Consider the following 56017-nt stretch of genomic DNA (forward strand, 5'->3'; position numbering starts at 1 on the left):
TGTCCCGCTCGATTGGCGGAAAGACATCGATCAGGGATTCGAACCAGCGGAACATCGCAGACACTTTCGGGAAAAACCGGGAGATCAGGCTAGCCGATCGCGCGTCAAGCTGCAGTGGCGCCGGCGTCGGGTTCCAACGCCATCACAGACGTGGCAGGCTGCGACGCACGCGACAGGCCACCGGATCCGTCGCATCGATTCCGGTCGCGTGCGCCGTGCATGGCCGGTGCATCGCTGCGGATCATAAAGCGCCGGCCGCGCTCATTCGCGGATACGTGCGAGCAGGCGATTGACCTCGGCAAGATCGAAATGGCCCGGATCCAAGCGCCCACCCAAGGTGGCCAGCTCCTGCACGTGTTGCGCATGCTCCGGGTCGGCGATGATCTGCAGCAATGCCTGGTAGGCATCGATTCCTGCGCTGTTTTCCGGCGGGCAAGCGTTGGCGCCCGCCACGCAACGAGCCACGCGCAGGCTCGCATCCGGCGGCAGGATCGCTTCGACCTCGATACGGTGCTGCCAGCCGGCGCCGGTGCCGTAGAAATAGTCGAACCGCTCCAGCTCGCCCACGCCGCTGTCCACGGTGACCCGGGCGGCATGCTTGAGCCGTGGCCGGTCCGGCACATCCAGCCCGGACTCGCCGTAGCGACCGCCGCCCAGGTCGAACTCGTACGGATGCCCGCCGTTCCAGCCCATCACCGGTTGCAACACGCGATGCAGCGTGGCCAGGCGCAGCGAGCCCGCCACCAGCGCGCGACGCCAGATCAACGGCGCGCTATCCACCAGCGAAACATGCAGCTGATACACCGGCGCAGGCGCGGGTATCCCGTGCTGTGCAGCTTTCTTCTTGGCCTTGCTCATCGTGTCTGGCTACCTGTTTGCGCTGCCAGTATGCAGCGACGCGGCACCGGCTGCATCGCTGCTCACCCGACGCCGCAAAATTGCGCTCTGCCGATATCGGTCCTGCATGCGAGCGCACGCACGCACGCACGCACGCACGCACGCACGCAAGTGCAACAGATCGGCAACATCTGCAGAGATGGCCCGTGGCACATCGACGGCACGATGCACCGGTGCCCGCAAGCAGCGCGACGCCGCGCACGCCAACGTGCCGTCGGTGCCTCGTCGCAGGAAGCGTCCAGGTCTCGATGCGACCGACTTCGCGGCATAGTCATGACGCGACCGCTGCGCGTGCCTGCGGTTCTCTGGAATCGAAGAAAACGCCTCAGCGCTGCTGCAGACTCGGCACCGCATCGGTCACGTTGGAATGGCGACGCATGATCCAGTTGAACAGCGGGGTAGCCATCAAGGTGGAGAGGATCGCCATCAGCACCAGCACCGAGAACAGGCCCTGTTGGATCACCCCGGCCTGCAGGCCGATATTGATGATGATCAGCTCCATCAATCCACGTGCATTCATCAGCGAGCCGATCGCCAGCGCATCGCGGTTGTTCTCGCCGGTGGCACGCGCCGCGGCCCAGCAGGCAACGCCTTTGCCGATGAACGATGCAGCCAGAATCGCCACGCCCGCAAGCATGATCTGCGGCTGCAGCAGCACGCTGAGCTGGGTCTTGAGGCCGGAATAGGTGAAGAACAGAGGCAGCAGCAACACCACCACGAACGGCTGCAGCATCTCGCGCAGTTTTTCGGTCAACGTTCCCCTGGGCAGGCAGACGCCCAGCAGGAAACCGCCAAACACGGCATGGATGCCGATCGCGTCCATCGCCCACGCGCTGAGGCAGAACAGCATCAACACCACCGCCAGCACACCATTCCCCAGCGGCTGGTTCGGTACCACGTAGGCGTCCAGACGGCGCAGCAGATGACGGCCGACAAGGATCATGAACACTGCATAGGCCACGCCGCCGCCGATGGCCAGATAGGCACTGCCCCAACTCCCGCCAAAGCTCGCCAGCACCACGGCAAGAATGCACCAGGCCGCCGCATCGTCGAACGCACCTGCGGTGAGTGCCAACGTGCCCAGCGGGCTATTGGTCAGACCACGCTCATGGATGATGCGCGCCAGCATCGGGAACGCGGTGATCGCGATGGCCGCACCCAGAAACAGCGAGGCCTCCATCAACTTGGCCTTTTCCGAGAACAGGCCGTCCACGTGAATCAACCACGGACACATGGCAAAGGCCAATGCAAACGGCACCGCGATACCGGCCATCGACACGCTCATCGCACTGCGATAGCGCGCGCGGAAGTGATCTCCACGGAAATCGGTACCGACCAGGAACATGTACAGCCCCACGCCGAACTGCGCGAACACGTACAGCACATCCATGGTCTGCTTGGGGAACAGCGCGGCCTGCAAGCCGGGCAACACCGCGCCGAACAAGGACGGGCCCAGCATCACCCCGGCGATCATCTCGCCAACCACCTGTGGCTGACCGATCCGTTTGGCCAGCAACCCCACCAGACGACATACCAGCAAAATCGCTGCGGCCTGCAGAAAAAAGTACACCGACATCTGCGGAGTGGTCATGCGTTCGGCAACATCCCTGAGAAGTGCGCGGATCATAACGAGCCGCGCCGATGGGCGATAGCCATCGTGCATCTTGCACGCGGGCCCTCGCGGGTTGGCGGCGGGTTGGACCGAGACCTCAATACCAGCCTCCGTGCGCACGGTGCCGGCGATGCGCCGCGGGCCATCAGCCACTGCATGCTCGGTGCCGTGGCGATGGCCTGCGGCAACGATCGGCGCAGCCTCACTTCTGCGTCGGCTGCGCTGCCGCCACCGGCGTCAACACCAGATCCTGGAAATCGAAGCTGAAATCGGTCAACGGCGAGATCGCCTCCATCCGCATCTCACGTACCGTGCCATCCGGGGTCAGCGCAAAATTGACGAAGGCATCGGCATTCAGGGAGCGGTCGTCCCAGCGCACGATGAAGCCGTCGTGCTGCCAATGCTCCAGCGTGCCGACCAACTGCGCGGTCTTGGCGAACTGCATGCGCAGGCGCTTGCCGTCCTGACGGATCACCACATCGCCGTACCACGGGTCGCGATAGGTCGCCGCATAACCGCGCAGCGGCAGCGACGGCGTGGAGCGCGCTGCGCGTGCGTCCAGATGCTTCTTCCAGCTGGTGTCCGCATCGCCCTCGGCCTTGCTCACGGCCTTGGAATAGGCAGCGGTCCAATCGGTGGCCGGCACCTGCAAGAACGCATCCAGCACCTGCAGGGTCACCGCATTGAAGGCCGCGCCGATCTCCTGATTGGTCAATACCACCACACCCAACTGTTGCTCGGGCACCAGCGTCAGCCGCGACACCATGCCCGGCCAGCCGCCGGTGTGCCACACCAGCCGATGGCCGCGGTAATCGCTCAGGCTCCAGCCCTCTCCGTAGCCGGAAAACTGGGGGCGGGCTGCCGCCAGCTCCGGCACGGCCGGGTCGGCAATCGCGATCGGCGTGATCATCGACCACATCTCCCGCTGCCGTTCGGCACTGAACAGCGGCGTGCCATCGGGCAGGACGCCCCCGGCCAGTTGCACGGTCATCCACAACGCCATGTCGTGCGCGCTGGAATAGATGCCGCCGGCACCGGAGTTGTTGGACCAGGTCAGCGGCGCGACCGTGCGCAGCTCGACGAAGTCGTACTTGGCATGGCCCACGGCCGCGTTGTCGCCCGGCTGCAGATGATCGGCATTGAAGCGCGTGCCGCGCATGCCCACCGGGGCGAAGATGCGTTGTTGCAGAAACGCCGCATAGGTCTGCCCGGAGACCTGCTCGATCACCTTCTGCGCCACTGCGTACAGGATGTTGTCGTAGGCATAGCGATCGCGGAAACCGCCCTTCAACGGTACCTTGGACAGGCGCTGCACCACCTCGTCGGTGCTGTAGCTGGTGGTCGGCCAGAACAACAGATCGCCCGCACCCAGGCTCAAGCCGCTGCGGTGCGCGAGCAGATCGCGCAGACGCATCTCGCCGCTGACGTACGGGTCGGCCATGCGGAACCACGGCAGGTGGTCGATGACCTTGTCGTCGAGCGAGAGCTTGCCCTCGTCGGCCAGGATCGACAGCGATGCGGCAGTGAAGGCCTTGGTGTTGGAGGCGATCGCGAACAGCGTGTCGGCCTGCACCGGCGCAGGCTTGCCGATCTCGCGCACGCCGTAGCCGCGCTCCAGCACCACCTGCCCATCCTTGACGATGGCCACCGCAATGCCGGGTACATCGAACTGCTTGCGCACGCGTTCCATCTGCGCGTCGAACTGCTGCATGCCGGCCGGAAGCTCGGCCGCCTGCGTCGTCGCCACCAAGCTTGCCAGCATCAGCACGCCTCCACTCAGCCATCGGTTCACGGTCACTGTCCCACGTCCTCTGATTCGCTCAGGTCGATCCGCCGGCACTGTCCAGCGACAGCGGCAGCGGTGCCACCAACACGCCGTTGCCATCGGCATACAGCCAATGGCCCGGCACGAAGGCCACGCCGGCAAAATTCACCGGCACATCCACATCGCCCAGATCGCGGCGCTCGGTGCGGCGTGGGCAGGCGCCCAACGCCAGCACGCCCAGCGGCAGCGTGGCGAGGATCTCCACATCGCGCACGCAGCCGTGGATCAACACGCCGGCCCAGCCGTTGGCGACCGCCTGCATCGCGATCTGGTCGCCCAGCAGCGCGTGCTTCAACGAGCCCTGCCCGTCCACCACCAGCACGCGGCCGTCGCCAGGCGTGGAGGCCAGCCGGCGCACCCGCGAGTTGTCCTCGAAACAGCGCACGGTGACGATCGGCCCTGAGAACGCCGCACGTCCGCCATAGGAGCGGAACAACGGCTCGGCGATGCTCACCTCGGGGAAACGGTCACACAGATCGGGCGTGGTCCAGGTCATCGCTGCGGTCCGGAAGAGGCGATCTGCGATGGTAGCGACATGGCCGCGTCCGTGTAAGCCGCCGATCGCCGGCTGGCCGGGCTGCGCCTGCATCGGTGTGCACAATGCCTACATGCCGCCCCGCGCCAACAGCCGCGCCTGCCTGGCAGTGTGCGCGAGCGTCTTGGCAGCTGCCCCACTTCGCTGCGCAGCTGCGGGGCTATCATCTGGGCGGCCTGCCACATGTGCGCGTATCCGACATGCCGGGGGGCGCTCACGCCAACGTGGAATCGCTCATGACCGATCTGTTCGCTGCCACCCCGCCCGCGCTCGATGGCATCCACGTCGGTATCGGCGGCTGGGTGTATGCGCCTTGGCGGGCGGGGATGTTCTATCCGCAAGGGCTGGTGCAGCGCCGCGAGCTGGAATACGCAAGCCGCCACGTCACCGCCATCGAGATCAACGGCACGTATTACGGAACGCAGAAACCGGCGACCTACGCGAAGTGGCGCGACCAGGTACCGCCCGGGTTCGTCTTCTCGGCCAAGGCACCGCGCCGCATTACCCAGTCGCGCAAACTGGCCGGCACGCAGCCGCAGGTGGACGACTTCATCGGCGGTATTGTCGAGCTCGGCGACACGCTGGGGCCGCTGGTGTGGCAGTTCGAACAAGGGCATCGGCTGCAGGCCGACGACCTGGACGCCTTTTTGTCGTTGCTGCCCAAACGCGCCGGCAAGCGCGTGCTGCGCCATGTGCTGGAAATCCGCGACCACGACGCGGTGGATGCGTCGCTGCTGGCACTGGTGCGCCGGCATGGAGTGGCCACGGTATTCACCGATTCGGACGAGCATCCGTCCTTTGCCGATCTGTCCACCGACTTCGTCTATGCACGCCTGATGCGCAGCCAGGCGCGCCTGGCTGCCGGTTACCCGGCGCCGGCACTGGGGCAGTGGGCCGAGCGCATCCAGGCCTGGCAGCGCGGCGACGATCCGGCGGATCTGCCGCATATCGACGCGTCGACGCACGTCGCGGCCATGCCGCGCGAGGTGTTCGTGTTTTTCATCAGTGCCGCCAAGGAGCGCAATCCGGCTGCGGCAATGGCGTTGTTGCAGCAATTGGGTTCGCGCTAGCACAGGCGTTGCGTCGCGTCTTCGGCGACAATGGCGCATGCCCACGACCGACCTGCGCAAGGCGCAACTGCAAATCCATTTCTGCGTCCTGCTCTGGGGCATCACCGCGATCCTGGGCAAGCTGATCACGCTGCCTGCGCTGCCACTGGTGTGGTGGCGCATGTTGATCGTGGTGGTGGCGCTGGCGCTGTTGCCGCGCGTGTGGCGTGGACTGCGCGGCTTGTCCGGGCGCGTGGTGCTGGGTTATTGCGGCATCGGCGCGTTGGTGGCCCTGCACTGGCTGACCTTCTACGGCGCGATCAAGCTGGCCAATGCCTCGGTGGCCGCGACCTGCATTGCGCTGGCCCCGGTGTTCACCGCAGTGATCGAGCCATGGGTGACGCAGCGCCCTTTCCGCCCGCGCGAATTGCTGTTCGGCCTGGCGGTGCTGCCCGGCGTGGCCCTGGTGGTCGGCGGGGTGCCCGATGGCATGCGTGCCGGGGTGGTGGTCGGCGCGATTTCGGCGGTGTTCGTCGGCCTGTTCGGCTCGCTCAACAAGCGCATGGTGGCGCATGCCGACCCGCTCACCGTCACCGCGCTGGAACTGGGCGCCGGCACGCTGACCCTGACCGTGCTGGCGCCGGCCATGCCATTGGTGCTGCCGTCGCTGCACGGCGCGCTGCTGATCGTTCCCAGCCTGCACGACGGCGTCCTGCTGCTGGTGCTTTCGCTGGTTTGCACCTTGCTGCCGTTTGCGCTGGCGCTGGTGGCACTGCGCCATCTCAGCGCCTACTCGGTGCAACTGGTGACCAATCTCGAACCGGTCTACGCCATCTTGCTGGCAATCGTCCTGCTCGGCGAGCAACGTGAGCTGACCCTACAGTTCTATCTCGGCGTGGCGATCATTCTCGGCGCGGTGTTCCTGCATCCGGTGCTGGAACGCCGACGCAGGATCGTGCATCCGGAACTGCTCGGCACTGCCGAGGCGAAGAACATCGTCGACTGACCGCACGGCACAACCAACAACCGTCGTCGTAGGAGCGGCCCAGGCCGCGACCGGCCCTATCGATGACGCACCCGCGTGCGCACGCCACCTACCCCAACGCCACCACCTGGTCGCGCCCGCCACGCTTGGCCGCATACAGGGCCTGATCGGCACGCTTGATCACCGCCTCCACGCTTTCCTGCGGATGCAGCGTGGCCACGCCGATGCTCACCGTCACCGGCAGCGCGATCGTCATCACCGCCACGCTCTGGCGCAGGTATTCGCACTGCACCCGTGCCTGCAGCAAATCCACATTGGGCAGCAGCAGCACGAATTCCTCGCCACCGTAACGCGCAATGGTGCCGGCACCGGCCACATGCGCGCGCAACAATGCCGACAGTTCGCGCAGCACCACATCGCCCTGGTCGTGCCCATGCACGTCGTTGACGGTCTTGAAGTGATCCACGTCCAGCAACGCCACCGACAACGGCTGGCCTGCCGCACGTGTCTGGTCCATGGCCGCAGCCAAGGCCACTGCAAACGCGCGTCGATTGGGCAAGCCGGTCAGCGGATCGGTACGGGGCTGCTCGACCAGATCGGCATTCAACGCATCCATTTGCGCGTAGTAACCGGCCAGTTGCTGCTCGTACCATTCGCGCTCATGCAGTTGCTGCCGCAGGCGCTTGCCGGCCAGACGCAGTTCCAGCAGATGCGCGGCCTGGCGCGACAATGCCTGCAAGGCGGCGCGCTGCTCGTCGCGCAGATGCGCCGGCGTCTGGTCGAAGACGCATAACGAGCCCAGCGCCATGCCCGCGCTGGTCACCAACGGCGCGCCGGCGTAGAAGCGCACCGCAGAACTGCCGGTCACCATCGGGTTGTCGTGGAAGCGCGGGTCGAGCAAGGTGTCGTCGACCATCATCACTTCGTCCGGGCGCAGGATCGCATGCGCGCAGAACGAGATGTCGCGCGATGCTTCGCCGCGCGGTGCGCCATGTGCGGACTTGAACCATTGCCGCTGTTCGTCCACCAGCACCACCGCCGCCATCTGCGTCTCGCACAGCGTGGACGCAATCATGGTGAGGTCGTCGAAGGCACGTTCGGGCGGCGAATCCAGCACCTCGTACTGACGCAGCGCTGCGAGCCGGCTTCGTTGTCCGGCAATGTCGGTTTGATCACTCTGCCCGCTCCCCAGCTGGCTGTCAGCGTCGGAAAGTATGACCGAGCCGGCCATGCGCGGCCATCGGCTTGCGCATGCAGCCGACGCACCGTGCCGCTGGTTCAGCCCAGTGTGCCCGAACAGCTCACCAGTCGGCGCGCTGCGGTAGCAATCCGCGCAATTCCGCATCGCTGAGATTGCGCCACTGCCCGGGCTTGAGCGCGGCCAGCTTGATGTTGTCGATGCGCACCCGGCGCAGCTGGGTCACGCGGTAGCCGAATTCGGCGGACATCAGGCGGATCTGCCGATTCAAACCCTGCTCCAGCACGATGCGGAAGCCGAACTTGGCGATGCGCGCGGTGCGGCACGGCAACGTGGTCTCGTTGTGGATGCGCACGCCGCGCGCCATGCCACGCAGGAATTCGTCGGTAACCGGCTTGTTGACCGCCACCAGATATTCCTTCTGGTGGCGATTTTCCGCGCGCAGGATCTCGTTGACGATGTTGCCGTTGCTGGTCATCAGGATCAGCCCCTCGGACTCCTTGTCGAGCCGGCCGACCGGGAAGATGCGCTGCTCGTGGCCGACGAACTCGACGATATTGCCCTTGACCGAACTCTCGGTGGTGCAGGTGATGCCCACCGGCTTGTTGAGCGCGATGTAGACATGCTTGCGGCCACCGGGCTTGCCGGCGGCGCGCGTGCGCAGCGGCTGGCCGTCCACCAGCACGGTGTCTTCCTCGCCCACCACCGCACCGGTGCCGGCAGCCACGCCATTGACGGTGACCCGGCGTTCGCCGATCAGGCGATCGGCCTCGCGGCGGGAGCAGAAGCCGGTTTCGGCGATGTATTTGTTGAGTCGGGTCGTCATCGGCCGATTATCGGCGATTTGGAGCGGCGCGCGTGCACCAATCTGCGATCAGGACAGCGCCAACAGCGGTTGCCCGGCATGCAGCAGCTCGTCCAGCGGGCATGGCCGATGCAGGCTGAAACCCTGCACCTGGCCGACACCGGCCTCGCGCAGACCGGGAATGTCCGCCTCCGACTCCACGCCCTCGGCCACCACTTCGATCCCCAGCGCCAGGCCTACCTGCGCGATCGAATGCACTGCCGCACGGTCCACCGCGTCATGCGCGTAATTGCGCACGAAGCCGCAATCGATCTTGAGAACATCCACGGTGAATTGCTTGAGATAGCCGAACGAGGCCAGGCCGCTGCCGAAATCGTCCAGCGCCACATGGCAGCCGCGCGCGCGCACGCTCTGCACGAAGCGCTGCGCATGCTCCAGATCGCCGATGACGGCGGTCTCGGTGATCTCCATGCACAGCTTGGGCACCAGGCCGGGGTAGCGTTCGAACAAGGACCACACGAAATCGAGAAAGTCCGGCTGCGCGATCGACTGTGCAGACAGATTGACGTGGCACAGGTCCAGCATGGCCACATGCATCGGATTGGCCGCCAGCTGCGCGCACAGCGTTTCCAGCACATGCACATCGACCATGCGTCCCAGGCCGTAGCGCTCCACCGCAGGCAGAAATTCGCCCGGACTCAGCACCCGCCCGTCGCGCGCGCGCATGCGCACCAGCACTTCGTACTGCAGGCGTTGCGGATCGCTCAACACCTGGATCTTCTGCGCATACAACAGCAGGCGGTCTTCGGCGAGCGCCTGCTGCACCGCGCTGATCCAGCCGCCGTCGTGGCGGCGCCGTGCCAGGGCCAGATCGCTTTCGCCGAAACAGCGGATCCGGTTGCGCCCCTCTTCCTTGGCCGCATAGCAGGCCAGATCGGCGGCGGTCATCAAGGCATTGACGTCGCTGGCGCCCTGGCGGATTTCCACCACGCCGAAGCTGCAACTCGGCGTCAGCGGCCGTCCACCCCGATGGCTCCACGGCTGGCCCAGCACCGCATGCATGCGCTCGAGCAGGGTCCGCGCCTGCACCAGATCGGTATTGGCCAGCAGGATCGCAAATTCGTCGCCACCCAGCCGCCCCAGCCAGTCGCCGGAGCGCAACTGCATGGTGATCACGTCGGCGAAGTGGCACAGGAATTTATCGCCCACCGCATGCCCGAAGGTGTCGTTGACCAGCTTGAAGTGATCCAGGTCGACGAAACACAGCGCGTGGCACAGCTGCGGCGATTGCGGCGGCTCGATCAGGCGAAATAGCCGGCGTTCGATCTCACGGCGGTTGATCAGGCCGGTCAAGGCATCGTGACGCGCGTGGAAGGCGACTTCGTCGGCCAGCTCGTGCGCATGCGAGACGTCTTCGATCACCGCCAGTACCAGGGTCGGCTCCTCCGGGCCGGGCTCCACCAGCGACGCGCTCCAGCGCCCCCACATCACCCCGCCATCGGCGCGCAGAAAGCGTCGCTCGCCGGTCTGCAGCAGCGTCGGCCAGTCGACCAGGCCGCGGCTGTCCAGCGCGATGTCGTCCGGATGCATCACCTCGGCCAGCGTGCAGGTCTGCAGTTCCTCCGGCCGGTAGCGCAGGATGTTGGCCATCGCGGCATTGGCGTCGAGCACTCGGCCGCGCAGGTCGAACTTGACCATGCCCAGCGCCGCCTGCTCGAACGCGGTGCGAAAGCGTCCCTCGTGCGAGAGCAGATAATTGCGGATGCGGCGCATCGCCAGCACGCAGGTGGTCAGCACCAGCAACAAGGTCGCCAGGCTGCAGGTCACCATCACGTCGTGCAGCAGCCGCGCGCAACCGACCAGCAGCGCCTGGAACTGCGCCGCATCGCTGCGCATGCGGCCGTCGAGCAGATGCAGCTCGTCGCGCAAGGCCTGCAACGCGCGCGGATCCGGCCGGCTGGTGGCCTGCACGGATGCGGCCCGGTCGGCCAGGGCGCTCAGCTGCGACAGGTCGGCATCGGTGTGTTTCCATATCGCGATGGCATCGCCCAGATACGGAAGGACATGGCCGTAGCGATACAGCCGCACCATTTGCGGCATGTCCTCACGGGCATTGCGGCCGGCGGCCAGCCCGGCATATACCGCAGTCCGGTCGATCACCGGCTGCTCGACCGCCTCGCGTGCCGCGCGGTCGCCGAGCGGCACGTCCAGTGCGCGGCAGGCGGCCTGCAGGTCGGCCGGATCGCCGCTACCCAGATAGCGCTCCAGCCAGTATGCCGACTCCTGCTGGGCATTGGACCAGTGGCTCTGGCCGACGATCCAGGCCATTGCCCCGGACTGGATCTCGATCACCAGCGCCGAGAGCGCCGCCATGCTGACGGCCATGCCGATCAACAAGGCCAAGGGAAGCGTCAGCCAGCCGCGCATCAGGTGCATGGTCCGCCTATTGCTCTTGCCGCCCGCCTTCTGCGCCATCGTCTTCCTCGACCCCTGCCGCCGCCCAATGCGATTGATGCGCCCGGTGGGCGCCTGAAGGCAGTAACGGCCGCAACGGCGCAGGCTGTATGGCAGCGCCCGCTTGGACGCGATCGAGGCAGGAACTTAGCTCGGCTAACGCGATGCCACCGGCAATCTCCGCCATGTCGGCACGTGACGCCTGCATGCCGATATGCACCAACTGGCATAACGACTGCAGCGACCGGCCGCGTGGGCCGGACGACCGCACGCAACCGGATTGTCAGCGGCGCTTACTCGCCGCGGGGCTTGGGCGGGCCCTTGCGATGCGGCGCGCCGGCGCGGTCCATCAGACGGTTCGGGCCATTCGGGCGGCCGGACGGCCTGCCCCCCCGCGGGAAGCGCGGCTTGGACGGCGATGCGGCCGCCTCGCCTTCTTCCAGCTTGCGCATGTTGAGCTGCTGGCCGGACACCCAGACCTTCTTCAGGTGCGTCAGCAGCTCGCGCGGCATGTCGGCCGGCAGGTCCAGGATCGAATAGTCGTCCTGGATGTCGATACGGCCGATGTAGCGGCTTTCCAGGCCGGCTTCGTTGGCGATCGCGCCGACGATGTTGGCCGGTTTCACGCCGTGGGTGTGGCCCACTTCGATGCGGTAGCTCTCCATGCCGAACTCCGGCTCGCCACGCGGGGCAACCGGATCGCGACGCGGACGCTCGGCGCCCGCGCCGTCATCGCCAAACGCCGGACGTTCCGCACGCGGCGGGCGTGCAGCGCGCTCGCCATCGGCACGCGGGCCACGTTCGAACTTCGGCTCGAAGCGCGGACGCTCTCCACGATCGCTGCGGTCGCCGCGCTCGTTGCGCTCGCGCGGTGCTAATTCCTCGCGCGCGCCACGCACCGGCGGGGTCAGCAAAAACGGCGCATCGCCCTGCAGCAACTTGGCCATCGCCGCGGCGATATCGATCGCCGGCACGTTGTTCTCGCCCTCGTAGCGCTGCAGCAGATCGCGATACATGTCGATCTGGCCACCGGCCAGGGTCTCGGTGATGCGGGTCATGAAACGTGCCACGCGGGTATCGTTGACCGCATCCACGCTCGGCAGCTGCATTTCTTCGATCGGCTGACGGGTGGCGCGCTCGATCGAGCGCAGCATGCCCTTTTCGCGCGGGGTGACGAACAGGATCGCGTCGCCGTTGCGGCCGGCACGGCCGGTACGGCCGATGCGGTGCACGTAGCTTTCGGTGTCGTACGGGATGTCGTAGTTCAGCACATGGCTGACCCGCTCCACGTCCAGGCCGCGCGCGGCCACGTCGGTGGCGACCAGGATGTCGAGCTTGCCGTCCTTGAGCTGGGCGATGGTCTTCTCGCGGGCGGCCTGCTGCATGTCGCCATTGATGGCCGCCGCGGCCATGCCGCGTGCCTGCAGCTTCTGCGCCAGCTCTTCGGTGGCGGCCTTGGTGCGCGCGAAGATGATCATGCCGTCGAACGGCTCGACCTCCAGGATGCGGGTCAGCGCGTCCAGCTTGTGCAGGCCGCTCACCCACCAGTAGCGCTGGCGGATATTGGCCGAGGTGGTGGTCTTGGCCGCTATGGTGACTTCGGCCGGGTCCTTGAGATAGGTCTGTGCGATGCGACGGATCGCCGGCGGCATGGTCGCCGAGAACAGCGCCACCTGGCGCTTCTCCGGCAACTTCTTCAGCACCGCTTCGACGTCGTCGATGAAGCCCATGCGCAGCATTTCGTCGGCTTCGTCCAGCACCAGCGTCTTGAGCTGGGACAGGTCGAGCGTGCCGCGGTCCAGGTGATCGATCACGCGGCCTGGAGTGCCGACCACCACATGCACGCCGCGCTTGAGCGCGCTCAGCTGCTGTGCGTAGGGCTGGCCGCCGTAGACCGGCAGCACGCGGAAGCCGGGAATGGCCTCGGCATATTTCTGGAACGCCTCGGCGACCTGGATGGCCAGCTCGCGGGTCGGGGCCAGCACCAGCGCCTGCGGCTTGAGCTGGTTGAGGTCGGCATTGGACAGCACCGGCAGCGCGAACGCGGCGGTCTTGCCGGTGCCGGTCTGCGCCTGGCCGAGCACGTCGCGACCGGACAGCAGCGCAGGAATGGTGGCGGCCTGGATCGGCGACGGCGACTCGTAACCGACGGCGGCAACCGCCTTCATCACAGCGTCTGAGAGGCCGAGGTCTGCAAACAGCAGCGGCGCGGGAGATTCTTGGGTCATTGGGTAACTCCGGAGGCGCCGCACGGAGCCGGCAGGCGCAAAGCAGCATAGTGTGCGCCCTGAGGCCCCCTGCTGTCGAAATTTCCGTGACAGTCCATTCAGGTTGTAAGGATCCGCCCGCTGCGGCAAACCATCTCCTGACCCTTGTCATCCCCCCATCCGGCCGGAGCCATGTCCCTGGAAACAGACCTGCACACCCGCTTCAACGCCTTGCTGCAGCGGCACCGCGGCATCGTCCTGAAGGTCGCGGCCAGCTATTGCTGGAATCCGGACGACCGCGCCGAGCTGGCGCAAGACATCACCGTGCAGTTATGGCGCGCGTTCCCAGGCTACGACGCCGGCCGGCGGCTCGGCTATCGACGGCTGCAGCGCAGGCGCCATCCGTGGCTGGAGCGCATCGACAACGCGCATGCCGGGCCCGGCGTCGTGCGTGCCGAAAGCATGCTGGACGAGATTGCACGTTTTCGACGCGAATGACCGGGCCGACGCCGCGCGACGACTCCCGAGTAATGGATGCCGGCCGTGCGCCGGCATAGCGGTGCTGTAACGACTCCAACTGCCGGCGCTGCATCTGGCACGGTGGTGTTGTCGGCTGCGACGGGCGGATAATCGCGGTCTTCCTGTTACCGAGCGCACCATGCAATTTCTGGAATTCGACCTGGACGGCGAGTACATCGAACTCAACCAGTTGCTCAAGCTGGCAGGTATTGCCGACAGCGGCGGCCAGGGCAAGGCGATCGTCGCCAGCGGCGCGGTCAGCGTCGATGGCGTGCAGGAACTGCGCAAGACCGCCAAGATCCGCCCCGGCCAGCGCGTGCAACTGGACGATGTGGAAATCCGCGTGCTGGCGCTGGACCCCGATGCGGAGCCGGCAGAATGAGCGTGGTGGAAGTCAGCTGGCGCAACAACGCGCCCTCGGCTGAAGACCCGGACCACGATGTCTATATTTTCTCGATCGACGCCGATTCACCCAAGCCGTTCTGGTTCGAGCAGTCGATCCGTGGCGGTCACGCCGAGCGCGGCGGTTGCAGCATGCTTGCCTTGCACGAGCTGGAAGGCTGGCGCGGCGATTGGCGCGCAGACGTGACCAAGGCTGGCTGCGCCTGGGTGATTCCACTGCTGGAACAGGCCCTGCGCAGCGGCGATGCGCGCACCGCGATCGATGCGATTCTTGCGCGGATAAACGCGCCGGCCTGATGGCCGCGTGCCCGACTGCGGCGCGCCTGATGACAGCCGAGCCGACCGAGCCCACCCGATTGCCGCACGAGCACCTGCGAACGGGCCGCTGACCGCCTTGCCCGCCCACGCGTCGAACAGCGTTGCAGGCCAGTGCGCATGAGGAACACAGCGCAGCGCTGCACGCACTGCGCCTCCCCGCTCCCACGTCGATAGGTCAAACGCTGCGCTGGGTCAGATGCGCCGCGATCGCCTGCTTGAACGGGGCCACCGCCTGCGCCGCGCGCAAGGCACCACGTCGCAGCAGGCGGGCCGGCGCACGGTCGTCGGTGTACAGCGCGGCCAGTGCATTGGTCGCTTCGTAGAGCGGTCGCGTCGCCAGCCGGTGCGCCCGCTCGTACCCCTGCAGCAACGCCGCAGCACCGATGTCGCGCCCGGCGGCGGCAGCGGCGCACACACGCTCGGCCAGGCGCGCCTGGCTCTGCAATCCAAAATTGAAGCCATGCGCAGTGACCGGGTGCATACCCACCGCGGCATCGCCGATCAGCGCGGCACGCTCGGCGATAAAGCGTTGCGCATAGGCCGCCACCAGCGGATAGGCATGCCGGCTGCCGTCCTGCTGCATCGGCCCGAGCCGATGCTCGAACGCCTCGGTCACCGCCGCACTGAAGTCCGCCGCCTCCATCGCCAGCAACGCCTCCACCTGTCGCGGCGGCAGGGTCAGCACCGCACCGGCACGATTGCCCTGCAGCGGCAGCAACGCCAGCGTCTTCCCATAGCCAAACCACTCCCATGCGGCATGCCGGTGCGGCAGCGCATGCCGCATCCGGCACACCAGCATGGTCTTGCCGAAATCCCGCAGCTGCGCGCCGATACCGAGCAGGCGCCGGGTGCTGGAAAAGCGGCTGTCGGCCGCCACCAGCAGGCGCGCCGACACGGTTTCCCCATCGGATAACTGCAGCACCACGCGGCCGTGCTCCTGCTGCACGGCCTGCAGCGTGCAGGCGCAACGGATCTCCAACGCAGCTTGCGCCTGCACCGCCTGCCAGGCCGCGCGACGGATCAGATGATTGGGCACCAGCCAGCCCAGATCGCCGGCACCACGCGCCGAGGCGGCGAAGGTCAGTGCGAAGTGCGAATGCCCGTCCATGACGCGTGCGTCGCGCAGCGGCGAGATCGCATCGGCGGGAAACTGCTGCCAGATGCCCAGTTGCTCCAGCAATGCACGCGAGGCATGGGTCAGCGCGATTTCGCGTCCGTCGAAGGCCGGCTCGGCCAGTTGCGTGCGCGGCTGCTGGTCGACCACCAGCACCGACAAGCCACTGCCGGCCAACGACCGCGCAAAACACAGGCCGACCGGCCCGGCACCAATGACTGCGATATCCACCGATTGCATGCCGCTCTCCTTCACCGCCGATACCTAGAGAAGCTAACAAAACGCGGCGTGCAGCGGTCAGGTGGATACGATCGGCGCGGAGAAACCGGACTATACGCCTGGCCCGTGCCGCACCGAGCACGCCCGCCTGGCGCTGAGCGCGGCAGTCTTGATAGTGGTCGTGAGTCTAGCGGCAGTGGTGTCGGCCGGACTTGATCAGGATCAAGCAGCGACCGGAACAGTGGCCCACCGCAGTCGCGGGCGCGCAACTTATCGCTGCGTTTTCTCAGTCATGACACCACCGGCTGCGCGCACGCAGTCTGGCGCACGTCACCAGCCCAGCAACGCCCGCACCAGTTTGACGATGCCCCACAACGACACCACCCAGATTGCGCTACGCAGATAGGGAATGCCTGCCGCATACGCCGGCACGTAAGCCACGCGCGCCCATAGATACAGCTGCACGCCCAGGGCAGTGTCTGCACTGGTACGGCCGGCGATGCTCACCGCCAGTACCGCAGCGGCGAAGATCGGGAACGTCTCCTGATAATTGCGGAAGGCACGATCCAGCCGCGCGGCGACGCCGGTCAACGGCTTGGGCTCGCCATCGCGCGCGCTGGCGTTCCACTTGGTCCCGCGCTGGGCGGTCATGCTGGCCGAGGCCGCCAGCAGTTGCACCAGACCGAGCACCATGGCCCAGCCCAGCATCTGCAGTTCGATCGTCAGTTCCACGTTGGTCTCCCGATGAGCCGCAGCATCACTTGACCGACGCGCGCAGGCTGTAACCGGCGAGCCGCCAGGTCTTGTCTTCGTCCAGACGGAACGACACCAGCTCGCGCACCGGCTGCTGCGCCTTGGCAAAACGGGTCGGGAAGCTGACGTTGATGTACAGGCCTTCGGGCACCTGCGCGCCGGCGGCGTATTTGACCCGCGTCACCGAGCCCTGCCCGCGCCCGACCACCGGCCCCAGGCGCGCGCGCTCTGCGCCGATCTGGGTCACGAAGACATCGCGTTTGACCGCGGTCTTGGCGACGCTGGATGCGCCATCCCACAGCGAGGCCACCTGGTTGGCATCGACCATCTGCGCCACCCGCAATGCCGCCTGGGTCATCTCGGTATTCTGTTTGACCAGTTGCGCCTGCTGCGCCGGGCTGGCCGCGGGTGCCGCCTGGGGAGTTGCGGCCGGACGTGCAGCGGTCTGCGGCTGTTGTGCCAGGACCAGCGAGGGAGCCAACAGCAGCGCGGCAAGCAGACGAGGACGGAACATGGGGCAGATGACCTTGTGCGTAGCAAACGGATGGGAACCACCGCAGGGTTCGCGGCGGGTGCGGCAGTTTAAGACCTGCGCTGCATATTGAGGTGAGTGTGCAGCGACGCGCGAGCCGGGTGCCGGAAACGCACGCCTGTCACTCGAAAATCAGATGTCGCCGCCGGGCGGAACCGCCGCGACACCGCGCGGTCGCCATAGTCGCCAGCTGATCCACAGCGCGCGGACGACGGCCACGATCAAAGCCACCAGGCTCAGCCATACCGCCAGCGTCGCCGGCCACTGCACCTGCCTGGCCGCAGCGATCATCTGCAGCAGTTCGGCCACGCCAAATCCGGCCAGCACCAGCAGCGCCGATGGCAGATATGCCAGCGCTACGCCTTTCGTCTTCCCAAGCATGCCGCCCCCCGGCTCCGTGATATGCCGCGACCATAGGCAGCCGGCAGTGCGGTGCGTGTGAAGCTCAGCCCTCGCCCTGGGCCGGCTCCGACGCGGGCTCGGCAGCCGACTCTGCCGCCGGTGCCGCGGTTGGCGCTGCGGCGGACATTCCCGGCGCTGCCTCGGTCGCCGCCGCGGCCTGCGGCGCGGCGCTGGCCGGCAGCGCGGCGGCATCGGTTTCGGCCAGCGGGCTTTCTTCCGGGCAGGCCGCATCCGGGAAGCCGAAGCGCTGCTTCAAGGCCAGGCCGCAGGCGTTGACCGCCTCCAGATCGGCGCCCTCGCCCTTGCAGCGCTGATCGAAGGCGACCAGAAACGCGTCCTTGCGGCGCACGAAGGCATCGCCGCACTTGCGCATCTGGCGGATGCGCTCCAGGTCGTCCTGCACCGCGTTGGTGCCATCCAGCCCGTACTCGCGCAGCTCGTCCATCGTCAGCAGGCGCAGGCTGCGGTTGGGCACGGTCATCATCAGGTCGGCCACCGCCACGGCCACGCCGTTGCGCTCCAGATAATCCTTGACGTTGCCATAGACCTCGCGCAACTCGCGATTGAGTTCCGCGCGCGAGGTGGCCTTGGAACTGATCCGCATCATGCGGTGGATGCCGACCTTGCCGGCCACCAGCCGGTTGTCGCCTGCGGCCAGCACGAACACGCAGGCGCTGTGGCAGATCGAGCCTTCGCGCACCCAGATCGTCCAGTTGGATTCGCCGATGACATCGCCGGCGCGAATCGCCGCTTCCACCTGCCCGCCGCTGGAATCCAGATCCAGGATGCGATGCGGCAACTGCAGCTGCTCGGCCACTGCGGCCAGCCGCCACACCAATGCGGCGAAGCCGGCGTTGATCTTGCCGGCATAGCGCACCCGCAGCAGGCCGGTGTCGCGGCACGGCGCCAGCGCCGCCTCCACGCTGGCCCGGTCCAGCGCCGGCAGCAACGTGCCGTCGCCGGCTTCGCTGCTGTAATCGGTGGCGCAACTGATCCAGGCCTTGCCCGCGTCCAGCTCCGCCTGCGGCCAGCCGGCTTCGCCAGCCTGTGCACGCGGCCGCGGCGGCGGCGCCGGCTCGGGCGTATCCACCGACACCATATGGTCGCCATCGCCCTGCCCCGCGCCACTCTGCTGCGTCGCGGCGGCATCGGCCGAGGTACCGGTGCGGTCGCAGGCCGCCAGCGCCAGCACGCATGAAAGGGACAGGCAGAGCAGTTTCAGCATGATGTCAGGCAACGGACCGCGACGGGGATCACCCTCAGTCTATGGCTGAATGGGCGAAGCGTTTGACCCTGCCATGAACGCACAGGCCCGGCGCAGCCCTGTCCGAAAACGGCCAGCCGACGCCGGGGCGAGCGCATAGACTGGCGCCATGCAGACCGCCACGCCCGACCGACTCCAATGCGACCGCGCCCGTCTGGCGCGCGACGCACGCTTCGACGGGCTGTTCTTCACCGCGGTGCGCAGCACCGGCATCTACTGCCGCCCGGTCTGTCCGGCGCCCCCGCCCAAGCCGGGCAACATCAGCTATTACCCCAGCGCGGCGGCAGCCAGTGCCGCCGGCTACCGCCCCTGCCTGCGCTGCCGCCCCGAGCTGTCGCCGCAGGCGCAGCAGCACCTGGGCGAGGAGAGCGTGCAGCGCGCACTGGCGATGATTGCCGACGGCGCCCTGCTGGAGCAGCCGGTGCAGACCCTGGCCGACGCGGTGGGCCTGAGCGCGCGCCAGTTGCAGCGGCAGTTCGTACAGCAGCTCGGTGCCACCCCGATCCAGGTGCACGGCACGCGCCGGCTGCTGCTGGCCAAGCAGTTGCTGACCGAGACCGCATTGCCGGTTACCGAGGTCGCGCTGGCGGCCGGCTTCAACAGCCTGCGCCGCTTCAATGCCGCGTTCCTGGAAGGCTGCGGGATGCCGCCGTCGGCGCTGCGCAAGCAGCGTGCCGAGGTGCCCGGTGGCGAGTTGACCCTGCGCCTGGGCTATCGCCCGCCGCTGGATCTGCCGGCGATGCTGGCATTTCTGCAGCGCCGCGCGATTCCCGGCATCGAGCAGGTCGACGCCAGCGGCTACCGGCGCGTGATCGGCACACCGGGCAACGCGACGCTGATCGAGGTCAGCGCGGCACCGCAGCGTGCGGAGTTGTTGCTGCGCATCGGCGCGACCGACCCGCGGCAGATTCCGCAGATCGTGCGGCGGGTACGCCGGCTGTTCGACCTGGATGCGGATCTGCAGGCGGTGCACGCCACGCTGGCGGCCGAGCCGCTGCTGGCCGAGGCGATCGCGCGCCGCCCCGGCCTGCGCGTGCCGGGCGGCTGGGACGGCTTTGAAGTGGCCGTGCGCGCCGTGCTGGGCCAGCAGATCAGCGTGGCCGGCGCGGCGACGCTGGCGGCGCGGCTGGTCGATCGGCATGGCGGCCATCATGGGGAGATGCCGCCCGGCCTGGACCGCATCTTTCCGACCCCGGTACAGCTGGCCGAGGCGCCGCTGGAACAACTGGGGCTACCGCGGGCGCGCGCCGCCACGCTGCGTGCGCTGGCCTCGGCGTGCGCGCAAGGGCGGCTGCATTTCGGCGCCGGCCAGCGCCTGCCCGAGTTCGTCGCCGCCTGCACCGCGTTGCCCGGCATCGGGCCGTGGACCGCGCACTACGTCGCCATGCGTGCGCTGTCGCATCCGGACGCGTTTCCGGCCGGCGACCTGATCCTGCAGCAGGTGCTCGGCACGCCCGGGCGCCTGAGCGCGCGTGCCACCGAGGCGCGCTCGCAGGCCTGGCGGCCGTGGCGCGCCTACGCCGTATTGCACCTGTGGCATCTCGCTGTCGATCGCAAGGACACCCGCTCATGAGCACGTTGTATTACGACACCTTCCCTTCGCCGATCGGCGCGCTCAGCGTGGCCGCCGATGCTGCCGGCGTGCACCACATCCTGTTTGCGCAGAACCGCTACGACGCGATCGGCCGCGCGCGTTGGCAGCACGACCCCGATGCGCCGCTGGTGCGCGAGGCACGCGAGCAATTGCTCGACTATCTGCACGGCGGGCGGCGCAGCTTCGATCTGCCATTGGCCCCGACCGGCACGCCGTTTCAGCTGCAGGTCTGGCATACGCTGGCGCAGATTCCGTTCGGGCAGACCTGGAGCTATGCGCAACTCGCGCATGCGGTGGGACGCCCGGCCGCCAGCCGCGCGGTTGGCGCTGCCAATGGACGCAATCCGTTGCCGATCGTGCTGCCCTGCCACCGTGTGATCGGCGCCAATGGCGCGCTGACCGGCTTCGGCGGCGGCCTGCCGACCAAGCAGGCCTTGTTGCAGCTGGAAGGCTGGTCGCCGCGCCAGAGCGCAACTGCCGACGATCTGTTCGCCGCATCTTCCGCAGCCGGCGGGCGCTGACTTCGCGGCGTCATTGTGAGGCCGTAAACTGGGGCGATGATCGATCGACATTTTCTGTTCGCCGCAACCGCGCTCGCGTTGCTCGCGGCCTGTACTTCTCGCCCCCCTTCGCACAGTACGCCACCGCCCGCCCCTGCGGCGCCCGCGCCGGCAGACGCACCGCACAGCGATTTGCCGCACAGCGTGCTGCTGATCTCCATCGACGGGCTGCGCGCGGACATGCTCGATCGCGGCATTACACCGAATCTGTCGCAGCTGGCGCACGACGGCGTACGTGCGCGCTGGATGACGCCGTCGTACCCGTCACTGACCTTCCCCAATCACTACACCCTGGTCACCGGCCTGCGCCCGGATCACCACGGCATCGTGCACAACAGCATGCGCGATGCGACGCTGGGCGGCTTCTGGCTGAGCAAGCAGGACGCGGTCGGCGATGCGCGCTGGTGGGGCGGCGAGCCGCTGTGGGTGGGTGCGGAAACGCACGGCCTGCATGCCGCGACCTGGTCGTGGCCCGGCAGCGAGGCGGCGATCGGTGGCGTGCGCCCCACGCGTTGGCGCCACTACGAAAAAGGCAGCGGTCTGGACGCGCGCGTGGACGAAGTGCGGGGCTGGCTGGCCGCGTCCGGCGCCGCCAGCAACCGCCTGGTCACGCTGTACTTCGAACACGTGGACGAAGCCGGCCACGACCACGGCCCAGAGTCGCGCGAATACGCCGACAACGTGCGTGCGGTGGATGGCGCGATCGGCCGGCTGCTGGCCGGCATGCAGCGCGACGGCACGCGCGCGCGCACCAATATCGTTGTGGTCTCCGACCACGGCATGGCCGAGGTGGCGCCCGGGCATGCGATCAGCGTGGAAGACATGGCGCGGCCGGACATCGCCACTGCCGTGACCGACGGGCAGGTGATCGGCTTTTCGCCATTGCCGGGACAGCAGGCCCGCGCCGAAGCTGGCCTGCTCGGTGCGCATGCGCAGTACGACTGCTGGCGCAAGCCGGAGCTGCCGGCACGCTGGCACTACGGCACGCATCCGCGCATTCCGCCGATCGTGTGCCAGATGCACGAAGGCTGGGATGCACTGTTCCCGGACAAACTGGCCAAGCGCCCGCGCGATCAGATGCGCGGTTCGCACGGCTTCGATCCGGCGCTGCCCTCGATGCGTGCAGTGTTCCTGGCGCAGGGCCCGGACCTGGCGCAGGGCAAGACATTGCCGGGTTTCGACAATGTCGATGTGTATGCGCTGATGACCCGGCTGTTGGGCATTCCCGCCGCCCCCAACGATGGCAATCCCGCCACGTTGCTGCCGGCCTTGCGCGCGCCGCCGGCTGCCACACACTGAGTGACGCGTCGCGGCCGCGCTGCGTCGATGCGACAATCGCGCCATGCCTGCTCCTGCCCCCTCGCCGCGCCGGCTCCGGCTGCGGCCGTTGTTGTCCAGCGAAGGCTGGCGTCGTCGCGCCGCACTCTGGGGTGGCGCGATTGCAGTGGCGCTGGTGGCGATCGTGTTCGCCAAGGCCAGCGACGCCGCCTTCCAGTTGTTTCAGCGCATCACCGCGCATTCGATCTGGTGGGCGCTGCTGCTGACGCCGGGCATCTTCGCCCTGCTGGCCTGGCTCACCTCCGGCGCAATGCGGCCCACGCGTGGCAGCGGCATCCCGCAGGTCATCGCGGCACTGGAACATGACGACGCGGCATTCCGCCAGACCAATCTGTCGCTGCGCGTGTCGCTCGGCAAGCTCGCCCTGACCACCTTGTCGCTGCTCGGTGGCGCCTCGGTGGGACGCGAAGGCCCCACCGTGCATGTCGGCGCCAGCCTGATGCATGTGTTCGGGCGCTGGTTCGGGTTTCACGATCCGCGCGAGCTCTCGCATTTTCTGCTTGCCGGCGGCGCTGCCGGTATCGCCGCGGCGTTCAACACGCCGCTGGCCGGGGTAGTGTTTGCGATCGAGGAATTGAGCGGGCGCTTCGAGCACCGCTTCTCCGGCACCTTGCTGACCGCGGTGATCGTCGGCGGCGTGGTGTCGCTGGGTCTGTTGGGTAACTACACCTACTTCGGCAAGGTGGCGGTGGCCTTGCCGCTGGGCCAGGCGTGGCTGGCGATCGCGCTATGCGGCAGCGTGGCTGGCCTGCTCGGCGGCATCTTCGCGCGCCTGGTGCTGGCCAGTGCCGGCGGCAAGCCGCGCTGGCTGGCGACGCTGCGCCGGCGCCATCCGGTGCTGCTGGCCGCGCTGTGCGGGGTGCTGCTGGTCGGCCTGGCACTGCTGTTCGGGCAAGGCGCGTTCGGCACCGGGTACGAGCAGGCGCGCAGCCTGGTGCAGGGCCAGGCGGTGGTCGGCCACGAATTCGGACTGGTGAAGCTGGTGGCCAATCTGGTCTCGTACCTGGCCGGCATTCCGGGCGGGCTGTTCTCGCCAGCGCTGGCGGTGGGCGCCGGCATCGGCCACAACCTGTCGGTGCTGATGCCGGGCGTGGACCCGCGTACCTTCGTGCTGCTGGGCATGTGCGCATACCTGACCGGCGTGACCCAGGCGCCGTTGACCTCGGCGGTGATCTCGCTGGAACTGACCGACACCCGCCAGATGCTGTTGCCGATCCTGGCCACCGTGCTGATCGCGCGCGCCATGTCTGCGCTGGTGTGCAAGACGCCGCTCTATCGTGGCCTGGCCGAACAGTTGCTGGCGCCGACGCCGACACACCCACCGACCACTGCGGCGACGCACTGACCACCCCACGCGGGAAAGCGGCGCAGGGCCGGTGGACCGCACGGTGCAGATGCCGGCCATGCCACCGCACACTCCGGATGGCGCTGTGACGCCCTGCGCCAACGGGACGCCAGCGGCGCGCGCGCCTTGCCGGTTAGACGCCAGCCGGTGGCGACCCGGCTGGTGGGGCAAGCACTGCATTACGCGTCTGCGCCGATGCCAGGCATAAAAAAACGCGGCGCAAGCGCCGCGTTCTGCTGTCGCGAAGCGGGCGAAGGATCAGCCGGCCTTGGCAACGGTCTTCTTGGCGACAGCCTTCTTGGCCGGGGCCTTGACCACGCCCTTCTTGGCGACCGGGGCAGCTGCACCCACGACAACCTTGCTCACCGCGTGCGAACGCGAATTGCCGTAGCTGGAATTGTAGCGCTTGCCCTTGGCGGTCTTGCGGTCACCCTTACCCATGTTCGTCGACTCCTGAATGTGAATGCTGAATACAAAATCCCCGTGCTGAACACGGGTCTGGCGAGGTTTACGCCGGCGGCGCCCTCGCGCAAGGCCGGCAAGCCTACCACGTAGGCCCCGGCCCGCGCAGCCCGGGCTAGTGTGCGCAGCTGGCGTCGTGGACGTGGGCGTGCCCGTGGTTCAGACGCAGATTGACCAGGTGGGCGATGCCGACCAGCGCACCACCGAGCGTCATCACCACCGCATGCGGCACCACCGCGTGGTGCAAGGGGTCGTAGAGCAAGCCGGCCCACAGCAGCAGCAAGCCCGGCAGCAACAGCGCCAGCGCATGCAGCGCCTTGTGGCGGCGATACCCCAATACCAGGCTAAACAAGCCCAGCAGCGTCACGAACACCACGACGGCCAATTCGACCCCATCGCCCAGCCAGAACGACAAGCCCAACGAGGGGGCCAGGGCCAGTACCAGCGGCAGCACCGCGCAATGCACGGCGCACAGCAGCGAACCGGTCGCACCGAAGCGGTCGAGCACATGGCGAAGGGACGGTAGAGGCATGACTTCCAGCAGGGCTCGCGGCGACGTGGAATAATATAACATCTTCCTTGTTCCAGACCCGCACCGCTACATCGCACATGCGAGCGGGTCCTGCCGTCGGCACAGTCGCCAAGCTGCGCCTTATCATTGATATACAGTAACAATCACAGAGTCCGGCCTGCCATGCATCCTCGCCCCGCTTTCTCGTTCCGTCGCTCCACGCTCTCGCTGGCGTTGACCAGCCTGCTGACTCCCGCCCTGGCCATGGCCGAGGACGCGCCGACAGCTGCCGACCCGCAGACCCCGCCCAGCTCGGACACGCGCCACGACGCCACCGCCTCCAGTGGCCGCCATATCAAGGACCTGGACAAGGTCGTGGTCACCGCCAGCCCGCTGCGCGATGCGGCCGGGGAATTGAGCCGCCCGGTCGAGGTGCTGGCCGGCGAGCGTCTGGACGAGGTGCGCAGCGCCAGCCTGGGCGAAACCGTGGCCAGCCTGCCCGGTGTGCAGAGTTCCAATTTCGGCCCCGGCGTCGGCCGGCCGATCATCCGCGGCCTGGACGGCCCGCGCGTGGCGGTGCTGCGCGATGGCCTGTCCAGCCAGGACGTGTCCACGGTCAGCCAGGACCACTCGCCGGCGATCGAGCCGTTCCTGGCCAACCAGATCGAAGTGCTCAAGGGCCCCTCCACGCTGCTGTACGGCTCCGGCGCGATCGGCGGCGTGGTCAACGTGGTCGACGGGCGCATTGCCGAAACCCCGGTAGACGGCTTCAGCGGCCGCGCCGAAGTGCGCTTGGACGGTGGCGACAAGGACGGCAACACCGACATGTTCCGCGTCGATGCCGGCAATGGCAGCGGCCTGTCGATCCACGCCGACGGCGTGTACCGCAACCAGAACGATTACGACACCCCGCAGGGGCGCCAGCTCAACAGCTGGATCGACTCCAAGGTCGGCTCGGTCGGCGCCTCGCTGTCCGGCGACTGGGGTTTCGTCGGCCTGTCGGCCTCGCGTTTCCGCGACAACTACGGCAACCCCGGCGAGCCGGGCGATCCGACGATCGGCGAGCGTGGGGTGTCGTTGAAGCTGCAGCAGGACCGCTACGACCTCAAGGGCGGGCTGACCGATCCCTGGGGCGACGGCAGCGCGCTGCGCTACAGCTTCGGCCACACCGATTACGCGCACACCGAGTTCGAAGGCGAAGAAGTCGGCACCGTGTTCACCAAGCGCGCCAACGAAGGCCGCGTGGAAGCATCGTTCACCTTCGGCGGCGGCTGGCAGACCGCGTTCGGCCTGCAGGGCAGCGACACCACCTTCCAGGCGATCGGCGAGGAATCCTTCGTGCCCAAGACCGACACCCGCTCGCTCGGCGTGTTCGGCGTTGCGCGCAACAGCTGGGAGCGCGTCACCGCCGAAGTCGGCGCGCGCGTGGACAAGGTCAAGTACCGCACCGACATCGGCGTGGACCGCGACTTCACCCCGACCAGCTTCTCGGCCAGCGGCGGTTTCCGCTTCAACGAGCAGTGGCGCCTGACCGCCAACCTCGACCATGCCGAACGCGCGCCGGCCGAGGAAGAGCTGTTCGCCGACGGCCCGCACATCGCCACCCTCGCCTACGAGATCGGCGATGCGGATCTGAAGACCGAGAAGGCCAACCAGGCCGAGCTGGGGTTGAACTTCCAGAACGCATGGGTGGATGCCAAGATCGCCGCCTACTACAACCGCTACAACGACTTCGTCTATATCGTCGATACCGGCGGCCAATGGTTCAACGAAGAAGACAACGACTTCCTGCCGATCCGCCAGTGGACGCAGAACGACGCGGTCTTCCACGGCTTCGAGGGCGAAGCCACCTTCCATCTGGCCGATAACGACACCGGCGCGTGGGACCTGCGCGTGTTCGGCGACACCGTGCGTGCGCGCCTGAAGGATGGCGGCAACCTGCCGCGTATCGCACCGGGCCGGGTCGGCGCGCAGATGCGCTGGAACACCGATGCATGGCGCGCCTCGCTCGGCGCCACCCGCACCATGAAGCAGGACAAGGTGGCGGTGAACGAGACCCCGACCGACGGCTATACATTCGTCGATGCGCATCTGGCCTACCACGTGGACCGCGGCAGCAACGCGTGGGAAGTGTTCCTGGACGGCAACAACCTGACCAACCAGGACGCACGCGTGCACACCTCCTTCCTCAAGGACGATGTGATGCTTCCCGGCCGCAGCGCCTCGTTCGGCGTGCGCCTGTTCTTCTGACGGTAGCTCTCTCCCGCCGTCATAAGCGAGGCCGCCTTCGGGCGGCCTCGTCATGTCCGGCATCGGGACCGCTGGTCTCGGTGCGCTGCAATGCCGCACGTACCGGCATGCAGATGGCAGTCCTGCGCCGCATCGGCCGCAGCAACGAGTCGAGGTGCTGCGTTGCACGGGCCGGCTCGAGACGCCGCTGACGTTCTACTTGTTCGCCGCGGCACTGGGCTTCACCTGGCTGGGCACGGTGCCGCCGACAGCAGGCTTGATCGGCAAGCTGTTCAGCCCGCGCTACCTCGGCACCCTGTTCGGCCTGGCCTTGTTGTCGCACCAGACCGGTGGCTTCTTCGGGGCGTGGCTGGGCGGGCTGGCGCTGGAACGCTTCGGCGATTTCAGCTGGATGTGGTACGCCGACATGCTGCTGGCAGTCATCGCCGCACTGATCAACCTGCCGATCCGCGAAACGGCGCCAGGACGCGCAGCAGCGTAAAGCGGACGCAAGCGCGTGCCCGCCTGGCATAAGGTAAAGCACCGTGCGTGGTGTCTCGCATGACATGCGTAAAGGCCATCGTGCTGCCGCGATGGATCGCATCGCCTGCGCTGTGGCGCGCATTGAAACAGCGCCACACGCAGCCCGATGTCGACGCAGCTGCCATGCGCACATGCCGCTAGCGCCGTGCTGCAGTGAACGATGGCGAGCCCGTTGGCTGCAGCTTGCCGCGGCGCACAACAGCTTTTGCCGGCAACTCCGTTAGAACAACACCGCGACGTGTGTCGCCGCGTTGCGTAACCGGCCTCTATCACGTGCTGCCGGCCACCCTTTGACGACGCATGCACGATGCGCGCATTGCCGCCAGCTGCGACGCCATCTCAGGAGAGCTTTCATGACCTCATCGATGCCCCGCTATGCACTGTCCCTTGCCATCGGCACATTGCTTGCGCCCGTTGCGCATGCGCAATCCTCAACCGCGGAGCCTCGCAGCGAGGCCACCACGTTGGATGCAGTGATCGTCAGCGGCACCGCGCGCTTCAAGGGCCTGGCCAAGCGCGATGCCAGCTTCTCGATCACCACTGCCAGCCCGGAGCAGATCCAGCAGGCCGTGCCGCAGAGCACTGCAGACCTGCTGAAGATCGTGCCCGGCGTATGGGCCGAGCCCAGCGGCGGCGGCACCGGTGCCAATATCTTTGTGCGCGGCATGCCGTCCGAGGGCGATGCGCCGTTCGTGACCATGCAACTGGATGGCTCGCCGCTGTTTCCGCCGCCGACCCTGTCGTTCCTGGAGAATTCCACGCTGCTGCGCGTCGACGACACGGTCGAGCGCATGGAGGTGTTGCGTGGCGGCTCCAGCCCGATCTTCTCCAACGGCCAGCCGGGCCTGACGGTCAATTTCATCCAGAAAAAAGGCCAGGACGAGCCCGAAGGCAGCGTGCGCCTGACCGGCGGCAACAACGCGCTGCGCCGCATCGATGTGTTCAACAGCGGGCCGATGGGCAATGGCTGGTACTACAGCGTGGGCGGTTTCTTTCGCCAAACCGATGGCGTCCGCGACCCGCAGTTCTCCGCCGACAAGGGTGGCCAGTTCAGCGCCACCTTGAGCAAGCGTTGGGACAGTGGCGAGCTGTCGTTCTACGCGCGGCATACCGACGACAACAATGCCTTCTACACCGCCATTCCGCTGCTGTCGCGCAACAACGGCAACGACCTGTCCAGTTTTCCCGGCTTGAATGCGCAGACCGGCACCCTGCTCGGCCGCGACTTCCGCAATGTCGACCTGCTGGTCGGGCCGGATGGACAGACCATCCGCCGCGACCTGGCCGACGGACGCGGCGTCAACATCGATGTGTTCGGCGGCGAATTGAACTGGGAAACCGGCGGCTGGACCATCGCCGACCGCTTCAACGTGATGAGCGGCAGCGCGCCGACCTATGCGTTGTTCACCGGCGATGCGCCGCAGCGCCTGGGCGATTTCATCGCCGGCTACGGCAGCAGCGGCACCGCGACGTACACCAATGGCGGCGGCGTGGTCGATCCGAATCAGCAGGTGCTCGAAGCCGGCTGGTGGTCGGTGGACAAGCGCCTGAATTCGCTCACCAACGACCTGCGCCTGAGCCGCGAATTGTTTACTGGCAATACGCTTACCGTGGGTGCGTATTACGCCAGGTACTCCTCGGCCGACACCTGGTACCTGGGCAACACCATGCTGCTCACCGCGCAGAACAACGCACGCCGTATCGATCTGGCGCTGGACAACGGCCAGCAGGCCACGCGCCAGGGCTTCACCAGCACCGCGTTCTTCAACCTGCGCGCCAACTACGATGGCGAGAACATCGCCGCCTTCGTCGCCGACGAATGGGAGCTCAACGCGCGGCTGCGTCTGGACCTGGGCGCCCGCTACGAGCGCCAGAGCGTCACCGGCGATGTGCACGACACCGCCACCGTCGATCTGGACGGCAACCCGGACACGCTGTACGACAACGCCACCTCGCTGGCGCTGGCCAGCACGCGCCGCATCGACCAGGACGATGAGGCGTTTTCCTGGACGGCGGGCCTGAACTTCACGCTCGATACGCGCAACAGCCTGTTCGCACGCGTCAACTCGGGCGTGAAGTTTCCCGGCTTCGACAATCTGCGCGATGGCCAGAATCGCGTGCAGGAAGTGGATCAGTACGAACTCGGGCTCAAGTCCGGTGCCGGCAGCTACGACCTGTACCTGACCGCGTTCTACAACACCTTCAAGAACTCGCCGTTCCAGGCGTTTTTGGCCAATGGCGAAAACTTCACCACCGTGGGCGACGCGCGTGCGCGCGGGCTGGAAGTGGAAGGCGCAATTCGCCCGTTCGGCGGCTTCGAGCTGGCCGGCACCGGGGTGTGGCTGGATGCGAAGTACCGCAACTACCGCGAGTTCACCGGCAACCAGGTGATGCGCCAGCCCAAGCGCCAGTTCCGCATCACGCCCAGTTATTACTGGATGCTGCCGTTCGGCGACCTGAAGGTGTTTGCCACCTATTCCTACATCGGCGATCGCTTTGCGGACCTGGCCAACAGCCAGCGGCTGCCGTCCTACGACATGCTCGACATTGGCGCCAATCTGCATGTGGGCGAACACTGGGAAGTGACCGCCAGCGGCAGCAACGTCACCGACACGCTGGGCCTGACCGAAGGCAATGTGCGCGTGCCGGGTGCTGCGACCGGCGGCGTGTTCATGGGCCGGCCGATCGCTGGACGGCAGTATCAGATGTCGGTGGCGTATCGCTGGTAAGCAAGCCAAGGCGTCGTTCCGCGCGGCAGTCCAGGGCCGTCGCGCGGTCTACGTGTGGGCGCACTGCCACGTCCTCGAACGCGCAACGTGGAAACACAGACACACTGCATGCCTGCCTCTGGCAGCCGGTCAGCCGTTACCCCGTCGCAGCCATTCGACTGCTGTGCTTTCTCATCGCCAGCATCGGCCGCGCAACCGCGCACAGCGGGGCCGATCGACGACCTGTCGCATCCGCCGTTCAACCCGGGTGCGCTCTTTCGGCTCTTTCGAGGCATAAGGGTGCCCTATCCCGAGGTAATTCCGCGCGCGGCACGGCCGTTGTGATGCGGCCCTTGTGATGCCGCTCTCGTGATGCCGCACTACACCGGCAGCGGGCTGCGTTCGGCAAAGTGCCCGCGCCAGTACGGGTAATACGGATACGGCGGCTCCACCGCGCTCACCGCATCCAGGCGCGCACGTTGCTCGTCCGTCAGCGACCACCCCACCGCGCCCAGGTTCTGGCGCAGCTGCGCTTCGTCGCGTGCGCCGATCAGCACCGTGCTCACGGTGGGCCGTTGCAGCAGCCAGTTGATGGGGATCTGCGGCACGCTGCGGCCGGTCTCTTCGGCAATCGCGTCGAGCACATCGACGATGTCGAACAGGCGCTCGTCGCTGATCGCCGGCCCGGCGGCAGCGGTGGCGTGCAGGCGACTGTGTTCGGGCAACGCCTGGCCGCGGCGCAGCTTGCCGGTCAGACGCCCCCAGCCCAGCGGACTCCACACCACCGCGCCCACGCCCTGGTCGATGCCCAACGGCATCAGCTCCCATTCGTAATCGCGCCCGGCCAGCGAGTAGTAGGTCTGGTTGGCGACAAAGCGGCTCCAGCCCTGCGCGTCGGCCACCGCCAACGACTTCATCAGCTGCCAACCGGCGTAGTTGGACGCGCCCAGGTAGCGCACCTTGCCGGCGCGGACCAGCGCATCGAGCGTGGACAGGGTTTCTTCCACCGGGGTCATCGCGTCGAAGGCATGCAGCTGCAGCAGATCGATATAGTCGGTACGCAAGCGTCGCAACGAGGCATCCACCGCACGCAACAGGCGGAAGCGCGAGGCGCCGGCGTCGTTGGGACCATCGCCCAGACGCAGACCGGTCTTGGTCGAGAGGATCACCTGATCGCGGCGGCCCTGCAGCGCCTGGCCGAGAATCTCTTCAGAGGCGCCGTCCGAATACACATCGGCGGTGTCGAACAGGTTCAGGCCCGCCTCCAGGCACAGATCGATCATGCGCCGCGCCTGCGCCACATCGGTATCGCCCCATGCGGAAAACAGCGGCCCCTTGCCGCCAAAGGTGCCGGCCCCCAGACCCAGCACCGGCACCTTGAAACCGGAACGGCCGAGAAAACGTGTGTCCATCGCAATGCTCCTTGAAACCGAAAGAAAATCCGCGCGCCGTGCCGGCCGATCCGGCAACGCGCGACACCGGGCGCGACGATCCGCTCGCCGACCACCTGCGCGATCGCGCAGGTAGCCGGCTGCGCGGCCACTGCGCTCATGCCTAAGAACGAATCAACCGGCCTGCGCGCACACGCCCGGTGCGGCGGCACGCCGGCGTTGCAGCTGCACGCTCCACAACGCAATCCCCAGGCCGAGCGCGCTCAACAGCGTGGCGACCCACGGGGTGGCGACCAGCCCGGCGCGCGTGGCGATCACCACACCGCCCAGCCAGGCGCCCAGCGCATTGCCCAGATTGAACGCGGCGATATTGAGACTGGAGGCCAGGTTCTGGCCGGCACCGCGTGCATGCTCGAGCACGCGCAACTGCAGCGGCGCCACGGTGGCGAAGGCGGCCACGCCCAGCAGCCCGACGAACACCACCATCGCGGTCTTGATGTGCAGCACCAGGCCCATCGCGGCGAGCACCAGCACCAACGCCGCCAGGCTGCCCAGCAAGGCGGCGGTGGGGCGCCGGTCGGCCAGACGCCCGCCCAGCAGATTGCCCGCGATCATGCCGACGCCGAAGACCAGCAACACCGGCGACACCGCCGTCTGCGCGAAACCGCTCACGTCCACCAGCAACGGCTGGATATAGGTGAACACCGCGAACACACCGGCATAGCCCACCACCGTGATTGCCAGCGCCAGCAGCACCTGCCCGCGCCCCAGCACCGCCACTTCCTGGCGCCACGACACCGGCGCGGCCGCGCCTGCGTTCGCCGGCACCCACAACGCCACTGCGGCCGTGGCCAGCACGCCGACGATCGCAACCGCCCAGAACGTCGCCCGCCAGCCCAGCTGCAGGCCCAGCCAGGCGCCGGCCGGCACGCCCAGTAGCGTGGCCACGGTCAGCCCGGCAAACATCAGCGAGATCGCCGACGCACGGCGCTCGGCCGGGACCAGCGAGGTCGCCACCACCGCGCCCACGCCGAAGAAGGTGCCGTGCGCCAGCGAGGTCAGCACGCGCGCAACCATCAGGCCGGTGTAATCCGGCGCCAGCGCGCAGGCCACGTTGCCCAGGGTGAAGATCGCCATCAGCCCGACCAGCACCGCCTTGCGCGGCAGCCGTGCACTGGCCAGCGTCAGCACCGGTGCCCCGACGAACACGCCCAGTGCATAGCCGCTGATCAGCAGGCCGGCGGCGCTGAGCGACACGCCCAGGTCGGTGGCCACCTGCTGCAGCAGGCCCATGATCACGAACTCGGTGGTGCCGATGCCGAAGGCACCGATGGTCAGCGCCAGCAGCGCTGGGGGAAAACGCGGACAACGCGCGGAAGCGGACGTGGACATGGACATGGACCAGGGAAGACAACCCACAGCCTGCGCTCCGGCGTCCTAAGCAAAAACCCCTGCTATCCTGATTCACTATCAACCAATCGTTGAGAATCGTAATGGACCGCATCGGCGATATCGCCCTGTTCCTGCGCGTGCTCGATTCCGGCTCGATCACCGCCGGTGCGCGCAGCCTGGACCTGTCGGTAGCGGTCGCCAGCCAGCGCCTGAAGCGGCTGGAACGCGACCTGGGCGTGCGCCTGCTGCACCGGACCACGCGCCGGCTGCACCCGACCCCCGAAGGCCAGCGCCTGGCCGAGCGCGGCCGCGTGCTGGTGCAGGATCTGGGTGCGCTGGCCGACGATCTGCGCGAGAGCGCACATGCGGTCGGCGGCATCCTGCGCATGACCATGTCGGCCTCGTTCGGGCGGCAGTACGTGTCGCCGTTGCTGCCGGAATTCCAGGCCCGCCATCCGCGCGTGCACATCAGTGCGCACCTGAGCGACGACCTGGTGGACCTAGTCAAGCAAGGCTTCGACCTGGCGATCCGCATCGGCCCGCTGGACGACTCCGGGCTGGTGGCGCGGCGCATCGCCGACAACCGCCGCACCCTCGCCGCCTCGCCCGATTACCTGCAGCGCCATGGCACCCCGCGCACGCCGGACGACCTGGCCGGGCATGCCGGGGTGCTGCTGATGGGCCGCGACGGCCGCCAGGACGTGTGGCCGTTGCAAACGCCGGAGGGCGGCCTGGTACGCGTCCGCATGCAAAGCCGCTTCGAGAGCAATTTCGGTGAGTTGATCCGCGATGCAGCCGTCGCCGGCCAAGGCATCGCGTTGCATTCGTACTGGCATATCGCCGAGGAACTGCGCAACGGCCGATTGGTCGAAGTGCTCCCCGATTACCCGCCGCCAACCTCGCAGATCAACGCGGTGATGCCGGCGCGCCAGCTGCAGCCGCCGCGTGTGCGTGCATTCGTGGATTTTCTGCAGGAACGCCTGGGCGAAGTGCCGCCGTGGGAGCTTGGCGGTTGAACGCGAGCGCGCTGGTCGCTTCGGCCGATCCTTGCTGGACGCAGCCCGATGCGTGGCTGCTAATCAACATCTTGGTTGGTTGGTGGCTGGATGGCACGTTGCAAGACGGAGAGCCGATATGGGTTTGCGGATAGATCAGCTGTAAGGCAGCGATCTGCAGCTTGGCGGCAGGGCCCCTGCCCGCCCACCATCGCAGGACACGCCGCAAGTACGTCCTTGTAGGCTCTTACGCGGCATCCATGCCGCGTAAGGTTCCGCGACGGTGAGCGGGCAAGGATCTGTCTGGATGGTCGGTGTGCACAATTAAGAGCAGTGCCTGCTGCGCGTTGTTTGATGCCGGTGCGCCAGCTCAACGCCCGATGCATCTCTAGCGACAACCAGGCGGGATGGTCGGTGCGCATGGGCAAGCGCAGGACGTACTATGCATTTTGGATAGCGATGTACCTGCGCGGCCCAACAGTCAACGACCAATGCACGTCGCGCGACAGGCAGCTCTTATGCGAGCGCCGACCACCTTTCAGGTGCGGTGTCCTCGCCGGTTGCGGGACCCTTGGCGGCATGGATGCCGCCAAGGAGCCTCAGCGGACGGATTCACGGCGTGTCCCGCAAGTGGTGAGGGCACCGCGCACTCGACTGACCGATCAACGCGGCGCCTGTGGTCATACGTTGCGGCCATCGCTACAACGTCAGAGGGTTTTGGTTGGCGCTCTTAGCGCCCCGCACGCAGCAAGCGCCTGTGCAACCCACGCCGCTGCGCTTCGCTGAGCAGATGCCCATGCGTGTTCAACAATCCCAGAATCTGCTGATGCGCTTGTGCCGTGCGGCGCGCAAGTTCGGCCGTGGCGGCAGTCTCGAGCGCCTTCCAGTCGGCCGGGTTTGCCGGTGCGGGGATGGTCGAACGTTTTGCGGGCATGGGACGGGATGGTCACGGAAACAGACACCCATGATACGGCGCGTATGTGATCGCAAGATCGTGGCTGGCCTGCCGTTTTGAGGCGCCGGGCGCGTGGGCCTGCCCACCTGTGCCGGCACCAACCGGCACTACCTTTGCCCGCCGCTGCTGCGGACATGCGGGCTCCATGACAGTGGGTCTTGTACGATCGACGGCATCGCGGCCAAGCCGCCTGGTACCGCTGCCGAGTCCTGCATGTCCGCATTGACCGAGATGACCGACATCCTGCTGCGCCACGCCCCGGGCGACGGCATGCATGCCACCCGGATTGCCGGATTGCAGATCATGCGCAGCGCCTCGCCGACCGTGTCGGTGCCCACTGTGTATACGCCGATGCTGTGCCTGGTGACGCAAGGCCGCAAGCAGGCGATGCTGGGCGCGGCGGCGTACATCTATCACCCGCAGATGTATCTGGTGGCCTCGGTGGATCTGCCGATCGTCGGTTCGGTGGTGGAGGCCAGCGCCGCGCAGCCGTATCTGTGTTTCTGCCTGGATCTGGACACCGCGGTGCTGAGCGACCTGGCCGTCAGCCACCCGGAGCTGGTCGAGTCGCAGCGCGATGCGGCGCAGGCCGGCTTGTTGCTCAACCACAGCACGGCGCCATTGCAGGACGCTGCAGTGCGGCTGGCGCGTCTGCTCGACCAGCCGCAGGAGATCGCCGCGCTGGCGCCGCTGGTCCTGCGCGAAGTGCTCTATCGCCTGATGGCCGATCCGGCCAATGCGGTGGTGCGCCAGATGGCCATCGCCGACAGCCGGCTCAACCAGATTTCCAAAGCCATCGTGTGGCTGCGCGAGTATTACGCGCAGCGCTTTCGCATCGAGCAGATCGCCGATCTGTCGGCAATGAGCCGCTCCACCTTTCATGCGCATTTCAAGGCGGTCACCTCGATGACGCCGCTGGAATATCGCTCACAGCTACGCGTGCACGAAGCGCGCCGGCTGATGCTGGCCGAGGCGCTGAACGCCGCCGATGCCGGCTTCCGCGTCGGCTACGAGAGCGCCTCGCAATTCAGCCGCGACTACGCGCGCATTCTCGGCGCACCGCCCGCACGTGACGCACAACGGTTGCGCGCCGGTGCACAGGCTGCGACACAAGCGGCATAAGCCTGTCCGTGCGCAGTTACGCAGTGGAGCGCAGTCACGCGCCCAGCACTAAGCAACATGCATCACCAACGGTGACGCGGCAGCCCCCACGTCATCGTTGAGTGCCGTTTCACTCGGCCGCGTACTGCGCCTCGCTGACCTGCTCCAGCCAGGTCACCGGCGAGCCATCCTGCGCTTCGGCAATGGCGATATGCGCCATCGCCACGGTGGCGTTGGCGCCGTGCCAGTGCTTGACGCCCGGCGGGATCCACACGATGTCGCCCGGGCGGATCTGCTGCGCCGGCTTGCCCCATTCCTGCACACGCCCGGCACCGGCGGTGACGATCAGTGTCTGCCCCAACGGGTGGGTGTGCCAGGCGGTGCGCGCACCTGGCTCGAAGGTCACTGTGGCCCCGCCTACCCGCGCCGGCGCGTCGGCCTGGAATGGCGCATCGATGCGCACCTTGCCGGTGAAATAGTCGGCCGGGCCGGCTGCGGATGCGGCGCCGCCGGCCTTGCTCACCCTGATCGCTTGGGGCTCTTCACCACCGGGCGTGACGGCGGCCATCATCGACAGCGACATCGCGGTTGCGAACGGATTCATGGCAGTGCTCCTCGATCCAAGTGCCTGCACTGTAGCGCGCATGGGCGCAGGCACTACCCGGGCAGCAGCGCATGCACCTAGAAACACAGCGCATCAATGCGGCAATGACACCTCGGATTTGAAGCCGTCACGTACCATCGCGCATGATGCAGCGGCATGAATGGCATGCGCTGGAGTCGGCCGTCGCAAGCAATGACGCGGGAAAATCTCAACGATCTGCAGGTGTTCGTCACCGTGGCGCGCGAGGGCAGCTTCACCCGTGCCGCGGCGCAGCTGGGCGTCTCGCAATCGGCGCTGAGCCATACCGTGCGCGCACTGGAAACACGCCTGGGCATCCGTCTATTGACCCGCACCACGCGCAGCGTGGCGATGACCGAAGCCGGCGCTCGCCTGTTCGACACCGTGGCACCGCGGCTGGAAGAGATCGACGACAAACTGTCCGCGCTCACCGACTTCCGCGACAAGCCGGCCGGCACCATCCGTATCACCACCGCCGGCCACGCCGCCGATGCCTACATCTGGCCGGCGTTGTCGAAAATGCTGCCCGACTACCCCGACCTCAAGATCGAGGTCACTGTCGATTACGGGCTGGCCGATATCGTTGCCGAGCGCTACGACATCGGCATCCGGCTGGGCGACCAGGTCGCCAAGGACATGATCGCGGTGCCGATCAGCCCGATGCAGCGCATGGCAGTGGTGGCGGTGCCGGGCTACTTCGTGCACCACACCATACCCGCCGTGCCGGCCGAGCTGGCACGGCACAACTGCATCGGCCTACGCCTGCCCACGCATGGCGGCTTGCTGCGCTGGGATTTCGAGAAGGACGGCCGCGAGGTCAAGGTGCGCGTGGGCGGGCAATGGACCTTCAACGGCAGCAGCGCCATCCTGCGTGCCGCGTTGGCCGGCGGCGGACTCGCATTCTTGCCGGAAACCATGGTGCTGGAGCACATCGCCGCAGGCCGGCTACGCCGCGTGCTGGAAGACTGGTGCGACCCGTTCGACGGCTATTACGCCTATTACCCGAGCCGCCGCCAATCCTCGCGCGCACTCAAGGTGGTAATCGACGCATTGCGGCACGATCCGGCGCGTTGACATGTTCGTGTAGGCGCGTGCCTGCGCGCGACCAGGCGTTATCGGTAACGCTCCATCGCGCGCGGGCACGCTCCTACGACAGCGTCGGTTTGCGGCTTGATCGCTGGAGTTACTTACCGACCAGCTTCTGTCGCTCCGGGCTATAACGCTCGCCGACAATCGCCACCGCATCCAGCGCCTGCTGGATGCGCGCAAGATCCTCGTCGCTCAATGTCAATGCGGCGCCGCCCAGGTTTTCTTCCAGGCGCTGCAGCTTGGTAGTGCCGGGAATCGGCACGATCCACGGCTTGCGCGACAGCAACCACGCCAGCGCGACCTGCGCCGGCGTGGCGCCCTTGTCGGCGGCGATGGCCTGGATGCGTTCGACCAGCGCCTGGTTGGCCTGACGCGCCTGGGCAGCGAAGCGCGGCACCTGATTGCGGAAATCGTCAGCGGAAAATTGCGTGTCGGCCCGGATGGCGCCGGTCAAAAAGCCCTTGCCGAGCGGGCTGAACGGCACGAAGCCGATCCCGAGTTCTTCCAGCGTCGGCAACACGCCGGTCTCCGGCTCGCGCCACCACAGCGAGTATTCGCTCTGCACTGCCGCCACCGGCTGCACCGCATGCGCGCGCCGGATGGTGTCGGCACCGGCTTCGGACAGGCCGAAGTGCGTGACCTTGCCTTCGGCGATCAAGTCCTTGACCGTGCCGGCCACTTCTTCGATCGGCACCGCCGGGTCCACGCGATGTTGATAGAACAGGTCGATGTGGTCGGTCTTCAGGCGCGCCAGGCTGGCCTCGGCCACCGCACGGATCCGCTCGGGACGGCTGTCGAGCCCGGCATCGGCATGTCCGTCCTTGAAGCCGAACTTGGTCGCAATCACCAGCTGGCCGCGGTGCGCCGCCAGCGCCTCGCCCAGCAATACCTCGTTGGCGAACGGCCCGTAGGCCTCGGCCGTATCGAAGAAGGTGACGCCGCGCTCCACTGCCGCATGCAGCAAGGCGACCGCCTCCCTGCGCTCGGTCGCCGGCCCGTAGCCATAACTCAGGCCCATGCAGCCCAGGCCCAGCGCGGACACCTGCAGCCCGCTGTTTCCCAACTGTCGTGTTTGCATCGTGTGCTCCCGCGGCAACGGCCGCATCCAATGAGTCGGCCGCAGGCGTCAATACCGCTGCAGCACCGATGCATCACGATAGCCGCGTGCCGCAGGCAGATTGCACAGCAGGCGGTGCTAACGCTTATGAGCGCCCCTCATCAACGCGCGCGGTGCCGGCAACGCGCCACCGACCACCCATCCATCGTGCTGCCCTGCCGCCGCCGCTAGAACCCGTGCGGTACTTCGCGCCTGCCTGTCGTCACCGCCGACGGTTGCGGCCGATACGCGCGCAGGAACAGCGCCACCGCACTGGCGACAGACGCGTGCTGCGCGGCGGCCGGTGGCTGCGACCTGTCGCCACGCATCGCCGCATTGGCCGGCATCCCGGTCATCAATCCGAAGAAATGCACCGAGGCATCCGGCAGACTGTCGATGACCAGGCTGCCCTGCTCCACTTCGCGCGCCAACACCGCACGCATCGTGGTGTCGTAGCGTTCGAAGCCCAGCGTCCACATCTCCTCGCGCACCTGGCTGGGCAGCGCCGGCGGCCGCACCAGGCCATAGGCAGCATCGCCCAGTGCGTTGCTGGCCGCCATACGCACGACCGCCTCGGCGATGGCGAGCAGACGCACAGGCAACGGCCCGCGCATGTTCAACAATGTCTCCCATGGATTGGGCGACTGGTGCGCCAGCGCCTCCAGAGTGGTACGCAACAGCACCTCCTTGGAAGCGAAGTGCACATACACCGTGGCCTTGGACACCATTGCGCGCTCGGCGATGCTGTCCATGCTGGTCCTGTCGAAGCCCTGGCGCGGAAACAGCTCGGCTGCCGCGCGCAGGATTGCGCCACGCTTGTCGTGCGGTGCGCGCCTGGGCGTTGCGGCCTCGGCAGCGGCGTCATCCACGTGGCTGCCCCGTCGCGGTCGTGGCCACCGCCGGGTCGGCCGATTGCAGCCAACCGCCGCCCATCGCCTTGTAGAACGTCGCCAGATTGGTGAAGCGCGACAGCTGCGTGGTGATCAAGGTCTGCTGCGCGCCGTACAGCGCGCGCTGCGCATCCAGCGCCTGCAGGTAGCTGTCCACGCCGCGTTCGAAGCGCGCCTGCGACAGCCGGTAACTGTCGGCAGTGGCATCGACCAGGGCCTGTTGCGCCTGCAACTGCCGGCCCAGGGTCTCGCGTTGGGCGAGCGCATCGGAAACCTCGCGGAACGCGCTCTGGATCGCCTTTTCGTATTGCGCCACCTGGATATCGCGGTTGGCCTTGGCCATGTCCAGGTTGGCGCGGTTACGCCCGGCGTTGAAGATCGGCAACGTCAGCGTGGGCACGAAGCTCCAGGCGCGGGTACCGGAATCGAACAGGTTGGACAAGCTGCTGCTGGACGAGCCGGTCGATGCGGTCAGGCTGATGCTCGGGAAGAACGCCGCACGCGCCGCGCCGATGTTGGCATTGGCCGCACGCAGGTTGCGCTCGGCCTCCAGGATGTCCGGGCGGCGCTGCAGCAACTGCGACGGCAACCCGGCCGGCACGCTGGCCAGCACGTTGCCGTCCACGCTGGCGCCATCGGGCAAGGCCTGCGGCAACAACGCCGCCGGCACCTGCGTGCCGACCAGCAGCACCAGGGCATTGCGGTCCTGCGCCACCTGCGCGGTGTAGCGCTCCACATCCACGCGCGCGGTTTCCACCGTGGTCTGCGCCTGGCGCAGGCTGAGCTGCGAAGCCACACCCAGCTCGAAGCTGCGTTGCTGCAGGCGATAACTGTCGCTCTGGCTGCTCAAGGTGGACTGCGCCAGTTGCAGCAACTGCTGATCGGCCGCCAGCGTCAGATAGGCGGTGGCCACCTCGGCCACCAGGCTGATGTGGGCGCTGCGGCGTGCCTCGGCGGTGGACAGGAACTGTTGCAGCGCCTGTTCCTTGAGGCTGCGCACACGTCCGAACAGATCCAGCTCGTAGGCGCTGATGCCGATGTTGGCGCTGTAGGTGCGGAACACCTGCGGCTGGCCCGGAATGGCCAGCTCCGACGGCGTGCGTGCGTTGTTGGCGGTGCCGGTGGCCTGGACGGCAGGCAGCAGCGCAGCACGCTCCACCCGGTACTGCGCACGCGCCACTTCGATATTGAGCGCGGCCACGCGCAGGTCGCGGTTGTTCTCCAGTGCCAGGGCGATCACCTGCTGTAGCGCGGGATCGGTGAACACCTGCCGCCAGCCGATGTTGGCGATATCGATCGCCTGCTCGGGGCTCGCCGTATCGGTGGTAGTGGATGCCGTCGCGAGCTCGGTGCCGGCAAAGCGCTCGGGCACCGGTGCGTCGGGCCGTGCATAGCGCGACATCAGCGTGCACCCGGACAGCACGCTGGCCACCGCGATCGCGGTCAATGTCATGCGGATCGGTGTCATCTCAGTGTCCTGCCGGTTGCGGTGCGGGCGGAGTGGGCTGTGCGCGGCGCTTGAACAAGCCGCTGACCAGCACGAAGAACAACGGCACGAAGAAGATCGCCAGGATCGTGCCGGACAACATGCCGCCGATCACGGCGGTGCCCAAGGCGTGCTGGGCGCCTGCACCGGCCCCACTGCCAAGCACCAGCGGCACCACGCCCAGGATGAAGGCCAGCGATGTCATCAGGATCGGCCGCAGGCGCATGCGCGCCGCTTCCAGTGCCGATGCGACCAGGCTCTTGCCGCCTTCATGCAGTTCCTTGGCAAATTCCACGATCAGGATCGCGTTCTTCGATGCCAGGCCAATGGTGGTGAGCAGGCCCACCTGGAAGTACACATCGTTCATTTTCCAGGTCAGCATCGCGCCCAGCAATGTGCCGAACACGCCCAGCGGCACCACCAGGATGACCGAGAACGGAATCGCCCAGCTTTCATACAACGCGGCCAGACACAGGAACACGATCAGGATCGACAAGCCGTACAACAGGCCGGTCTGGCCGGTTGAGGATTTCTCCTGCCGCGACAGCCCGGTCCACTCGAAACCGATGCCCGGCGGCAACTTGGCTGCCGCCGCTTCGACGATCTGCATCGCCTCACCGCTGGAAGCCACACCCGGCATCGCCATGCCCAGGATCTCCACCGACGGCACGCTGTTGTAACGCTCCAGACGCGGCGAGCCCGAACCCCAGCGTGCGGTGGCGAAGGCGTTGAACGGCACCATCGTGCCGGCGCTGTTGCGCACGAACCAACGATCGATGTCCTGCGGATTCATGCGGTACGCCGCATCGGCCTGCAGCATCACCTTCTTGACGCGGCCCTTGTCGATGAAGTCGTTGACGTAGGTACTGCCCCACGCGCTGGAGAAGGTGTTGTTGATATCGGCGATCGACACGCCCATGGCCTGCGCCTTGTGCGAGTCGATCTCCAGCTTGAACTCGGGCGTGTCCTCCTGCCCGTTCGGGCGCACCGCCACCAGCCGCTTGTCCTGCGACAGCTCGGCCAGCAGCTGGTTACGCGCCTGCATCAGGGCCTCGTGGCCGAGGTTGGCGCGATCCTGCAGCATCAGGTCGAAACCGGTCGCATTGCCCAGCTCGGACACCGCCGGCGGTGCGAACGCGAACACCGTGGCATCGCGGATGCCGGCGAAGAACGCAGCGGCCTTGCCGGCCACGTCGGTGACGCTCTGGCCCTTGCCGGTGCGCTCGTCCCACGGCCGCAACTTGACGAAGGCAAAGCCCACGTTCTGGCCGGTACCGGCAAAGCTGAAACCGGAGACCGCAAAAATGCCGGCGACCGAGTCCTTCTGATCGACCAGGAAGTGATGCTCCACCTGCTTGAGCACCTCGCCGGTGCGCGCATCGGTGGCGCCGGGCGGCAACTGCACCAGCACGAACAGCGTGCCCTGGTCCTCGTCGGGCAGGAAGCCCACCGGCAGCTTCATGAAGCCGACCACCACCAGCGCCAGCGACACCGCGTAGGCCAGCATGTAGCGCCAGCCCTTGCCCAGCATGTGCCGCACCACGCCCTGGTAGCCGTTGTTGCCGCGATCGAACACGCGGTTGAACCAGCCGAAGAACCCGGTGGTCGCCAAGCCATGGCCTTTTTCCACCGGCTTGAGCAAGGTGGCGCACAAGGCCGGGGTCAGGATCATCGCCACCAGCACCGACAAAGTCATGGCGGAAACAATCGTGATCGAGAACTGCCGGTAGATCACTCCGGTCGAGCCGCCGAAGAACGCCATCGGCACGAACACCGCGGCCAGCACCAGGGCCACGCCGACCAGCGCGCCGGAGATCTGGTCCATCGACTTGCGTGTGGCGTCCTTGGGCGATAGATGCTCCTCGCCCATCACGCGTTCGACGTTTTCCACCACCACGATGGCATCGTCCACCAGCAGGCCGATCGCCAGCACCATCGCGAACATGGTCAGCGTGTTGATGGTGAAACCGAACGCCGCCAGCACACCGAAGGTGCCCAGCAACACCACCGGCACCGCGATGGTCGGTATCAAGGTCGCGCGGAAATTCTGCAGAAACAGGTACATCACCAGAAACACCAGCACCACCGCTTCGATCAGGGTATTCACCACCTGCTCGATGGAGATGCGCACGAACGGCGTGGTGTCGTACGGCTTTTGTACCTTCATGCCGGGCGGGAAGAATTTCTCCTGCTCCTCCAGGCTCTTGTCGATCGCGCGCACGGTGTCCAGCGCATTGGCACCGGTGGCCAGCTTGATCGCCAGCCCGGCCGCCGGCTTGCCGTTGTAGCGGCCCACCGTGTTGTAGCTCTCGCTACCCAGTTCGATGCGTGCCACATCGCGCAGGCGCACCTGCGAGCCATCGGACTGCGTGCGCAGCAGGATGTTCTCGAACTCCTCGGCGGTCTTCAGCCGGGTCTGCGCGGTGATGGTGGCATTGAGTTGCTGGTTGGGCACCGCCGGCAACGCGCCCAACTGACCGGCCGAAACCTGCGCGTTCTGCGCCTGGATCGCGGTGCGCACATCCACCGGGGTCAGGCTGAAATTGTTCAACTTGTTGGGGTCCATCCATACCCGCATCGCGTACTGCGAGCCGAACAGGGTGGTGTCGCCCACGCCTTCGACGCGGCTGATGGTTTCCTGCACGTTGGCAGCCACGTAATCGGAGAGGTCCGAATCGCTCATGCTGCCGTCTTCGGAAGTAAAGGCCAGCACGTTGAGGAAGTTGGCGGCCGATTTGGTCACCGTCACGCCCTGCTGCTGCACTTCCTGCGGCAACAACGGCGTGGCCAGCGACAACTTGTTCTGCACCTGCACTTGCGCGGTGTCCGGGTCGGTGCCGTTGTCGAAGGTCAGCGTGATGGTCACCGCACCGCTGGATTCGCTGGTGGAAGCCATGTAGCTGAGGTGGTCCAGCCCCTTCATCTTCTGCTCGATGACCTGGGTGACGGTGTCTTCCAGCGTCTGCGCCGAAGCGCCCGGATAGTTGGCGGTGATGGCGACGGCCGGTGGCGCGATGCTGGGGTATTGCGCAATCGGCAAGGTGGCGATGGACAGGATGCCGGCCAGCATCACGATGATGGCCAATACCCAGGCGAAGATCGGACGATCGATAAAGAAGCGTGCCATGACGTGTGATCCCGCCTCAGTTGGCCGCACGCGGTGCGGTCGGGGCGGGAGGAGTGCCAGCGGCGGCATTGCCGGCACCGGTGGCCTGCTTGCCCTTGGGCTGCCAGGGCACGGTCTTGACCTCGATGCCGTCGCGGGCGCGCGAGACGCCTTCGACCACCAGCTGTTCGCCGGCCTTCAGACCGCTGCGCACCAGCCACTGGTCGCCGACTTCGCGGTCGGTTTCCAGCACGCGCAGTTGCAGCTTGTGATCGGCGCCGACCACGAAGGCGGTCGGCTTGCCGGCGCCATTGCGCGAGACCGCCTGCTGCGGCACCAGCACGCCCTGCTCCTTGATGCCCTCCTGCAGCACCGCGCGCACGTACATGCCCGGCAACAACTCCGCATTCGGGTTCGGGAACACCGCGCGCAAGGTGATCGAGCCGGTGTTCTGGTCGACGGTGACATCGGAGAACGCCAGGTGACCCTGCAACGGATAGGTGCTGCCGTCTTCCAGCAGCAGCGACACCTTGGCCGCATCGTCGCCGGCCTTCTCCAGATCGCCGCGCGCCATCGCCTGCTTCAGGCGGAGCAAGGCCGCGCTGGGCTGGGTGACGTCGATGTAGATCGGGTCCAGTTGCTGGATGGTCGTCAGTGCGGTGGCCTGGTTGGCGGTCACCAATGCTCCCGGGGTGACGCTGGAGCGGCCGATACGACCGGAGATCGGCGCGTCCAGACGCGCGAAGGCCAGGTTGATGCGCGCGGTTTCCACGCTGGCCTTGCCGGCCGCCACGTCGGCCTCGGCCTGGCCCAGTGCGGCGGCGGTGTCGTCGCCGTCCTGTTGGCTGATGGCCTTGATCTGCACCAGTTCGGTGTAGCGCTCGGCCTTGAGCCTGGCGGTGCGCAGGTTGGCCTGCGCCTTGGCCAGGGTGGCCTGGGCGCTGGCGTAGCTGGCGCGATAGGTCGCCGGATCGATCTGGTACAGCGTCTGCCCGGCCTTGACGTCGCCGCCTTCGGTGAACTGGCGCGATTGCACGATCCCGCCCACCTGCGGGCGAACTTCGGCAATCAGGTAGGGAACCGTGCGTCCGGGCAGCTCGGTGGTCAGGGTCACCGAATGCGACTTGACGGTCAGCACGCCCATTTCGGGTATGCCCTCCTCCGGCGGCGGACCGCCCGGCGGGCTGCCGCAGGCACTGAGCAGGACGGTGGCAGCAACGGCGGCAGCGAGCAGGGGCAGGCGAAACGAAGCATGAGGACGCACGGGGAGGTCTCCGACGGGACGCAGGATGATTAAATCTAAACGGTACGGTTCGGTATCCTAATAAGCGAATCCGCAGCCGTCAAGCATTCCTGCCCAGTCGGTATACTTAAGCACCCAAGGGAGCCAGTTGATGCGGGTCAGAACCGAAGAAAAACGCCACGCCATCGTGCAGGCGGCCAGCGAGGTATTCCTCGAACTAGGCTTCGAAGGCGCCTCGATGTCGCAGATCGCCGCCCGCGTCGGCGGCTCCAAGCGCACGCTCTACGGCTACTTCCCGTCCAAGGAGGAGTTGTTCGTGGCGTTTGCCAAGGACATGTCCGACCGCTATATCGACCCGGTGCTGGACGCGCTTTCGCAAAGCAACGGCCCCGTCGCCGAGACCCTGCAGCGCTTCGGCGAGGACATCCTCAGCTTCCTGTGCGCGCCCAGCTCGATCACCATCTGGCAGACCATCATCGGCGTGTCTGGGCGGTCGGACGTGGGGGCGCTGTTCTTCACTGCAGGCCCCGAGGAAGGCCTGCAACGCATGGCCGGCTATCTGCAGACGCAGATGGATCGCGGCGTGATCCGCTGCGCCGACGTCCTGATCGCGTCAAGGCAGTTCGGCGGGCTACTGGAGGCGGAAACCCTGATGCCCTGCCTGTTCGGCGCACTGAAAGACCCCTCGCCCGAGTATTTGCGCGAGGCGACGCAGCGCGCGGTCGCCCTGTTTCTGGCGGGCTATGGATGCAAGAGCGCTGCCGCGGCGTGATGTGCGGTGGTGTTTGATACCTGGGGTAAGCGATGAGTCGCTAGCGACCCCAGTGATGCGCGTGTATGGCACTGGTGCACGCGCGTACTGTTCGAGGCTTTGTCGGTGTGACAACAACAGCGCATCCGTCTGCAGCAGATTGCTGCGTCTGCGCACTGCCGGCAACTTGAGAGCCGCTAACAAAACTACGTCACGCCAGCTGATCTGCTGCATCGCTGCAGGCCCTTGCCCGCCTACTGTTGCGGGACACGCTGCAGGTACGTCCTTGTAAGCCCTTGCGCAGCATCCATGCCGCGTAAGGTCCCGCGACGGTTTGTTCGCCGCTCCAAGTGAACCGCCCTGCGTTGCCTGGCGATCCTTACTCGGCCACCGCGCACTTGGCGCACAGGCCATGCACTTCCAGCGTCTGCGCCTGCGGCTGGAAACCCAGCGCCTTGGCGCGCGCTTCCAGTTGCGCCACCACGTCGCGGTCTTCCAGCTCCACCGCGCTGTGGCAGCGGTCGCAGATCAGGAACGGCACCGAGTGCTGGGCACTGTTGGGGTGGTGGCAGGCGACGAAGGCGTTGACCGACTCGAGCTTGTGCACGAAGCCGTTGGCCATCAGGAAATCCAGCGCGCGGTACACCGTGGGCGGGGCGTCGGCACCGACGCCCTTGCCTTCGCGCACCCAGTCCAGCAGTTCGTAGGCCTTGACCGGCTTGCCGGCGTCGGCGATCAGCCGCAGCACATTGGCGCGGATCGGCGTCAGCCGCAGGCCGCGCTCGCTGCAGGCCCGCTCCACCGCGCGCACGAAGCCGTTGGCGTCGTCGACGTGGTGATGCGGTGCAGTGCAGGCGTGTTCGTTGGTCTTCATCACAGGCTCCGGCGGTCAGCCCGCCCCTATCTTGATGAGTGCCGCATCGATGCGTTTCAAGGCGCCCTCGCGTCCGGCCAGGTACACCGTCTGCGAAATGTCCGGGCTGACCTGGGTGCCGGTGATGGCCACGCGCAGCGGCTGGGCCACCTTGCCCATGCCCAGCTCCAGCGCGGCGGCCGCGTCGTGCAGCGCGGCCGAGACGGTTTCCACGCTCCATTCGCCCTGCGCCGCCAGCAGCTCGCGCGCCTTGCCCAGCGGCACCTCTGCGCCCAGCTTGAGGTGCTTCATCACTGCCGCTTCGTCGTAGGTTTCCAGCGGCTGGTACCAGACCACGGCCTTTTCGGCCATTTCCTTCAAGGTCTGCACGCGCTCGCGCAGCGCCACCACCACATCGGCGGCGGCCGGGCCGGCGGCGACGTCGATACCCAGCCTGGCCAGCTGGTATTCCAGCTGTGGGGCGATGCTGGCCGGGTCGTCGGTCTTCAGATAATGCTGGTTGACCCAGCCCAGCTTGGCCATGTCCAGCCGCGCGGCCTTGGAATTGACGTCCTTGACGTCGAACAGGTCGAGCAACTCCTGCCGACTGAACAACTCCTGGTCGCCGTGCGACCAGCCCAGACGGGCCAGGTAGTTGATCAGCGCATGCGGCAGATAGCCGGCGTCCTTGTACTGCATCACGTCGGCCGCGCCGGTGCGCTTGGACAGCTTGGCGCCCTGCTCGTCCAGGATCATCGGCATGTGCGCGAACTTCGGCACCGGCGCGCCCAGCGCCTGGTAGATGTTGATCTGGCGCGGGGTGTTGTTGATGTGGTCGTCGCCGCGGATCACCTCGGTGATGCCCATGTCCCAGTCGTCCACCACCACCGCGAAGTTGTAGGTGGGGAAGCCGTCCGGGCGGAAGATCACCATGTCGTCGAGCTCGCTGTTGGCGATCTCAATGACGCCCTTGATCAGGTCGTCGAACACCACCGTGCCGCCGACAGGATTCTTGAAGCGGATGACCCGGTTGGGGTCGTCGCGGTACGGCAGGTTCTGCTCACGGGCGGCACCGTTGTAGCGCGGCTTCTCCTGCCTGGCCATCGCGGCCTCGCGCATGGCGTCGAGTTCTTCGCGGGTTTCGTAGGCGTAATAGGCCTTGCCCTGGGCCAGCAGCTGCTCGGCGACCTCCTGGTAGCGGGCGACGCGCTGGGTCTGGTAGATCGGGCCCTCGTCGTAACCCAGGCCCAGCCATTCCATCGCCTCGAGGATGGCGTCGATCGCCTCCTGGGTGCTGCGCTCACGGTCGGTGTCCTCGATGCGCAGCACGAACTGCCCGCCGCGGCGGCGCGCCTCCAGCCAGCAATACAGCGCAGTGCGGGCGCCGCCGATGTGCAGGTAACCGGTGGGGCTGGGGGCAAAACGGGTGCGGCAGGTCATGGAGCGCTCGGCAAAACGGGAGTCGGCCGATTTTACCTTGACCAGCGCAGAGCTGCCCGCGCGCGGCTCAGCGGTTGCGCAACAGGTCGCCGTAGACCACGTCATCGCCGCCGCTGCGCGCCGGGCCGGGCGCGTCGTACAGCACCAGCCAGCTGGGCGTGTCGCCGGCCAGGTGGCTGGGAAGGTTGCAGATCGCCTCGGCGCGGTCGCTGTCGGTGCCGTGCGGCAACACCGCCGATTCCAGCAGCTCGTGCTGAAAGCGCGCCGGCGCCTGGTTGGCGGCCAGCACCGCACGCGCGCCAGGCCATTTGAACAGGCGGATTTCGCCGTTCAGCACCATGGTCGGGCCGGCCAGCAGGTACAGGTCGTCGCCGGAATAATGCAGGTCGCGGATGCCCAGCCCGCCCAATTGCAGGAAGTGCTTGCGCAGCAGCGCGCCGTCTTCGTCCAGCGGCACCAGCCGCAGATGGTCGCCATGCGCCTGGACCCGGATCTCCAGCAGCGCCGACCAGCCGCGTAGCACCGGCCCGCGCAGGCCCAGCAGCAGGCGCTCGCCATCCACCACGATGCCTTCGATGTCGAAGCCGTTGTCCTTGCCGGGGATCTCCAGGAACGGGCCGAAGTGCGGGTCGTCGGCCAGCAGGTCGGTGAGCTGATTGTGTCTGGCATCGCCCTTGAGCCGCAGTGCGCGACGGCCGTCGGCGGCTTCGCGTACCAGGCGCGGGGTGCCGTCGGCATCGCGCTCGATCGGCAGGCAGGCCAGCAGGCGACGGTTGGCGTCGAGCTTGAGCTTGGTCAGGCGCTTGGCGTTTTCGGCATCGTCGCGACTGCGCTTGGCGTTCTTGCGCTTGAGCCCATGCGAGCCGATCACCCACAGCAATCCATCCGACAGCGCCATTCCTTCCAGATCCGCCTCCTCGGCCGCCTCGCCGGGCAGATCCAGCAACTCGGCCAATGCAAAGCTCTGCCCGTGGCCGAAGCGCAACGTCTCGTGCTGCACGGGGTCGAGCCTGCGCAGGCGATCCACGGCGCAGGCCTCGTCGCCGGCCACCCACAGCCAGTCATCGGTGAAGGCCGCGCCGGACAGATTGCTGTGCACCCGCGCACCGGGCGCGAACTCGAGACGGACGCTGTGCGGAATCAGGGTTTTCTTGGCCATGGGAACCTGGTGGTTGGTGCAAGGGATGCGAGTGATGGCCGGCGCAGAACGGTCGGGGCGTACGCGTGGCGCGATGGGTCGCGGGCACCGACTGCGCTCGCCTGATGCTGCGCGCAGTGGCTGGCCGCGCGCCCGGTCAGTCGAACGTGGCCAGCCTGGCACGCACGAGCTGAGCGCCCAGTTGACCGACCCAATCGCGATCGTTGGCGACCTGGGCCTGCGCGCGGCTGGCCTCGAAGGCGGCAAAATCCAGCTCCGCATACGCCCACACGGCAGTGCCCTGGGTCTGTACCAGCACGCCATCGGCCGGGAAGCCGACATCCATCGGTGCGAACACCGCCGCTTCGCCGGTATTGACGTCCAGCGCCGGGCTCCACGGCGCTTGCCCGGCCGTGACCGATTGCGCGACGAACACGCGGTTTTCCAGCGCGCGCGCCAGGCAGCCGACGCGCACCCGCATCGCCCCGGCAGCGGTGTCGGTGCAACTGGGCACGATCAACAGCCGCGCGCCGGCCTCATATTGCGCGCGCACCGGCAGCGGAAACTCGCTGTCGTAGCAGATCGCGATCGCCGCACGCACGCCGTCCAGGTCGAACACCTTCAGCGCATCGCCCGGCTCGATCAGCCCGGTGGCCTTTTCGAAGCCGGTCAGCTGCAGCTTGTCCTGCCAGCCGTGCCGGCCATCGGGCGTGAACCAGTCGCTGCGGTTGCGGTAACGGCCCTGGCCCAGGTCCAGCAGAAAGCTGCCGGCAACCAGATGCAGCCGATGCTGGCGCGCCAGGCCGGCAAACAGCTCCAGCCACGGCGCACGCAGCGCCTGGATCGCCGCCAGCGACTCCGGCAATCCGGCAGAAATCTGCGTATCGAAGGTCGCGCCCAGTTCCAGCGCCAGATACTCCGGCAGCACCAGCAGGCGTGCGCCGGCGGCGGCAGCCTCGCCCACCAGCGCGGACTGGCGTGCGGCGAACGCGGCGAAGTCGGCAGGTTTGCCGATCGGGTACTTGGCGACGGCAATTTTCATCTGCTGGCCTGATTGCGATTGATCGATGGCGGAAGAAGTGACTCGGTCACGGCGGCAGTGGCCGCGTCCACACCCGCAGACTGTGGTCGATCTCGCCGTGTTGCAACTCCGCCCACGCCAATTGCACGCGCATGTCCGGTTGCGGTGCATAGCCACGCTTGCGCCAGAACACATCGTTGGGTCGGTGATCGGCCGGCCTGCGCGGATCGTCCTGCGCGCGTTCCACCGAACAGAACGCGGTGAGCGCGAAGCGGCCCAGTGCGCGCGCATGCGCCTCGCGCTGGTCGAAAAATGCGTGGCCGATCCCCTGCCCGCGATATTCCGGCAGCAGCACCGATTCGCCGAAATAGAACACGCTGGCCGGCTCGATGCCGGCCGCACGAAACGGCGCATGGAAGGCCTCGCTGTCGTCGAGCAGCGGCAGCCCGGTGGAGGCGCCGATCACCGCATCGCCATCGCGTGCCAGCACGAACACGCTGTCCGGCGAGGCCGCGTAGGCGGCCAGATAGCCGCGCTCGTAATCGGCGTCGCCTTCGTACAGGTATGGCCAGGCGCGGAACACCGCGATGCGCAGTTGCGCCACCGCAGCCAGATGCGGCAGTACCTGCGCGCCGCGCACCGTTTCGACAATCAGGGAGGAGCCGCTCATGCCGGCCATGGTAAGCCAGCCTGGCGCAGCTGCGCCGCCGTGGGTCAGAGCAGCCAGCCGCCATTGCCCGGAGCCGCCGCAGCCGGCTGCTGCCACAGCAACCACACCGCCGCCTCCTCGCTGGCCAGCAGCACGCCGAACAGTGCATCGGTGCTGCGCGCCCAGTAGCTGCCGTTGCTCAACCGCTGCCACGGCCCGTAGCGCCGCGGACGCATGCTGTCTGTCTCCACATCTTGCCGCTGCGCCGCCTGCAGGAATCCGCTGCCGCCCAGGCGCAGTGCCTGCGCGGTGCCCGCATGCAGGCGCAGGCCGATCACCCCCCGGCGTCCATCGCGGCGCAGGGGCAAGGCCGACAATGGCGAAGCTTCCCAACACTGCGGCAGCGCTGCGGGAAGCAGCGCCACCGTGTCGATCCCGGCGGGCAGCAAGCGCTGCGCCCGCCGGTGCAACTGTGCGTGAGCGCGCATGCCGGCCTCAGCGCAGGCTGTTGCCAAGCTCGTACCAATCGAGCTTGCGGGTGACCCACATGATGCTGGCCAGAATGCCGAACAGCAGCAGCGATCCCATCAGCAGTGCGTTGTCTTCGGAGATCAACAGGCTGTAGAGCACCCCGTACAACGCGGTGAGCATCGCCGAGAACCCGGCTGCACGCACCCAGCTGCGCAACACCCCGGACAGATAGAAGAACTGCAGGCCGATACACGCCGCGGCCGAGACCAGATACGCCTGCCAGAACGCGATGTGCTCGGAAAGGCTCAACAGCAGCAGGAAGAAGATCGCCAGCGCCAGACCCACCAGCAGGTATTGCAGGGGATGGATCGGCAAACGCTTGATCAACTCGAACAACACGAATGCCACGAAGGTCAACACCACGAACAGGATGCCGTACTTGCTGGCCCGGTCGGCCTGGGTGTACACGTCCACCGGATCGACCAGCCGCACTTCCAGCGTATCCAGCGCCGACTGGCTGGACTGCAGCTGCGTCTGCGCACCGGTGGCCAGCGACGACAACGACCAACTCGCATCGAAACCGCGCTGGCCGATCGTCGGCGCATTCGGCAAGAAGCGCCCGCCAAACAGCGGATGCGGCCAGGCCGAGCGCAGGGCGATGTCGTTGTTGTCGGCAATCGGTGCGATCGCCAGGCTGCGGGTGCCATCCAGCACGAAGGACATCTCCACCAGGTTGCCATCGCCCAGCGTGCCGGCCAGCGCATCGCTCAACGGCTGCAGATCGGCATGGATACCGGCCGAGCGCCCCGCCAGGCCGCCGGCCCCGCTCTCCAGCGGCAAGCTGCGGCCGTCCACCCGCAGGCTCGGCGTGCCGACCAGGCCGCGCACATCGGAAATACCCACCGCCAGATGCGGCCGACCATAGCTGCGACCGGCCACGGCCGGATAGGCGAACGGGTCGAACTCGGCCTTGAGCCCGGCCTTCCACGAATACACCTGCACGCGGAACAGGCCGATCTTGCGCTCGGACGGGGTGAGCTCGCCGCTCAGGGTGAGCGTGCGCGGGGTCTGCAGCAGCTGGCCCTCGCGCTTGCGCCAGACCTTGCGCGGGTTGCCCTGTTCGTCGGGCTCGGTGACCTGCACGTCCTCGGTAAACGGCAGCACCCGCACCGGCGCGATGAACTGCTGCTCGCCGGCCTTGCTCTGCGCCACCCGCTCCACCGCCTCGTCGCGGTAACGCGCACGGTCCTGCACCGTGCCGCGGATCAACAGCAATGGAATCAGCAGCAACAGGATCAATCCGCCAATGGTGGCGAAGCGCAACAACAGTTTCAGGGATTTCATCGACCTTCCTCAGTCTGGGAGGTCGCCAGGGTGCGGTGCGCCGGTGTCGGGGATTTGAGGCGAATTTGAAGCCAATGTGAAGTGGATCATCGGACGGCGACTCGGTCGTGCCGGGCCGAAGCCTTGCATCAGCCAGCCGGCAGCCGCAGCGTCGCCAACGCGCCGCCGCCCTCGCGGTTGCCCAGCGTGGCCTCGCCGCCATGCAGGCGCGCGACTTCGCGTACGAACGGCAGGCCAAGGCCGGAGCTGCGTTGTCCGGTCTGCGGGCGGGCCAGCGAATAGAAACGCTCGAACACCCGTTCCAGTGCGTAGTCCGGCACGCCGCTGCCGCGGTCCTGCACTACCAGCTGCACCTGCCCCTTGAGTACCTGCGCACGCAGCTGGACGGTGCTGCCCTGCGGCGAGAACGCGATGGCATTTTCCAGCAGGTTGATCAGCGCCTGGCGCAGCAGGAATCCATCGCCCAGCACGGACTGCTCGCGCGCCGTAGCGGATGCGGCATCGCTTTCCAGCAGCACGCCGGCCGCTCTCGCACGCGGCAGCACCGCATCCAGGACGGCCTGCAGCAAGCCAGCCACCGCGATACGCTCGCGCGTCTGCAGCCAGCCGTGCTGTTCCACCTCGGCCAGTGCGAGCAGCTTGTCGATGGTCTCGGTCAGGCGCAGCTCCTGCGCGCGGATGCTGGCGACAAAGTGCTGGCGATCGGCTTCCGGCAGTGGCTCGCTCAACAATTCGGACGCACCCCGGATTGCCGCCAGCGGGCTCTTCATCTCGTGCGTCAGCGACTGCACGTACTGCTCCACGTAGGCCTTGCCTTCCAGCTTGCGCCGCATGCTTTCCAGCGCCTGGCCCAGGTCGCCGATTTCATCGCCGCGCGGTTTGGGCGGCGGCACCGGTACGCCCGCGCTCACCGCCTGCGCGTAGCGATTGAGCCGGCCGATGCCGCGCATCAGCCACCAGGTCATCCAGATGCCGATCAGCGCGGAAATGCCGATCAGCCAGGCACCGCGCTGCAGGATGTTGCGCTGGCTGGCCTCGATGAACGGGTCGATGCTGCGATTGGGCTGCGCCAGCGTCAGTACGCCGATCAACCTGGCCGGGTCATTCGGCGCGTAGATCGGCGCGGCCACATGCATCACCGTGGCGGTCGGGTCGCCATCGACCTCGGGGCTGGAGCGGGCGCCATATTCGCCGCGCAAGGTGCGATAGACATCGTTCCAGCGCGAGTTGTCGCGGCCCACATCGCGCCCCAGCGAATCGAACACCACCACGCCGCGTGCGTCGGTCACGGTGACGCGGTAGGCCACGTTGTTCTTGCGGAACCGCCACACCCAGGCCTTGGGATCGCGCCGCTGCGCCTGCGCCAGGTTGCGCGCGAAACTGCCGTTGGCGATGGTGCCGGCAGCCAGCTCGCCGCCGGCCATTTCCGCCAGTACATTGGCCGCATCCACCAGCGTGGATTCCATCGCCTGGCGCACGCCCGGCTTGACCTCGTTGACGAACACCCGCATCACGAAGAACGCGGCCAATCCGACGATCAGAAAGAAGCCCAGAAACAGCTTGAGACCGAGCCGCATCTCAGGCCCCGGCCGGGAGAACAACGTGACGCCTGCGCTCGGCCACGTCTATAGCTCCAGCGCGTAGCCGAGGCCACGATGGGTGCGGATCGGGTCGGCCGGCACGCCGGCCTGGCGCAACTTGCCGCGCAGCGTCTTGATATGGGTGTCCACGGTGCGGTCTGCGCTGTCGGCAGCAGCGTCCCAGCCGCGGTCCATCAGCTGCGCGCGGCTCAGGATCGCGCCGGGGCGCTGCAACAGGGCCGACAGCAGCGCGTATTCGTAGCGGGTCAGCGGCAGCAACGCATCGCCGTAACGGATGCGGCTGCCCTCGCGATCGATCGCAAACGCGCCATGCGGCTGCCAGCCAGTGTCCGGTACGGCGGCCACATTGCGACGCCGCAGCCGCGCGCGCACCCGCGCCACCAGTTCGCGCGGGGAGAACGGCTTGGCCATGTAGTCGTCGGCGCCCAGTTCCAGGCCGAGCACGCGGTCGATCTCATCGTTGCGCGCGGTCAGGAAGATCACCGGCACATCGCTGAAACCGCGCAGCGCGCGGCACACCTCGAAGCCGTTGATGTCCGGCAGGCCCACGTCCAGCACCACCACATCGGCCGGGTCGGCACGCAGCCGCGCCAATGCGTCGCGGCCCAGCAGGCAATGCTCGGGCGCATAGCCTTCGCTGCGCAGCGCGTACAGCACCGTATCGGCAATGGCGGCTTCGTCTTCGACGACAAGCACGCGGGCGGGGGACTCGGACATGGCGCGCAGCATAGCCGCATGCTGGCGCGGCCCGTACACTGCCGCGATGAACTATCGCCACGCCTTCCATGCCGGCAACCATGCCGACGTGCTCAAGCACATCGCCTTGCTGGCGCTGATCGACACCCTCAAACGCAAGGACACCCCGTTCTTCGTGCTCGACACCCACGCCGGGCGCGGGCGCTACCAGCTCGGCGGCGAGGAAAGCCGCAAGACCAACGAGGCCGATGCCGGGGTGATGCGGCTGATGGCCGAATCGACCCTGCCCGAGGTGGTCGAACGCTAT

General features: G+C 67.2%; 50 protein-coding genes, 1 other RNA gene and 2 pseudogenes (2 of these 53 running past the window's edge). 18 read left to right on the forward strand and 35 right to left on the reverse strand.

The annotated features are described in order from the left end of the window. From XarjCFBP7645_RS00555 to rraA, 5 genes are all read right to left on the reverse strand, one after another. Positions 1-55: the start of an ABC transporter ATP-binding protein gene (locus tag XarjCFBP7645_RS00555; RefSeq protein WP_104535841.1), read on the reverse strand. 1778 nt of this gene lie to the left of the window's left edge; only the first 55 of its 1833 coding nucleotides appear in the window; its start codon is at positions 53-55; its stop codon lies off the left edge, out of view. A 206-nt stretch (positions 56-261) separates the two neighbouring features. Then, positions 262-858 (reverse strand): plasmid pRiA4b ORF-3 family protein, encoded by a 597-nt coding sequence (locus XarjCFBP7645_RS00560; protein ID WP_104535842.1) that lies wholly within the window; start codon positions 856-858, stop codon positions 262-264. A gap of 364 nt (positions 859-1222) precedes the next feature. Beyond that, positions 1223-2488, reverse strand: a complete 1266-nt coding sequence (locus tag XarjCFBP7645_RS00565; protein WP_104535843.1) for a cation:proton antiporter — start codon at positions 2486-2488, stop codon at positions 1223-1225. Positions 2489-2711: 223 nt separating this feature from the next. Beyond that, positions 2712-4307 carry a serine hydrolase gene (locus XarjCFBP7645_RS00570; RefSeq protein ID WP_104535844.1) on the reverse strand — a complete coding sequence of 532 codons (1596 nt, stop codon included), beginning with the start codon at positions 4305-4307 and terminating at the stop codon, positions 2712-2714. A 22-nt stretch (positions 4308-4329) separates the two neighbouring features. Beyond that, positions 4330-4830: a ribonuclease E activity regulator RraA gene (rraA, locus tag XarjCFBP7645_RS00575; RefSeq protein WP_104536691.1), complete on the reverse strand. Its 501-nt coding sequence runs from the start codon at positions 4828-4830 to the stop codon at positions 4330-4332. Between the two features lie 275 nt (positions 4831-5105). Here rraA and XarjCFBP7645_RS00580 point away from each other — a divergent pair, with 275 nt between their 5' ends. Then, positions 5106-5939, forward strand: coding sequence for a DUF72 domain-containing protein (locus tag XarjCFBP7645_RS00580; protein WP_104535845.1), 834 nt, complete (start codon positions 5106-5108; stop codon positions 5937-5939). Positions 5940-5976: 37 nt separating this feature from the next. Then, entirely contained in the window at positions 5977-6924 is a 948-nt protein-coding gene (locus tag XarjCFBP7645_RS00585) for a DMT family transporter (protein WP_104535846.1), read from the forward strand. Between the two features lie 88 nt (positions 6925-7012). Here the strand turns inward: XarjCFBP7645_RS00585 and XarjCFBP7645_RS00590 are convergent. The 4 genes and pseudogenes from XarjCFBP7645_RS00590 to XarjCFBP7645_RS00605 all read right to left on the reverse strand — a co-directional run bounded on the left by XarjCFBP7645_RS00590 (position 7013) and on the right by XarjCFBP7645_RS00605 (position 13588). Further along, a pseudogene (locus XarjCFBP7645_RS00590) lies at positions 7013-8106 on the reverse strand (diguanylate cyclase). Positions 8107-8204: 98 nt separating this feature from the next. After that, positions 8205-8927, reverse strand: coding sequence for a pseudouridine synthase (locus XarjCFBP7645_RS00595; RefSeq protein ID WP_104535847.1), 723 nt, complete (start codon positions 8925-8927; stop codon positions 8205-8207). Positions 8928-8975: 48 nt separating this feature from the next. Further along, on the reverse strand, positions 8976-11381 hold the full coding sequence (locus tag XarjCFBP7645_RS00600; RefSeq protein WP_104535848.1) for a putative bifunctional diguanylate cyclase/phosphodiesterase: 2406 nt from the start codon (positions 11379-11381) through the stop codon (positions 8976-8978). A 272-nt stretch (positions 11382-11653) separates the two neighbouring features. Beyond that, positions 11654-13588 (reverse strand): DEAD/DEAH box helicase, encoded by a 1935-nt coding sequence (locus XarjCFBP7645_RS00605; RefSeq protein ID WP_104535849.1) that lies wholly within the window; start codon positions 13586-13588, stop codon positions 11654-11656. Positions 13589-13759: 171 nt separating this feature from the next. Between XarjCFBP7645_RS00605 and XarjCFBP7645_RS00610 the strand changes: the two are divergent. From XarjCFBP7645_RS00610 to XarjCFBP7645_RS21575, 3 genes and pseudogenes are all read left to right on the forward strand, one after another. Continuing rightward, a pseudogene (locus XarjCFBP7645_RS00610) lies at positions 13760-13936 on the forward strand (sigma factor); the annotation flags it as partial. 289 nt (positions 13937-14225) lie between these two features. After that, entirely contained in the window at positions 14226-14468 is a 243-nt protein-coding gene (locus tag XarjCFBP7645_RS00615) for an RNA-binding S4 domain-containing protein (protein ID WP_104535850.1), read from the forward strand. Beyond that, positions 14465-14785 (forward strand): hypothetical protein, encoded by a 321-nt coding sequence (locus XarjCFBP7645_RS21575; RefSeq protein WP_104535851.1) that lies wholly within the window; start codon positions 14465-14467, stop codon positions 14783-14785. The genes XarjCFBP7645_RS00615 and XarjCFBP7645_RS21575 overlap by 4 nt, the downstream gene beginning before the upstream one ends. A gap of 196 nt (positions 14786-14981) precedes the next feature. Here XarjCFBP7645_RS21575 and ubiM read toward each other — a convergent pair whose 3' ends face one another. The 6 genes from ubiM to XarjCFBP7645_RS00650 form a co-directional block, all read right to left on the reverse strand. Further along, a complete protein-coding gene (gene ubiM / locus XarjCFBP7645_RS00625; protein WP_104536692.1) occupies positions 14982-16160 on the reverse strand; it encodes a 5-demethoxyubiquinol-8 5-hydroxylase UbiM in 1179 nt (392 codons plus the stop codon). Positions 16161-16191: 31 nt separating this feature from the next. Further along, positions 16192-16267, reverse strand: a non-coding RNA gene (locus XarjCFBP7645_RS00630) — sX9 sRNA. 202 nt (positions 16268-16469) lie between these two features. After that, positions 16470-16871: an MAPEG family protein gene (locus XarjCFBP7645_RS00635; RefSeq protein ID WP_104535852.1), complete on the reverse strand. Its 402-nt coding sequence runs from the start codon at positions 16869-16871 to the stop codon at positions 16470-16472. Between the two features lie 25 nt (positions 16872-16896). Beyond that, positions 16897-17406, reverse strand: coding sequence for a DUF4019 domain-containing protein (locus XarjCFBP7645_RS00640; protein WP_104535853.1), 510 nt, complete (start codon positions 17404-17406; stop codon positions 16897-16899). A 150-nt stretch (positions 17407-17556) separates the two neighbouring features. After that, positions 17557-17805, reverse strand: coding sequence for a hypothetical protein (locus tag XarjCFBP7645_RS00645; RefSeq protein WP_104535854.1), 249 nt, complete (start codon positions 17803-17805; stop codon positions 17557-17559). 64 nt (positions 17806-17869) lie between these two features. Next, positions 17870-19051: a hypothetical protein gene (locus XarjCFBP7645_RS00650; protein WP_104535855.1), complete on the reverse strand. Its 1182-nt coding sequence runs from the start codon at positions 19049-19051 to the stop codon at positions 17870-17872. A gap of 148 nt (positions 19052-19199) precedes the next feature. On the opposite strand from XarjCFBP7645_RS00650, the gene XarjCFBP7645_RS00655 reads away from it, so the two are divergent. Genes XarjCFBP7645_RS00655 through XarjCFBP7645_RS00670 form a run of 4 tightly spaced genes read left to right on the forward strand, consistent with a single transcriptional unit; the run spans position 19200 to position 23927 of the window. Then, on the forward strand, positions 19200-20663 hold the full coding sequence (locus XarjCFBP7645_RS00655; protein WP_104535856.1) for an AlkA N-terminal domain-containing protein: 1464 nt from the start codon (positions 19200-19202) through the stop codon (positions 20661-20663). After that, a complete protein-coding gene (locus tag XarjCFBP7645_RS00660; protein ID WP_104535857.1) occupies positions 20660-21205 on the forward strand; it encodes a methylated-DNA--[protein]-cysteine S-methyltransferase in 546 nt (181 codons plus the stop codon). The genes XarjCFBP7645_RS00655 and XarjCFBP7645_RS00660 overlap by 4 nt, the downstream gene beginning before the upstream one ends. 36 nt (positions 21206-21241) lie before the next feature. After that, on the forward strand, positions 21242-22543 hold the full coding sequence (locus tag XarjCFBP7645_RS00665) for an ectonucleotide pyrophosphatase/phosphodiesterase (RefSeq protein WP_104535858.1): 1302 nt from the start codon (positions 21242-21244) through the stop codon (positions 22541-22543). A 43-nt stretch (positions 22544-22586) separates the two neighbouring features. Beyond that, complete coding sequence (locus XarjCFBP7645_RS00670) at positions 22587-23927, forward strand: chloride channel protein (protein ID WP_104535859.1); 1341 nt, start codon at positions 22587-22589, stop codon at positions 23925-23927. 258 nt (positions 23928-24185) lie between these two features. On the opposite strand, the gene XarjCFBP7645_RS00675 is transcribed toward XarjCFBP7645_RS00670, so the two are convergent. Both XarjCFBP7645_RS00675 and XarjCFBP7645_RS00680 read right to left on the reverse strand, forming a co-directional pair. Then, complete coding sequence (locus XarjCFBP7645_RS00675; protein ID WP_016904806.1) at positions 24186-24368, reverse strand: 30S ribosomal protein THX; 183 nt, start codon at positions 24366-24368, stop codon at positions 24186-24188. A gap of 136 nt (positions 24369-24504) precedes the next feature. Continuing rightward, positions 24505-24921, reverse strand: coding sequence for a MerC domain-containing protein (locus XarjCFBP7645_RS00680; RefSeq protein WP_104535860.1), 417 nt, complete (start codon positions 24919-24921; stop codon positions 24505-24507). A 162-nt stretch (positions 24922-25083) separates the two neighbouring features. Between XarjCFBP7645_RS00680 and XarjCFBP7645_RS00685 the strand changes: the two genes are divergently transcribed. The 3 genes from XarjCFBP7645_RS00685 (at position 25084) to XarjCFBP7645_RS00695 (ending at position 30401) form a co-directional block, all read left to right on the forward strand. Then, positions 25084-27150, forward strand: a complete 2067-nt coding sequence (locus XarjCFBP7645_RS00685; RefSeq protein ID WP_104535861.1) for a TonB-dependent receptor — start codon at positions 25084-25086, stop codon at positions 27148-27150. Between the two features lie 154 nt (positions 27151-27304). Next, the gene (locus XarjCFBP7645_RS00690; RefSeq protein WP_258079484.1) at positions 27305-27631 is read left to right on the forward strand and encodes a hypothetical protein; all 327 of its coding nucleotides are present in this window, start codon (positions 27305-27307) and stop codon (positions 27629-27631) included. Between the two features lie 394 nt (positions 27632-28025). Next, positions 28026-30401, forward strand: a complete 2376-nt coding sequence (locus XarjCFBP7645_RS00695; RefSeq protein WP_104535862.1) for a TonB-dependent receptor — start codon at positions 28026-28028, stop codon at positions 30399-30401. A 359-nt stretch (positions 30402-30760) separates the two neighbouring features. Here XarjCFBP7645_RS00695 and XarjCFBP7645_RS00700 read toward each other — a convergent pair whose 3' ends face one another. After that, positions 30761-31792: an aldo/keto reductase gene (locus tag XarjCFBP7645_RS00700; protein ID WP_104535863.1), complete on the reverse strand. Its 1032-nt coding sequence runs from the start codon at positions 31790-31792 to the stop codon at positions 30761-30763. Between the two features lie 11 nt (positions 31793-31803). Between XarjCFBP7645_RS00700 and XarjCFBP7645_RS21825 the strand changes: the two genes are divergently transcribed. After that, positions 31804-31938, forward strand: a complete 135-nt coding sequence (locus XarjCFBP7645_RS21825) for a hypothetical protein (protein ID WP_258077210.1) — start codon at positions 31804-31806, stop codon at positions 31936-31938. Positions 31939-31945: 7 nt separating this feature from the next. Here the strand turns inward: XarjCFBP7645_RS21825 and XarjCFBP7645_RS00705 are convergent, their stop codons facing one another. Continuing rightward, entirely contained in the window at positions 31946-33163 is a 1218-nt protein-coding gene (locus XarjCFBP7645_RS00705; protein WP_104535864.1) for an MFS transporter, read from the reverse strand. Positions 33164-33264: 101 nt separating this feature from the next. Between XarjCFBP7645_RS00705 and XarjCFBP7645_RS00710 the strand changes: the two genes are divergently transcribed. Beyond that, on the forward strand, positions 33265-34179 hold the full coding sequence (locus tag XarjCFBP7645_RS00710; RefSeq protein ID WP_104535865.1) for a LysR family transcriptional regulator: 915 nt from the start codon (positions 33265-33267) through the stop codon (positions 34177-34179). Between the two features lie 709 nt (positions 34180-34888). Here XarjCFBP7645_RS00710 and XarjCFBP7645_RS00715 read toward each other — a convergent pair. After that, on the reverse strand, positions 34889-35092 hold the full coding sequence (locus tag XarjCFBP7645_RS00715) for a hypothetical protein (RefSeq protein ID WP_104535866.1): 204 nt from the start codon (positions 35090-35092) through the stop codon (positions 34889-34891). 234 nt (positions 35093-35326) lie between these two features. On the opposite strand from XarjCFBP7645_RS00715, the gene XarjCFBP7645_RS00720 reads away from it, so the two are divergent. After that, entirely contained in the window at positions 35327-36235 is a 909-nt protein-coding gene (locus XarjCFBP7645_RS00720; protein ID WP_104535867.1) for an AraC family transcriptional regulator, read from the forward strand. A gap of 109 nt (positions 36236-36344) precedes the next feature. On the opposite strand, the gene XarjCFBP7645_RS00725 is transcribed toward XarjCFBP7645_RS00720, so the two are convergent. Further along, positions 36345-36818 carry a (R)-mandelonitrile lyase gene (locus XarjCFBP7645_RS00725; RefSeq protein WP_181126080.1) on the reverse strand — a complete coding sequence of 158 codons (474 nt, stop codon included), beginning with the start codon at positions 36816-36818 and terminating at the stop codon, positions 36345-36347. Positions 36819-37010: 192 nt separating this feature from the next. Between XarjCFBP7645_RS00725 and XarjCFBP7645_RS00730 the strand changes: the two genes are divergently transcribed. Continuing rightward, positions 37011-37910: a LysR family transcriptional regulator gene (locus XarjCFBP7645_RS00730; protein ID WP_181126082.1), complete on the forward strand. Its 900-nt coding sequence runs from the start codon at positions 37011-37013 to the stop codon at positions 37908-37910. A gap of 109 nt (positions 37911-38019) precedes the next feature. Here XarjCFBP7645_RS00730 and XarjCFBP7645_RS00735 read toward each other — a convergent pair whose 3' ends face one another. The 5 genes from XarjCFBP7645_RS00735 to XarjCFBP7645_RS00755 form a co-directional block, all read right to left on the reverse strand. Continuing rightward, on the reverse strand, positions 38020-39003 hold the full coding sequence (locus XarjCFBP7645_RS00735; protein WP_104535868.1) for an aldo/keto reductase: 984 nt from the start codon (positions 39001-39003) through the stop codon (positions 38020-38022). A 206-nt stretch (positions 39004-39209) separates the two neighbouring features. Next, entirely contained in the window at positions 39210-39890 is a 681-nt protein-coding gene (locus tag XarjCFBP7645_RS00740; protein WP_104535869.1) for a TetR/AcrR family transcriptional regulator, read from the reverse strand. Further along, positions 39883-41379 carry an efflux transporter outer membrane subunit gene (locus XarjCFBP7645_RS00745; RefSeq protein ID WP_104535870.1) on the reverse strand — a complete coding sequence of 499 codons (1497 nt, stop codon included), beginning with the start codon at positions 41377-41379 and terminating at the stop codon, positions 39883-39885. Before XarjCFBP7645_RS00745 ends, XarjCFBP7645_RS00740 begins: the two co-directional genes overlap by 8 nt. Position 41380: 1 nt before the next feature. Beyond that, the gene (locus tag XarjCFBP7645_RS00750; RefSeq protein ID WP_104535871.1) at positions 41381-44524 is read right to left on the reverse strand and encodes an efflux RND transporter permease subunit; all 3144 of its coding nucleotides are present in this window, start codon (positions 44522-44524) and stop codon (positions 41381-41383) included. 16 nt (positions 44525-44540) lie between these two features. Next, the gene (locus XarjCFBP7645_RS00755; RefSeq protein WP_104535872.1) at positions 44541-45767 is read right to left on the reverse strand and encodes an efflux RND transporter periplasmic adaptor subunit; all 1227 of its coding nucleotides are present in this window, start codon (positions 45765-45767) and stop codon (positions 44541-44543) included. A gap of 130 nt (positions 45768-45897) precedes the next feature. Here XarjCFBP7645_RS00755 and XarjCFBP7645_RS00760 point away from each other — a divergent pair, with 130 nt between their 5' ends. Then, positions 45898-46518 carry a TetR/AcrR family transcriptional regulator gene (locus XarjCFBP7645_RS00760; RefSeq protein ID WP_104535873.1) on the forward strand — a complete coding sequence of 207 codons (621 nt, stop codon included), beginning with the start codon at positions 45898-45900 and terminating at the stop codon, positions 46516-46518. A 358-nt stretch (positions 46519-46876) separates the two neighbouring features. Here the strand turns inward: XarjCFBP7645_RS00760 and XarjCFBP7645_RS00765 are convergent, their stop codons facing one another. The 9 genes from XarjCFBP7645_RS00765 to creB form a co-directional block, all read right to left on the reverse strand. Then, positions 46877-47371 (reverse strand): transcriptional repressor, encoded by a 495-nt coding sequence (locus tag XarjCFBP7645_RS00765; RefSeq protein ID WP_104535874.1) that lies wholly within the window; start codon positions 47369-47371, stop codon positions 46877-46879. A gap of 15 nt (positions 47372-47386) precedes the next feature. Continuing rightward, positions 47387-48790: a glutamate--tRNA ligase gene (gene gltX, locus XarjCFBP7645_RS00770; protein ID WP_104535875.1), complete on the reverse strand. Its 1404-nt coding sequence runs from the start codon at positions 48788-48790 to the stop codon at positions 47387-47389. A gap of 67 nt (positions 48791-48857) precedes the next feature. Further along, positions 48858-49949, reverse strand: a complete 1092-nt coding sequence (locus tag XarjCFBP7645_RS00775) for a DUF3616 domain-containing protein (protein WP_104535876.1) — start codon at positions 49947-49949, stop codon at positions 48858-48860. Positions 49950-50085: 136 nt separating this feature from the next. Beyond that, positions 50086-50970, reverse strand: a complete 885-nt coding sequence (locus tag XarjCFBP7645_RS00780) for a carbon-nitrogen hydrolase family protein (protein ID WP_104535877.1) — start codon at positions 50968-50970, stop codon at positions 50086-50088. A 46-nt stretch (positions 50971-51016) separates the two neighbouring features. Next, positions 51017-51667, reverse strand: coding sequence for a GNAT family N-acetyltransferase (locus XarjCFBP7645_RS00785; protein WP_181126203.1), 651 nt, complete (start codon positions 51665-51667; stop codon positions 51017-51019). Further along, positions 51664-52086, reverse strand: coding sequence for a hypothetical protein (locus XarjCFBP7645_RS00790; RefSeq protein WP_104535879.1), 423 nt, complete (start codon positions 52084-52086; stop codon positions 51664-51666). Before XarjCFBP7645_RS00790 ends, XarjCFBP7645_RS00785 begins: the two co-directional genes overlap by 4 nt. Positions 52087-52093: 7 nt before the next feature. Next, positions 52094-53413: a cell envelope integrity protein CreD gene (gene creD / locus XarjCFBP7645_RS00795; RefSeq protein WP_104535880.1), complete on the reverse strand. Its 1320-nt coding sequence runs from the start codon at positions 53411-53413 to the stop codon at positions 52094-52096. A gap of 128 nt (positions 53414-53541) precedes the next feature. Then, on the reverse strand, positions 53542-54990 hold the full coding sequence (gene creC / locus XarjCFBP7645_RS00800; protein ID WP_104535881.1) for a two-component system sensor histidine kinase CreC: 1449 nt from the start codon (positions 54988-54990) through the stop codon (positions 53542-53544). Between the two features lie 48 nt (positions 54991-55038). Beyond that, positions 55039-55743: a two-component system response regulator CreB gene (creB, locus tag XarjCFBP7645_RS00805; RefSeq protein WP_181126083.1), complete on the reverse strand. Its 705-nt coding sequence runs from the start codon at positions 55741-55743 to the stop codon at positions 55039-55041. 34 nt (positions 55744-55777) lie between these two features. On the opposite strand from creB, the gene XarjCFBP7645_RS00810 reads away from it, so the two are divergent. Next, positions 55778-56017, forward strand: partial view of a 23S rRNA (adenine(2030)-N(6))-methyltransferase RlmJ gene (locus XarjCFBP7645_RS00810; RefSeq protein ID WP_104535882.1) — the start only. Its footprint extends 669 nt past the window's final position; 240 of the gene's 909 nt are visible here — the first part of the coding sequence; its start codon is at positions 55778-55780; its stop codon lies beyond the right edge, outside the window.

The organism is Xanthomonas arboricola (assembly GCF_002940665.1).
In the GTDB taxonomy this organism is placed as follows: domain Bacteria; phylum Pseudomonadota; class Gammaproteobacteria; order Xanthomonadales; family Xanthomonadaceae; genus Xanthomonas; species Xanthomonas arboricola_B.

What these genes read in the sequence shown, in the direction of transcription:
- XarjCFBP7645_RS00760 (WP_104535873.1), top strand. Translation starts at nt 45,898, where the DNA reads ATGCGGGTCAGAACCGAAGAAAAACGCCACGCCATCGTGCAGGCGGCC.
- XarjCFBP7645_RS00730 (WP_181126082.1), top strand. Translation starts at nt 37,011, where the DNA reads ATGACGCGGGAAAATCTCAACGATCTGCAGGTGTTCGTCACCGTGGCG.
- XarjCFBP7645_RS00750 (WP_104535871.1), bottom strand. Translation starts at nt 44,524, where the DNA reads ATGGCACGCTTCTTTATCGATCGTCCGATCTTCGCCTGGGTATTGGCC.
- XarjCFBP7645_RS00580 (WP_104535845.1), top strand. Translation starts at nt 5,106, where the DNA reads ATGACCGATCTGTTCGCTGCCACCCCGCCCGCGCTCGATGGCATCCAC.
- XarjCFBP7645_RS00725 (WP_181126080.1), bottom strand. Translation starts at nt 36,818, where the DNA reads ATGAATCCGTTCGCAACCGCGATGTCGCTGTCGATGATGGCCGCCGTC.
- XarjCFBP7645_RS00645 (WP_104535854.1), bottom strand. Translation starts at nt 17,805, where the DNA reads ATGCTTGGGAAGACGAAAGGCGTAGCGCTGGCATATCTGCCATCGGCG.
- XarjCFBP7645_RS00720 (WP_104535867.1), top strand. Translation starts at nt 35,327, where the DNA reads ATGTCCGCATTGACCGAGATGACCGACATCCTGCTGCGCCACGCCCCG.
- XarjCFBP7645_RS21575 (WP_104535851.1), top strand. Translation starts at nt 14,465, where the DNA reads ATGAGCGTGGTGGAAGTCAGCTGGCGCAACAACGCGCCCTCGGCTGAA.
- XarjCFBP7645_RS00655 (WP_104535856.1), top strand. Translation starts at nt 19,200, where the DNA reads ATGCAGACCGCCACGCCCGACCGACTCCAATGCGACCGCGCCCGTCTG.
- XarjCFBP7645_RS00665 (WP_104535858.1), top strand. Translation starts at nt 21,242, where the DNA reads ATGATCGATCGACATTTTCTGTTCGCCGCAACCGCGCTCGCGTTGCTC.
- gltX (WP_104535875.1), bottom strand. Translation starts at nt 48,790, where the DNA reads ATGACCTGCCGCACCCGTTTTGCCCCCAGCCCCACCGGTTACCTGCAC.
- XarjCFBP7645_RS00685 (WP_104535861.1), top strand. Translation starts at nt 25,084, where the DNA reads ATGCATCCTCGCCCCGCTTTCTCGTTCCGTCGCTCCACGCTCTCGCTG.
- XarjCFBP7645_RS00615 (WP_104535850.1), top strand. Translation starts at nt 14,226, where the DNA reads ATGCAATTTCTGGAATTCGACCTGGACGGCGAGTACATCGAACTCAAC.
- XarjCFBP7645_RS00660 (WP_104535857.1), top strand. Translation starts at nt 20,660, where the DNA reads ATGAGCACGTTGTATTACGACACCTTCCCTTCGCCGATCGGCGCGCTC.
- XarjCFBP7645_RS00605 (WP_104535849.1), bottom strand. Translation starts at nt 13,588, where the DNA reads ATGACCCAAGAATCTCCCGCGCCGCTGCTGTTTGCAGACCTCGGCCTC.
- creB (WP_181126083.1), bottom strand. Translation starts at nt 55,743, where the DNA reads ATGCTGCGCGCCATGTCCGAGTCCCCCGCCCGCGTGCTTGTCGTCGAA.
- XarjCFBP7645_RS00670 (WP_104535859.1), top strand. Translation starts at nt 22,587, where the DNA reads ATGCCTGCTCCTGCCCCCTCGCCGCGCCGGCTCCGGCTGCGGCCGTTG.
- XarjCFBP7645_RS00700 (WP_104535863.1), bottom strand. Translation starts at nt 31,792, where the DNA reads ATGGACACACGTTTTCTCGGCCGTTCCGGTTTCAAGGTGCCGGTGCTG.
- XarjCFBP7645_RS00595 (WP_104535847.1), bottom strand. Translation starts at nt 8,927, where the DNA reads ATGACGACCCGACTCAACAAATACATCGCCGAAACCGGCTTCTGCTCC.
- XarjCFBP7645_RS00565 (WP_104535843.1), bottom strand. Translation starts at nt 2,488, where the DNA reads ATGACCACTCCGCAGATGTCGGTGTACTTTTTTCTGCAGGCCGCAGCG.
- XarjCFBP7645_RS00560 (WP_104535842.1), bottom strand. Translation starts at nt 858, where the DNA reads ATGAGCAAGGCCAAGAAGAAAGCTGCACAGCACGGGATACCCGCGCCT.
- creC (WP_104535881.1), bottom strand. Translation starts at nt 54,990, where the DNA reads ATGCGGCTCGGTCTCAAGCTGTTTCTGGGCTTCTTTCTGATCGTCGGA.
- XarjCFBP7645_RS00680 (WP_104535860.1), bottom strand. Translation starts at nt 24,921, where the DNA reads ATGCCTCTACCGTCCCTTCGCCATGTGCTCGACCGCTTCGGTGCGACC.
- XarjCFBP7645_RS00675 (WP_016904806.1), bottom strand. Translation starts at nt 24,368, where the DNA reads ATGGGTAAGGGTGACCGCAAGACCGCCAAGGGCAAGCGCTACAATTCC.
- creD (WP_104535880.1), bottom strand. Translation starts at nt 53,413, where the DNA reads ATGAAATCCCTGAAACTGTTGTTGCGCTTCGCCACCATTGGCGGATTG.
- XarjCFBP7645_RS00765 (WP_104535874.1), bottom strand. Translation starts at nt 47,371, where the DNA reads ATGAAGACCAACGAACACGCCTGCACTGCACCGCATCACCACGTCGAC.
- XarjCFBP7645_RS00650 (WP_104535855.1), bottom strand. Translation starts at nt 19,051, where the DNA reads ATGCTGAAACTGCTCTGCCTGTCCCTTTCATGCGTGCTGGCGCTGGCG.
- XarjCFBP7645_RS00585 (WP_104535846.1), top strand. Translation starts at nt 5,977, where the DNA reads ATGCCCACGACCGACCTGCGCAAGGCGCAACTGCAAATCCATTTCTGC.
- XarjCFBP7645_RS00710 (WP_104535865.1), top strand. Translation starts at nt 33,265, where the DNA reads ATGGACCGCATCGGCGATATCGCCCTGTTCCTGCGCGTGCTCGATTCC.
- ubiM (WP_104536692.1), bottom strand. Translation starts at nt 16,160, where the DNA reads ATGCAATCGGTGGATATCGCAGTCATTGGTGCCGGGCCGGTCGGCCTG.
- rraA (WP_104536691.1), bottom strand. Translation starts at nt 4,830, where the DNA reads ATGACCTGGACCACGCCCGATCTGTGTGACCGTTTCCCCGAGGTGAGC.
- XarjCFBP7645_RS00775 (WP_104535876.1), bottom strand. Translation starts at nt 49,949, where the DNA reads ATGGCCAAGAAAACCCTGATTCCGCACAGCGTCCGTCTCGAGTTCGCG.
- XarjCFBP7645_RS00780 (WP_104535877.1), bottom strand. Translation starts at nt 50,970, where the DNA reads ATGAAAATTGCCGTCGCCAAGTACCCGATCGGCAAACCTGCCGACTTC.
- XarjCFBP7645_RS00705 (WP_104535864.1), bottom strand. Translation starts at nt 33,163, where the DNA reads ATGTCCACGTCCGCTTCCGCGCGTTGTCCGCGTTTTCCCCCAGCGCTG.
- XarjCFBP7645_RS00735 (WP_104535868.1), bottom strand. Translation starts at nt 39,003, where the DNA reads ATGCAAACACGACAGTTGGGAAACAGCGGGCTGCAGGTGTCCGCGCTG.
- XarjCFBP7645_RS00600 (WP_104535848.1), bottom strand. Translation starts at nt 11,381, where the DNA reads ATGGCGCAGAAGGCGGGCGGCAAGAGCAATAGGCGGACCATGCACCTG.
- XarjCFBP7645_RS00640 (WP_104535853.1), bottom strand. Translation starts at nt 17,406, where the DNA reads ATGTTCCGTCCTCGTCTGCTTGCCGCGCTGCTGTTGGCTCCCTCGCTG.
- XarjCFBP7645_RS00790 (WP_104535879.1), bottom strand. Translation starts at nt 52,086, where the DNA reads ATGCGCGCTCACGCACAGTTGCACCGGCGGGCGCAGCGCTTGCTGCCC.
- XarjCFBP7645_RS00745 (WP_104535870.1), bottom strand. Translation starts at nt 41,379, where the DNA reads ATGACACCGATCCGCATGACATTGACCGCGATCGCGGTGGCCAGCGTG.
- XarjCFBP7645_RS00715 (WP_104535866.1), bottom strand. Translation starts at nt 35,092, where the DNA reads ATGCCCGCAAAACGTTCGACCATCCCCGCACCGGCAAACCCGGCCGAC.
- XarjCFBP7645_RS00695 (WP_104535862.1), top strand. Translation starts at nt 28,026, where the DNA reads ATGACCTCATCGATGCCCCGCTATGCACTGTCCCTTGCCATCGGCACA.